Source organism: Lentzea sp. NPDC058450, assembly GCF_042721395.1.
Taxonomy (GTDB): domain Bacteria; phylum Actinomycetota; class Actinomycetes; order Mycobacteriales; family Pseudonocardiaceae; genus Lentzea.
The window spans coordinates 24518-80750 of the sequence record NZ_JBHXLO010000036.1; the positions used below are offsets into that span (position 1 = coordinate 24518).

The window sequence follows — 56233 nt, forward strand, 5'->3', positions numbered from 1 at the left end:
CCGGGGGGGCGCCCGCCCCCCCCCCCGCCGGGGGGGCCCCCCGGGGGGGGGGGGGGGGGGGGGGGGCGGGGGGGGGGGGGCCCCCCGCCCCGGCGGCCGGGCGGGGGGCCCCCCCCCCCCGGGCCGCCACCGCGTCGGCGGCGAGTTCCACGAGCGCGGACACCAGTTCCGGCGAACGGCGGGTGAGCGGCGTCCACGGCATGGCGGACGCCAACGCCCGTGCGAAGCCCACGAGCAGGTGGTGGTGGCCGAGGATGTGCGCGCGTTCGTGCTCGATCACGGCGTCGACCGACGCCTTGCTGAGGTGCTGGTTGAGGCCGTCCGTGGCGACGACCAGCGAAGACCGTCCGGAGAGGCTGTAGGCGAGCGGCTTGTCGTGCGGGATCCACCAGGTCGGGATCGCGCCCGGCTGGCGGTGCGCGACCAGCGTGAGCGCCTCGCGTTGCTGCCGTTGCACGCGGTCCTGCCTGCGCCGGTGCCGCACCAGCGACACGACGATCCTGCCCGCGAGGGCGAGCAGGACCGCGCCGCACGCGAGCCCGGCCCACTCCTCGGCCTCGGGCGTGCCACCGTGCTGCAACGTCGTCCAGCAGCTGTGCACCAGCCCGATGAGCTGCGGCGCGGGGCCGTGACCCGGCAGCACCACCACGACGGCGGCGGCCGCGACCGTGGCCAGGCAGCCGGCGACCATCATGAACCAGCCGGCGAGCAGTGCGGCGGGAGGAGCCTGGCGGGCCAGCAGCCGGTCGAGCAGACGCGGCCCGGCCCACGCGACCGTGAAGGCGCCCAGCAGGAGCGCGACCGCGACCGTCACTTGCGCTTCCGCAACGCCTTGCGCAGCACGCTGGCCTCTTCGTCGGTGGCGGACTGCGCGAAGTGCAGCAGGACGCCCTCGGGGTCGCCGGTGGACTCCAGCACCGCGCGCAACGCCCGTGCGGCGGCCTCGGCGCGGGTCATCGTGGCCCGGTAGTGGAACGCACGACTGACCTTGGTCCGCTCGACCCACTCCTTGCGGTGCAGGTTGTCCAGGACCGTCATGATCGTCGTGTAGGCCAGCTCGCGTTCTGGCGCCAGCTCGTCGAGGACGTCGCGGACCGTGCGGTCGCGATCGTCGCGCCACAGCACGTTCATGACGGCCGATTCGAGCTCACCGAGTCCCTGCATGACACCTCCAGGCAGGAAGGATACGGGCAGTGAGCGTGAGTTAACCGGCATTGCGCCGTGCCCCCAATCAGGTGCCCGTTGCTGGTGGTGCGTCGATGGCGTCCAGCCCTTGGCGAACGGCGGCGGCTTCTTCGTCGAGCAGATGGCGAGCGCGGGTGGCCCAGTCCGCGTCGATGCGGAAGCTGTCGCCGCGGAAGCGTGGGAAGACGTGCAGGTGGAAGTGGAAGATCTCCTGGAAGGCGGCCTCTCCGTCGGCGAGGAACATGTTGACGCCTTCGCAGCGCAGGCCGGAGCGTCGAAGGGCGCGGCCGACGCGGTGGCCGATCCTCCAGACGTGTGCGCTCGTCTCCTCGTCCAGGTCTTCCAGCCCGACGGCGTGCAGCCGTGGCACCACGAGGACGTGCCCCGGCGTCACCGCGCCGAGGTCCATGAACGCGACGACTCGGTCATCCGCATAGGCCACGCTCGCCTCGGCCTCTCCGGCGACGATGGCGCAGAAGACGCACTTCTCCGGTCCCTGGTCATTCACGTGCCAAGCGTGCAGTGAGCGCGAGTCACCCGGCAACGCGCCGCGCCCCCATCAGGTGCCCGTCGCCGCGGCTCGGGCGGATGTCGACGACCTGGCCCTCGGTCGGGGAGTCGACCATCTTGTTGTCGCCGACGTACATGGCGACGTGGTGGATGGTCGCCGGGTTGCCGGTGCCGTCGTCGTAGAACAGCAGGTCACCGGGCTGCAACGCGTTCAGTGGCACGGCCTTGCCGACGTTGTACTGGGCGGCGGCGACCCTCGGCAGCGTGATGCCGGCCTGCTGGTAGGCCCACTGCATCAGCCCGGAGCAGTCGAACCGGTCGGGCCCGGTGCCGCCCCAGAGGTAGGCCGACCCGCGCTTGGACAGGGCTGCCTGGAGCGCCGTGTTCGCCGCGCCGGGCGGGCCGATGTAGCTGCCGTTGTCCTTGACCCGGCCCAGGGTGCTCCTGAGCGCGGGGTCGAGCGCGCCGAGCGCCCGGCGGACCTCCTTGATCTGCCCCTCGAGCTGTTTCTGGCGTTGTTCCACCTCGCCGACGAGCTTCGCGGCGGCGTCGGTCGCCTCCTCGGCCTTCGTCCTGGCCTCGTCGGCGGCGGTCACCGCGGTGGACAGCCTGGTGAGCGCCTCGGCGTTGTCGGCGGCGAGGAGCTCCAGCGCCGACATGCGTTCGATGAAGTCCTGCTGCGAGTCGGCGACCAGCATCGCCGAGAGCTTGGTGAACCGCGCGCCCTCGAACGTCGACGCGGTGAGCTGGTCGACCTGCCCGCGGAACTGCCCCTCCTCGGTTCTGGCCCAGCGTTCGGCCTCCTCGGCCTTCGCCTGCTCGTCCTGCCTCGCCTTGAGGTCGCCGCGCGCCTTGAGCAGGTCCTCGTTGGTCTTCGAGGCCTGCGCGCCGAGCTCGGTGTAGCGGGCGAGCGGGTCGGCGGGCTGGGCGTGCGCCGGGACTCCGGCGGCGAGGAACACGCCGGTCAGGGTGATCGGCCAGAGCTTGCCTCGCTGGGGTGGCACCGCGCCTCCATCTACTAAGTGGCATAGTTTCCGGCGCGAGCTTAGTACTAAGTTCGATAGTAGAAGTCCGGGGTCGTGAACGAGATCGCCGTCGTGTCCGTAGCCCTCGGCAGAGAGCGTCCGAAACAGGAGGAAAGTCCGGTGCCGGGAAGACGAGTCGCGCTGCTGGTCCTGCTCGTCGGTGCCTGCACGGCGAACCCGCAGACCACACCCGCGCCCGCCGGGTTCGGCGACACCCTGCCGGGCCCGAAGATGGAGCTCCAGGTCGTGGAGGCGCCGGGCCTCGGTGAGGTGCTCGCCGACCACCAGCAGCTCACCCTGTACCGCTACGAGAAGGACGAGACGGACCCGCCGCGCACGCACTGCGTCGCGCCGGACTGCACGCTCAGGTGGGTGCCGCTGACGGCGGCCGAGGTGCAGCGGACGACGGGCATCGACGCCGGTCTGCTCGGCATCGTCGAACGGCCGGAGGGCCCGAGGCAGGTGACGCTGAACGGGCATCCGCTCTACCGCTACGTCGACGACGAGAAGGCGGGCGACGCGAAGGGCGACGGCCTGGACGGGGTGTGGTTCGCCGTCGGCCCGAGCGGGGAGAAGGCCAGGGACTGATGGCGCGCCACCTTCAGCGGAAACCGGTCTGGTCTCCCGACCTCGTCCTGTTCGGGGTGGCCGCGGGAGCCGCCGTCGTCGCGTTCCAGGCGAACGCCTCGGAGCCCGCCGCGGTGCCGGAGACCCGCCTGCTGTCCGCCGCCTTCACCGGTGCGGGCGGTGACACGGACAGACCGACGCTGCGCGCGGTGCGCCCGCCCGAGCACACGGGCGACGTCGAACAGCTCGCGAAGAGCCTGCGGATGACGGAGAAGCGCGAGGCCGACGCCGCTGCTCGTCTCAAGGCCGAACGAGAGGAAGAGGAGCGCCGCAGGGTCAAGGTGTTCGCGCCGACCGAGGGAACCCTGACGTCGGCCTACGGCCCGAGGTGGGGCGGCACGCACTACGGGCTCGACATCGCCAACCGCATCGGCACGCCGATCAGATCCGTGATGGACGGCGTGGTGATCGACGCGGGGCCCGCCAGCGGGTTCGGGCTGTGGGTGCGGATTCGGCACACGGACGGATCGGTCGCCGTGTACGGTCACATCAACAGCTACGCGGTGAACGAGGGCCAGCGGGTCGCGGCGGGCCAGGTGATCGCCGAGGTCGGCAACCGCGGCAACTCGAGCGGCCCGCACCTGCACTTCGAACTGTGGGACCAGGCCGGCCGCAAGGCCGACCCGCTGGCGTGGCTGAGGTCCTACGGCGTCGAGCTGTGAAGCGGCTCAGTCGGCGGACCAGGGGCGCAGTCGCGGCCACCAGCCGGGGACGGCGGCCCGGTAGCGTTCGTACTGGGCGCCGAAGTCCCGCAGCAGCACGGGTTCCTCGTGCCAGCGGACCATCGCGGTGAACGCGAGGGCGACCACCGCCGCGTACACGAGCAGGATCCACTGGCCGAAGAGCAGCGCCTGTCCCAGGATCAGGGACAGCACCGCCAGGTACATGGGGTTGCGCACGTACCGGTAGAGGCCGCCGACCACCAGCCGGTCCGGCGGGGCGACCGGCGCGGGCGTGCCGAAGCCCTCCGAGACGAACCGCGCGAAGGCGGAGACCAGCACGGCCAAAGCGGCCGCCAGCACCACCACGCCGGCCACGCGCAGCGGGAGCCACAACGGCTCGAACCGCCAGCGTGTCAGCAGCCAGGGGAGGAGCCCGGCGACACCGCCGGGAGCGATCACGAAGAAAGCCGCCGAGCCGAGTGCCGCCTTCTTGGTCTGCATGCCGCATGGCTTACCTCGCGAAAACCACCGCCGGTAGGCCTGGCGGTGGTTTCGGCGCGACTCTCACCTGGACGGACGAGCGGCGGGGTTAGGTCGTGTCCTGCAAGTTCGTCAGGTGGCAGGCGCGGGCGAGAGACCCGGAGGCAGTGCCGCCGCCATGCCTTCATACCGGGCGTATTCGGGCATGGCGGCGGTGCTGTCTCCGGGTCCCTCGGCCGCTACTGCCGCCCGACGAACTTGCAGGACGCGGCCTAGGCGGCTCGCTGCCGGAGGACGGTGAGCGCCTGGTCGGCGTGGACGTCGAACTTCAGCTCGCCCGTCACCACGTCGAGGATGCGGCGGTCGGTGTCGATGACGAAGGTGCGCCGCTTGGCGTGCAGCGGGCTGAAGCGTCGCCAGACGTCGAACTGCTTCGCCACGACACCGTCCACATCGGACAGCAGCGGGTAGTCGAAGCCGTTGGCGGTGGCGAACGCCCGTTGCTTGCTCACCGAGTCCGGGCTGATGCCGATCCGGTGCGCGCCCACCTCGGCGAACTCCTCCGCCAGGTCGCGGAAGTGGCAGCTCTCCTGGGTGCAGCCGCCGGAGGACGCCATCGGGTAGAAGAACAGCACGACCGGGCCGGTGGCCAGGAACTCGGACAGCGTGCGAGGAGCGCCGTCGTGGTCGGGCAGGGTGAAGTCCGGAGCGGTGTCGCCTCGTTTCATGGTGGTGGTTCGGAGCCGCGGGCCGGGCGGATTGGAGCGCGTCCCGAGTCGTGCCGGATTGCTCGCGTCGAAGAACCTGTTGTCACGCGGACGAGTGAACGAGCTCGACCGTCCACAGTGGAGGAAAGGGGCGATCGGCGGAATGTTCCCGCTGGTGGCGCGAGGTTGGCGGGTTTGTCGGTAACGGGTCGGTAACCGCACCCATCCGTTCGCTGAGGGGCGGCGAATCACCTGCAGCAACCACCCGAACACCCTCTGGAGATGTCCCGCCATGAACAAGACCGTCCGCAACACCGTTCTCGCCATCGGCGCCGCCTCGCTCGCCCTGTTCGGCGCGGCGTGCGGCTCGGGCGACACGGCGAGCAGCGGCAGCTCCAGCACCGCCGCCGCACCGACCACCACGTCCTCGTCCGCGGCGATGGCCAACCCGGCCAAGGACCTCGTGGGCCCGGGCTGTGCCGACTACGCGAAGCAGGTCCCGTCCGGCGCCGGTTCCGTCGCGGGCATGGCCGCCGACCCGGTCGCCGTCGCCGCGTCGAACAACCCGCTGCTCAAGACCCTGGTCGACGCCGTCTCCGGCAAGCTCAACCCGAAGGTCAACCTCGTCTCGACCCTGAACGGCGCCGAGTTCACCGTCTTCGCCCCGGTCGACTCCGCCTTCGCCAAGATCGACGCCGCGACGATCGAGAAGCTCAAGACCGACGACGCGCTCCTCACCAAGATCCTGACCTACCACGTCGTCCCCGGCCAGATCTCGCCCGACAAGATCGTCGGCGACCAGAAGACCGTCGAGACCGGCACCGTGAAGGTCAGCGGCACCAAGGACGCGCTGAAGGTCAACGACGCCAACGTGATCTGCGGCGGCGTGCACACCGCCAATGCCACCGTCTACCTCATCGACTCGGTCCTGCTCCCCGCCTGACATCTCCCGGGGCGGCAGTACCGCGACTCCGGGAACCGCGCCTCGCGTGCGGTTCCCGGAGTTTTCTCGTGCGCACCGATGAGTTCTCGGCGTGTGGTCCGTACACACCACCATGACCGAAGAAATCCGTGCCGCCATCGCCGCGGAACGTCGTGACCAGGCAGAACTCCTCAGCGGGCTGACCGAGGAGCAGTGGCAGGCGCCGAGCCTGTGCGCGGGCTGGACGGTGAAGCACGTCGTCGCGCACACGACGTTGCCGTTCCGCTCGTCCGGCAGGAGGGTCCTCTGGGAGATGCTCAAGTCGGCCGGGCGGTTCAACCACGCCTCCGACCGCATGGCCCGCGCGGACGCCCTGCTGCCGACGAGCGAGTTGCTGGACTCGCTGAAGAACAACATCGACCACCCGTGGGCGCCGCCCGGCGGTGGGCCGGCGGGGGCGCTCAGCCACGACATCATCCACGGCCTCGACATCACCGTCGCGCTGGGACTGGGCCGGGTGGTGCCGCACGAGCGGCTCGCGATCGTGCTCGACGGCATGAAGCCCGCCAACGTCAAGTACTTCGGCGCCGACCTCGACGGGAAGCGCCTCCAGGCCACCGACATGGACTGGGCGTTCGGTGAGGGCGACACCGTTGTCGAGGCGCCCGCGCAGGAACTGCTGCTGATGGTCTGTGCCAGGAGGCTCAGCTGACCGAGGCGCGCACCTCGGAGGTCGCCTCGATCGTGGCCGCCAGGAAGCGGGCGACCACGGCTCGTTCGTCCGCACTCATCGTGGCCCAGGCCGCCGCGTAGCCGCGGGCGAGCGGGGCGAAGAAGTGCGCGGCCAGTTCGGTGGCCGCGGTGAGGACCCGGAGCTCTACCCGTCGGCGGTCGTCCGGGGCTCGCTCGCGGGCCACGTGACCTGCGCGTTCGAGGCGGTCCAGGACCGAGGTGGTGGCCGAGGCGCTCATGTTCAGCGCCTTGGCCAGCGTGCCGGGGGTCATGGGGGCCGTCATGATGAGGTTCAGCGCTGTCATGTCGGTGGGATGCAACTCGTGGGCCGCGCTGAAGATCTCCAGGAACCGGTTCGACTCCATCACCAGCTCGCGCAGCATCATGCTCAGTTCGTAGTCGGTTGCATCGCTCACGATCACAGCTTACTGTTTCGGCCATCGAAACGTTCGACGATCGAAGGAATATCTGATGCGTGTGCTTGCCGGGGTCCTTCTCGTCGTCTGGCTGGCCCTGGGCGGCTTCACCGGGCCGTACGCGGGCAAGTTGTCGGAGGTGGCGGAGAACGACAGCAGTGCGTTCCTGCCGAACTCGGCCGAGTCCACTCAGGTCGCCGAGCTGCAGAAGAAGTTCCAGCGGGACAACGTCATCCCGGCGATCGTCGTCATCGAACGGGCCGGGGGACTGACCGAACAGGACCGGACGTACCTCGCCGACCAGGCCAAGGGGTTCCAGGCGTCGCCGGTGATCCCGGCGCCGGACGGCAACGAGGCCGCGCAGCTCGTGGTGCTGCTCGATCCGGCCAAGGACGTCAAGGACTCGGTGTTCCAGCTCCGGGACTCGACGCGTGGTGCTCCGCAGGGGCTGACCGTGCTGGTCACGGGGCCGGCGGCGCAGGTCGCGGACCTCGTGGAGGCGTTCGGCGGGATCGACGGGCTGCTGTTGATCGTCGCGGGCGCGGTGGTCGCGTTGATCCTGCTGGTGGTCTACCGCAGTCCGCTGCTGCCCGTGGTGGTGCTGGTGTCGGCGGTGTTCGCGCTCGGGCTCGCCAGTTTCGTGGTGTACCTGTTGGCGGACAACGACATCCTGGCGTTGAACGGGCAGAGCCAGGGCATCCTGTCGATCCTCGTGTTCGGCGCGGCCACGGACTACGCACTGCTACTCGTGTCCCGGTTCCGCGAGGAGCTCCGGGACACCCAGGACAAGTTCGCGTCCATCCGCACGGCCTGGCGCGGCACGATCGAACCCATCGCGGCGTCGGCCGGCACGGTCATCCTCGGTGTGCTGTGCCTGCTGTTCAGCGACCTCGACTCCAACAAGGGACTCGGGCCCGTCGCGGCCATCGGCATCGGCGCGGCGCTGCTGACCACCATGACGTTCCTGCCGGCGGTTCTCGCGTTGCTGGGACGCGCGGCGTTCTGGCCGTTCGCGCCGAAGTTCGGCTCCGCGCACCCCGAGACCAGCGGTTTGTGGGGCCGGGTCGCGAAGTTCGTGCGCACCAAGCCCCGCGCCATCTGGATCGTCACGACCATCGTGCTGCTCGTCGGGGCCGCGTTCCTGCCGCAGCTCAAGGCGTCCGGCACGGCGCAGTCCGACGTGTTCCTGACCGAGGTCGAGTCCGTTGCGGGGCAGGAGGTCCTGTCGCGGCACTTCCCCGGCGGCACCGGATCGCCGACCGTGATCATCGCCGCCGAGGCGAAGAGCGCCGAGGTCGTGCAGAAGGCCAAGGTGGACGGTGTCGCGGACGTGCGGCCGTCCGGAACCGCGGACGGGCTCGTGCGCATCGAGGCCACGCTGAAGGACGCGCCCGACTCCGACGCCGCCGTCGAGACGGTGTACCGGATCCGGGACGCCGTGCACCCGCTCGACGCCAAGGTCGGCGGGCAGACGGCCACGTTGCTCGACACCAGGACGACGTCCGAGCACGACCGGATGCTGATCATCCCGATCGTGCTGGTCGTGATCTTCCTGATCCTCGCGCTGCTGCTGCGGTCGTTGCTGGCGCCGTTGTTGCTGATCGGGACGGTGGTGCTGTCGTTCGCGGCCACGATGGGCGTGTCGGCGCTGGTGTTCAACCACGTCTTCGACTTCCCGGGCGCCGATCCCGTGGTGCCGTTGTTCGGGTTCGTGTTCCTGGTGGCGTTGGGCATCGACTACAACATCTTCCTGATGACCCGTGTACGCGAAGAGACACAACAACTCGGCACGGTCGAGGGGACGCTGCGAGGGCTCAGCCTCACCGGTGGTGTGATCACGTCCGCGGGTGTGGTGCTGGCGGCGACGTTCGCGGCCCTCGCGGTGCTGCCGATCCTGTTCCTCACGCAGATCGCGTTCATCGTGGCGTTCGGTGTCCTGCTCGACACGTTGCTGGTGCGGTCGTTGCTCGTGCCGGCGCTGTCGGTGGACATCGGCGGGCGAATCTGGTGGCCGTCCAAGCTGCGGTGAGTGAAGATTCCGGTCATGACCTACACGGCACGTCAGCTCAACCGCGCCACGCTCGACCGGCAGATGCTGCTCGGGCGTGAGCCGGTCGGCCTGCTGAGCGCCGTGGACCGGATCGTCGCGATCCAGGCGCAGGAACCGGCCTCGCCGTACCTCGCGCTGTGGAACCGGATCGAGGGCTTCGACCCCGCCGATCTGGACGAGGCGTTCGCGACCGGGGTGGTCCGCAAGGCGTCGCTGATGCGGATCACCCTGCACGCCGTCGCGGCCGCGGACCACGAGGTGTTCCACCACGCGATGCTGCCCGCGCTGAGGGCGTCCCGGCTGTACGACAAGCGGTTCAAGTCCATGAACGTCACGATCGAGCAAGCCGACGCGGTGCTCGAACATCTGCTGGAGTTCGCCTCGACCCCGCGCCAGAAGGCCGAGATCGAGGAACTCCTGCACTCCCACGTCGGCGACGTCGGTGAGCCCGGCGTCTGGTGGGCGCTGCGGACCTACGGCGGGCTCGTGCACGCGCCGACGGGCGGGCCGTGGGCATTCGGGCTGCGGCCCGCCTACCAGTCCGTGACGACCGAGCCGCGTGAACGGATGGCGGCCGTCGCCGAGATGCTCCGCCGCTACCTGACCGGTTTCGGCCCGGCGACCGTGCTCGACATGAACCAGTTCAGCATGCTGCCGCGCACCACCATCCGGGAAGCCCTGCAGTCGCTGGAGCTCGTCCAGGACGGCGAGTACTACGACGTTCCAAACCGGACAATTCCGGATGAGGACACGTCTGCGCCGCCGCGGCTGATGGCCATGTGGGACAGCACGTTGCTCGCCTACGCCGATCGAAGCCGGATCATTCCGGACGAATACCGCAAGGTCGTCATCCGCAACAACGGCGACACACTGCCGACACTTCTCGTTGACGGATACGTGGCCGGGGTGTGGCGCCCGACCGAGGCCGGAGACGTTGAGGTGACGGCATTCCACGCCCTGGACGAGCATCAATGGGACGGAATCGCTCAAGAGGCGACAGCGTTGCGCAAGCTGCTCGGTGAGCGCGAACCGCAGGTGTACCGGCGTTATTCCCGGTGGTGGAGCGGCCTTCCGGCCCACGCCGTTCGTACTGTGTGAAAACGTCAAGATCCACAAAGGACCCATGCGTGAGTCACTATTCCTCCACCCTGCATGGAGGAAAGTTCAATGTCTCTCACGAGAAAGCGCGTGCTGCCGGCCTTCGCCGCCGGTCTGCTCGCGGCCGGCGCGATCACCCTGCTCGGCGGTTCGCCCGCCGCGACCGCCGTCGGCTCCGGCTCTGTTGAATGCGCTGACACCCACGCCGACGAGCACTCGGCTGCCCGTGGCAGGCCCGGCAGCTCGGGTCACGACCGCAACGAGATCTCCGACGCCCAGGCCGCGCAGATGAACGCCGACCTGCGCGCGAAGGTCATGGAGGCCAACCAGCGCGGTGGCGTCGCCGCCCTGGCCGCCGGCGGCACGATCAACGTCGTCTGGCACGTCGTCACGACCACGTCCGGCAAGGGCGCGATCTCCGACGCCACCATCGCCAAGCAGCTCAAGGTCCTGAACGACGGGTTCGCGGGCGCCGAGTCGAGCGCCGCGGCGAACACCGGCTTCAAGTTCGTGACCCAGCAGACCAAGCGCTACACGAACAACACCTGGTTCAACGGCGGCGCGGACAACGCCACCACCGAGCGTCAGATGAAGACCCAGACCCGCGTCGGCACGGCCGCGACGCTCAACGTCTGGTTCACCGACATCGACGGCTTCGGCTTCGCCACGTTCCCGACCTGGTACAAGGGCGACCCGAAGATGGACGGCGTCGTCGTCGACTACGCCACCGTGCCCGGCGGCTCCGAGGTGAACTTCAACCTCGGCAAGACGGTCACGCACGAGGTCGGCCACTGGATGGGCCTCTGGCACACCTTCCAGGGCGGCTGCACCGTGACCAACGACGAGGTCGCCGACACCCCGGCGCAGACCAGCTCCACCTCGGGCTGCCCCGAGGGCCGCGACTCGTGCTCGCGCGCGGGCCTCGACCCGATCCACAACTACATGGACTACTCGTACGACGACTGCTACAACCAGTTCACGCCGGGCCAGAACACCCGGATGCAGAGCGCTTGGACGGCCTACCGCTCCGGCAAGTGATCCGCGACTGACTTAGCACGATCCAGTTCCCGCTGAAACCGGCCGGGGTTGGCGGCGGCGAGTTCCTCTTGCAGCACAAGGGACTCGCTGATCGCCGCCCCGGCTTCAGCGCGTTCGGACCGCAGCGAGCGGATGATCGCGTGGTCGGTCAGCGCGTCGGCCAGCAGCCACGTGTACTCGTAGGGGTCGGTGGCGGTCCACTCCCGGTACTCCGCGACCGACCTCAGTGACGCTTCGAGCGCGGCGTCGAGAGAGCCCACGCGAGCAGAGGCCAGCGCGAACGTGTTGCGCGCCATCGCTTTGCCCTCAGCCGTCCGGTAGAGGTCGAGGCTGCGGGAGGCGGCTTCGACAGCCTCCACGTGGGACTCCAGTGTGAGCAGCAGGCTCGCCCTGTTGTTCCACGCCCGCGCCAGCTCCCTGCGGCCGAGCTCGCGGTCGTCGTGCCGCGAGGCGATCTCCAGTGCCTCGTCGCTGGCCGCGAGTGCCTCGCCGACCCGGCCCACGTCGTGCAGGCGGCTGCCGAGGCTCACGAGCGCGAGCGACGTGTGCAGTTCCATCTTCATGATCAACGCCCGGCGCTCGGCCTGCGTGGCGAGCGTGCGGTAGGCGGCGACCGCCTCCTGGGCCGCCACCACCGCCTCCTCGTCCAACCCCAAGGCGTGCAAGCGGTTGCCGTGGTTGTGCAGCGCACCGGCGTGCAGGGTCTTCAGGTGCCAGTCGTCGTTTTCCGCTCCGCGTCGCATGACCTCCACGGACTCGACGGCGGACGCGCGGGACTCCTCGAAACGGCCGAGGCGCAGCTGGAGACGGCTCAGCTCGTCCAACGCGAGGTAGCAGTTCAGGGTCGCCTCGTCCGCGTGCTCCCGCCAGAACGCCGCGGCCACGGCGCGAGCGGACGCGGCCTGGTCGAAGTCGCCGAGCACCTCGAGCCGTCTCGAGTGCTCGCTGTGGGCGTGGGCGAGTCGGTACCCCGGTGGCGCGGCGTGCTGGATCGGCCCCTGGTCGCGCAGTTCCTCGATCGCCGCGGCGGCGTGGTGCGCCGACTCCTCGTGCCTGCCGAGCTTGCCCAGCAGATCGATCACCCAGTAACGGGCCACGTTCGCCCGTTCGGTGCTGTAGTCGCCCGGCACCGCCACCTGCCACGCGAAGTCCAGCTCCTCCAGCGCGACCGGCAACGCCTCCTCGTAGCGTTCCTGTCGCATCAGGTTGGCGCGCAACGGGGTCAGCACCCGCCGCAGCTTCACCGGATCACCGGACTCGCGCCGGAACTGGAGCACCTCGACGTGCGTGCGCAGCGCGAAGTCGTCCCAGCCGCACTCCTCGAACAGCTCCGCGACCTTCTCCAGCACGTCCGGCAACGCGTCCGGCGAGGGCCACCGGTCCCGTGGCGTGGCCCGGAGCTCCTCGACCCGCGGCCACTCGTAGCCGAGCATCTTCAGCGGGTCCGGGTAGCCGGAGTTGGCAGGCCGGTGCCACGTCTCGGCACGGGTCACGGGGTTGATCACCGCGAGTGGATATCACGCCGTGCACACCTCGGGGGATCGCTTTCGCCACATCGGTTTCCGATGCAACGGCCTAGTTGTGGTCGAGCACGAGGCTTGCGCGTGTCCGAGGCTCGCACGCCGCGAAGTAGAGGCGCTGGCCCTCGACGTACCGGTGGTTGCGCGGGTCGTCCGGGTCGGGCGGGCTGCCGTCGCGCACCGCCATCCGCGCCACCGACACCGCGAACTCCACGTCCAGGAAGATCGAGTACGTCCAGTGGTCCACGACCTCGTCGCGGTGCAGGAAGATCCCGTCCACCAGCAGCAGGGCGTCCGGCGCCTGCTCGAACGGCGCCTCCACGTACTCGTCGGACGCCAGGTCGTGGCTCGCCCGCTGGAACGGCCGTCCGGCGGCGAACGGCACGAGCAGCCGCGCCGCGAAGCGGTCGTAGTCGAAGCTGTCGAGGAAGAATCCCTCCGGCGACGTCCGCCCGCGCCGCCACCGGATCGCCCGCGGGTGGTGGAAGTCGTCCACCGACGCCCGCACCACCTCACGGCCCCGTGCGCGCAGCACGCCGGCCAGCGCGTCGCAGAACGTCGTCTTGCCCGCGCCGTCCACGCCGTCGACCGCGACCAGACCCCGTTCGGGCAGCAGATCGGCTACTTCGTCCATCCACGCACCATGCCACAGAGTTGACGAGCGGGGCGTGAGAGCGCTTCCATGGAAGTCCGCTGCCGCACGATCGTGACAGAGAGGTCATCGTCGTGGCTCGAAAACTCACGCGCGCCCTGCTCGGGCTGGCCCTGATACTCCCGCTGAGCGGCATCGCGCAGGCAGCCGTCCCGCCCACCCCGCCAGGCTGGTCCCTGGCCTGGTCGGACGACTTCACCGGGGCCAACAACAGCGCCCCGAACAGCAACAACTGGATCGTCGACACCGGGCACGGCTACCCCGGCGGCCCCGGCAACTGGGGCACCGGCGAGATCCAGCGCTACACCAACGACCGCGCCAACCTCGCCCTCGACGGCTCCGGCAACCTGCGCATCACGCCGTTGCGGTCCGGCTCGGGCGAGTGGACGTCGGCCCGCATCGAGACCCGTCGCGCCAACTTCAAGGCACCCGCCGGTGGCGTCCTGCGCATCGAGGGCCGCATCCAGATGCCCAACATCACCGGCACGCCCGCGCTCGGCTACTGGCCCGCGTTCTGGGCGTTGGGCGCGCCGTACCGCGGCAACTACTGGAACTGGCCCAGCATCGGCGAGTTCGACGTGATGGAGAACGTCAACGGCGTCAACTCCGTCTGGGGCGTCCTGCACTGCGGCGTCAACCCCGGCGGCCCGTGCAACGAGACCAACGGCCTCGGCGCGTCGCGCGCGTGCCCCGGCAGCACCTGCCAGTCGGCGTTCCACACCTACCGCTTCGAGTGGGACCGCTCGGTCAGCCCGAACCAGCTGCGGTGGTACGTCGACGGCCAGCAGTTCCACACCGTGCGGCAGAACCAGATGGACGCCACGTCGTGGAACAACATGACCTCGCACCAGGGCTACTTCATCCTGCTGAACGTGGCGATGGGCGGCGCGTTCCCCAACGGCGTGGCGGGACGGACGACGCCGACCGCGCAGACCACACCGGGTCGCCCGATGCTGGTGGACTACGTGGCGGTGTGGACCCGACCGTAGGGACAGCCCCACTGCGCCACCTCCCCGAAGTCGCTAGCGTGGAAGGGACTTCGGGGGAAGGTGGCGCAGTGGGGGATCTGGCACGCCGGGATGTGTTGTCCTGGCTGGGAAAAGGGGCGTTGGGGGCGGCGGCGCTCACGGCAGCCGGGCAGTCTGCCTGGGCTGCGGCCGACGACTCGGCGGCGGTCGGCGGGGTGACCGTGCTGCGCGGAGCCACTCTCGTCGACGGCACGGGTCGCCCGCCGGTGCCGGACTCGACCGTCGTGCTGGCGGGGGATCGCATCCTGGCCGCCGGCCGTCTCCGCGACCTGCCGCGCGGAGTCACGGTCATCGACGTCACCGGCAAGTACGTCATCCCCGGCCTGTGGGATCTGCACACCCACGCCACCTTCTTCGAGACCACCCTCGCGCCGTTGCACGTCCTCCAGGGCGTCACCGGCATCCGCGAGATGTGGGGCATGCCCGAGACGCACGACACCCGCCGCCGCATCGAGGCAGGCGAGGTGCTCGGCCCGCGCATGGTCGTCGCCAGCGCGATCGTCGACGGCCCCGGCTCCATCTGGCCCGGCTCCGACATCGTCAGCACCCCGGAGCAGGCCCGCGCCGCCGTGCACAGGGCCAAGGACGGGGGAGCGGACTTCGTCAAGGTCTACTCGTTCCTCTCGCCCGAGTGCTATGCCGCCATCGCCGACGAGGCCCGCCGGGCGCGCATCCCGTTCGCCGGCCACGTGCCCGCACGCGTTCCGGTGCAGCGGGCGCTCGACCAGCACACGCACGAACACCTCTACAACCTGTTCACGTCCACTTCGGACAACGCGGACGCCCTCTACGCACAGCTGAACGCGCTGCCCGACGACCCGGCCGACCCGAACTGGTGGGGCCGTCAGGCAGGCAGGATCGAACGGGCCGCGCTCGCCACGCACTCCGAACGCCGGGCCCGCAGGCTGTTCGCGGACATGGCGCGCAACGGCACCTGGCAGTCGCCGACGTTGTTCGTCGAACGGAACATGTCCCGCTCGCCCGAGCACATCGTCAACGACCCCAAGGCGCTGGAGCGGATGCGGTACATGCCGGTCGAGCTGCGCGCGCAGTGGGACCTGATCATGTCCGGCCGCCCGCCCCGCACCCCGGAGGAGGTGGCCGAGCTCCAGCGGTTCGGCGACGCCCGGATGCGGTTGCTGAAGCAGATGCACGACGCGGGCGTCGGCGTCGTGGCGGGCACGGACGCCGGGTTCGCCTACGTCTTCCCGGGCTTCTCGCTGCACGACGAGCTCGCGTTGCTCGTCCAGGCCGGGCTCACCGAGGCCGAGGCGCTCAGGGCGGCCACCGTCGACGCCGCCCGCTGCGTGGGCAGGGAGCAGGAGAGCGGCACGGTCACGCCGGGCAAGCAGGCGGACCTGGTCGTGCTGGACGCGAACCCGTTGCGGGACATCACGAACGTCGGCCGCGTCCACGCCGTCGTGAGTCGCGGCCGCTACCTGGGGCCGCAGGACCGGACCCGCCTGCTCAAGGACATCGAGGAGGCGGCGAAGGAGCCCGTCGAGGCACCACGCACGCTCGGAGGCTGCCTCCACTGAGAGTGGCGCCCGCCACGAGCGCCGTCAGGATCGCGTCAAAGCGGAGGCCGCCCGTGTCAGGGTCCCGTCCGGGACCTGGGCACGGGCCCGCGCCGGGCGTGTGCTGGTCGCATGACACTCGCCGAGTTGTTGCCCAGCATCGGATGTTCCACCGAACCGGTGCTGGAAGAGGGTCTCTGGCCGGACGGCACGCGCCTCGCCGACCGGGACCTCGTCATCGGTGGACTCCCGGCCACGCAGCTCGCGGCCCGCTTCGGCACGCCGTGCCAGATCCTCGACGAGGCGACCGTCCGCGCCAGAGCACGTGCGTTCACCACCGCGTTGCCGGACGCCGAGGTCGTGTTCGCGGGCAAGTCGTTGCCCTGCCCCGAGGTCTACCGATGGACGAGCCAGGAGGGCCTGTCCCTCGACGTCTCCTCGGCGGGCGAGCTCGCGCTGGCCAGGGCGGCGGGTGTCGACCCGAGCCGGATCATCCTGCACGGCAACGTGAAGACGGCCGAGGACCTCAAGGCCGCGCTGGAGTACGGGGTCGGCCGGATCGTCGTCGACTCGCTGGACGAGATCGCCCAGCTCGGCGCGTTGGCGACGCACGGGCAGGAGGTCATGATCCGGGTGACGCCGGGCGTCGACGCGCACACCCACGCCAAGATCGCGACCGGCGTCGAGGACCAGAAGTTCGGCTTCTCACTGGCGTCCGGTGCCGCGCTGGAGGCGATCCTGCGAGTTGTCGAACAGCCGTCGCTGAAGCTCGTCGGCCTGCACTGCCACATCGGTTCGCAGGTCAGGCACGTGGCGAGCTACGAGGAAGCCGTGCGCCGGATGGTGGGCCTGATCGCCTCCTGCGGCACCCGCATCGAGCAGCTCGACCTCGGCGGCGGCTTCTGCGCGCCGTACCTGGCCGGTGAGGCCGGCTTCGACCTCGCCGGGTTCGCGCACCGGATCGTCGGCGCGCTCAACTACGAGTGCGCCGTGCACCGCGTACCGCCGCCACGTCTGCTCATCGAGCCCGGACGGTCGATCGTCGCGAACGCCGGTGTGACGCTCTACCGGGTGTGCGCGGTCAAACGCTCCACCCGGACGTTCGTGGCCGTCGACGGTGGCATGAGCGACAACCCGCGTCCCGCCCTGTACGGCGCCCGGTACGCGGTCAGGTTGATCGGTCGCGGCGGCAGGCCCGAGCCCGTCACGGTCGTGGGCAGGCACTGCGAGGCGGGCGACGTGCTCGCCGAGAACGTCCTGCTCCCGCACGACGTCCACGCCGGCGACCTGCTCGCCGTGCCCGCCACAGGCGCCTACCACCACGCGCTGGCCTCCAACTACAACCAGGTCTGCCGCCCGCCCGTGATCGCCGTCGGCAACGGCGTCGCGCGCCCGATCGTGCGCCGCGAGACCGAGGAGGACCTACTGCGCCGCTACCTCTGAGGGCCCGAACCAGCGGGCGAGACACGCCTCCAGCGGACCGTCCCCGGCCCACGCGACGTAGCCGTCCGGTCGCAGCAACACCGGACCGTCCAGGGCGGCATCCACGATGACGTCCACCCGGTCCGCCCAGCCGCCGACGGACAGCTGCCCACCGGGATCGAGCAACGTCCCACGCCCGTGCCGCAGTCGGTCGTACAACGTGCCCTCGGTCAGCTCCACGTCCGGCATCCGGCGCCCGACCTGGTCGGTGTCGGAGCCGAGGTCGTACCGGATGCCGATCGCGGTGATCTTCTCGATCAGGAACCGGTTGGCCTCGTCGAGGTCCATGAGCTCGGTGAGCAGCCTGCGCACGGCCTGGGCGCCCGGTTCGGCGGACGCCAGCAGCACCTGGGCGCGGGTGTTGTTCAGGACGTCCTCGGCGACCGGGCGCCGTTCGGTCTCGTAGGTGTCGAGCACCGCCTCCGTTCCCCAGCCCGCCAGCAGCCCCGCGAGTTTCCAGCCGAGGTTGACCGCGTCCTGCACGCCCAGGTTGAGGCCCTGGCCACCGGCGGGCGGGTGGATGTGCGCGGCGTCGCCCGCGAGCAGCACCCGGCCGTCCCGGTACCGCTCGGCCAGCCGGGTCGAGTCCCCGAACCGCGACAGCCAGCGCGGCGAGTGCACGCCGAAGTCCGTGCCCGCGATGGCGTGCAGCGCCTGCTTGAAGTCGTCCAACGTGGCTTCGCGGTCCTCGCTGACCCCTACCGCCGGCACGACGACACGGCAGGTCTCGCCGAACGGGCTGACGCTGAACCACGGCATCGTCGCGCGGATCTCGGCGGTGCGGGCGGCGACCTCCTCGTGCGGCACCCCGACTTCCAGCTCGCCCATCAACGTGTCGTTGCGCGAAGGCTCGCCGACGAACCCGACCCCGAGCGCCTTCCGGACCGTGCTGCGCGCCCCGTCGCACCCGACCAGGTACCGCGCCCGCACCGACGAACCGTCGGACAGCTCCACCGTCACGGAGTCGCCCTGGGTGAACCCGACGACCGCGCACCCGCGCCGCACTTCCGCGCCCAACGAGATCGCGTGTTCTTCGAGCACGCCGTCCACCACGGGCTGGGGAATCCCCAGCAGGTACGCGGACTCCAGGTCGGGAGGCGCGGGCGTGGGGATCGCGGCGAACACCCCGCCCACCGGGCGCCGCCGGCCCAGGGCCAGCAACCGGTCGAGCAGCCCGCGCATCGCCATCAGCTCCAGGCTGCGCACGTGCAGGCTGACCAGCCGCACGAGGGACGGCGGCGGTTCGGTCTGGCGTTCCACGACGAGCACCCGCACGTCGTGCAGTCGCAGTTCCGCGGCGAGCACGGCGCCGGTGGGCCCGCACCCCGCGATGATCACGTCGAAATCCACAGATTCAGGCATCGGCCGCGAAGTGTGATCCCGCTCGACCGGGCCCGCAAACGATATTCCGATCAGGTTGATCAAACGCGCCCGGCGTCGAACACCTGTTCTCTAGAGTGGCGCGATGCACTCGTACGCGTACGTCGCCGACTCCCGGCTGGACGAGCAGCGCCGTGCCCTGGGCCTCCAGACCTCCGGCGGCCGCGCGCCGAACCCGCGGTTCTTCACCGGGTTCCTCGGTGACTCGCAGCAGGCGGCCACGGCGTTGCTCGCCATCGCGAAGATCGCGGGCACCCGGTACTTCCAGCCGACCACCGAACGCCTGCGCGACCCCGTCGTGACGTGCAACGGCGACCGGCTGCGGTTCGAGTCGTTCTCCGGCTGCTGCGGTGTCTACGCGCGCCTGGACGTCCTCGGGGACGCCCTCGACGGCGAGGTCCACGACCGGGGCACCACGAACGTCGACGTCAACGAGCCGCTGCGGCGCGCGCTCGCCCGCGTGACGAAGGGCGATCCGCTGCACCTCACCGTCGGCCCCGACCAGGTCGAGGTCGGCACGCTCGACGGCGCGGTCGTGGAGAAGAAGGTGCCGCTGCCGCCGCGCTGGCTGCGCGGGTTCGCCGAGACCCAGGTGCTGACGTCGAAGTTCGACCTGCGCGCCGAGCTGTCACCGATGGACGCGCAGCGGTTCCTCAAGACGTTGCCCAAGGGCCGTGCCGCGGTCTGGGCGGTGCCGTCCGGGAAGTCGTTGCGGCTCAGCGGAACCGCGTCCGCGAACGCCGTGTGCCTCGCCGGCCCGAACCGGCTGGAGACGCTGATCCCGTTGCTGCGCTTCGCGAAGGCCGTGCGGCTCTACGGCCCGCCCACCGACGGCAAGCCCGTCGCGAGCGGCTGGGAGGTCGACCTCGGCTCGCAGCGCCTGACGCTGGTCCTGTCGCCCGAGGTGACCCGCGGCCTGTCCGGGGAGGGCGCGGTCCTCGACGGGCTTGCCGCCGGCGACGCCGACACCGACGCCGAACTCGTCGGCGCGCTGCTCGACTTCGAGCCCCGCGTGGACGTGGCCGACCTCGCCGACCGGTCCGGTCTCACCCCGGCACGGGTGAAGGACGCGCTGGCGCAGCTCGGCACGTCCGGGCGGGTGGGCTACGACCTCGCCGAAGCCTCGTACTTCCACCGCGAACTGCCCTACGGCGGCGTCGACATCCAGGCCATGAACCCCAGGCTGCGCAACGCGCGGGCGCTCGTCGACCAGAACGCGGTCAGCTGGGACGGCGACACCGCCGTCGTCGGCTCGTACCGCGTCAACGGTGACGCCTGCACCTGCCAGTGGTGGGCCGAGTACCGCGGCGGCCGAGGCAAGTGCAAGCACGTGCTGGCGGCGGACATCGTCAGGAGCAGAGCGTGAGCTTCGCGAAGATCCAGGCGCTGATCGAGTCCGAGGAACCGGTCGCGCTCGGCGAGGTGTTGATCGGCCTCACCGACGACGAGCGCAAGGCGTACGCGAAGGAGCTCGTCGCGTACGAGAAGGAGCACCGCAGGGGCGACCGGCGCTGGGACGACAGCGAGACGCTCGCCATCGCCGGCGCCGGGCTGCTGCCCAGCGCCACCGCGCTCGCGCCGTGGCTGCTCCGCTACACGATCTGGGCTCGCTACCAGGCTGACCGAGATCCCGGCGTCCGCACGCTGCTCGGCGTGCTGCGCCACCGCGACCTGCCCACGATGCCGGACCTGGTCGCGAAGCTCGCCGCCAAGATGTCGGCGCGGGAACGGTGGCGGCAGGACCTCACCTGGGTGATCGTCGAGTTCTGCGGCGGCGAACTGCCCGAGACCGACGGATTCCTGTTGCACCTCATGGACTCCGGCACGGAGAACTGGAGGCCCGCCTACGACCGGCTGATCCCGCGCACGATGGAGGCAGTCGGAGCGGGGGTGGTCCTCGGTTCCGAACGGCGCGGGTGGATCGAGCTGCTGGTGCGCAGGGCCGACCGGCAGGCCCTGCTCGACGTGTGCCTCGCCCGGTTGCAGCAGGGCGGCACGGCGAGCGAGATGGACGGCTTCCTCGGCCTGCACACGGCGTTGAAGGTGACCCAGGACGAGACCAGCGCTCACGCGCGCGACTACCTCGCGATGCTCCCGGACTCGCGGTCGACGGTCGCCGGACTCGCGCAGGAGCGGCTGAAGTCGGTGGAGGACCTGGACTTCGACCTGCTGCTCGACGCGAGCCGCTGGGTCTTCGGCCGCACGGAGAAGAAGCTCGTCCGCGCCCAGCTCACCTGGCTCGGCAAGCACGCCAAGGCCCGTCCGGACGAGGTGGTGCTGACGCTCGCGGAGTTGTTCGCGCACGAGTCCGCTGACCTGCGCGGCCAGGCCGTGAAGCTGATCGTGAAGCACCTCGGGAACGCCCGGGACGAGACGCAGGCGTCGGTGCGCGCGCTGGCCGCGCAGTTGCCGGACGACCTGGCGCGGGAGCTCGGGGTCACCGCCGAGCAGGACTCCACGACCGTGCCGGCCGCGTTCGAGCCCCGGCCGTTCCCCGCACTGATCGCCACCCTGGACGAGCTGACCGGTGAGCTGATGGCCGCGGTCCGCAGCGATCGCCTCGAACCGTCCACAGCGGAACGGATCGTCGAGGCGATCGTCCGCTTCGCCTGGCAGGACAGGGAAGCGCTCGCCCGCGCCCTCCAGCCGGTGTTCGACAAGCACGCCTGGCTCGGCTACCGCGAGCAGCACCCCGGCTGGAACGACGACGGCGCGCGCAACGCGAAGTCGGAGTTCATCGAGATCGTCCTGGCCGCGCGGGCGAAGCCGAAGACGCTCAAGAAGCCCGTGAGCGAGACCATCGACCTCGCTCGCAACTGGCGCACGACGCAGGAGGGCAACGGCGAGATCGCCGACCGGCTCGCCCGGCGGCTGCACGAGATCGCGAAGGGACTCACCTACCTCCCGAAGCCCGCGCTGGTGTCGACGCCGACCGAGGCGTCCGGCCTGATCGACCCGGCCGTGCTGGAGCAGAGGCTCGCCCGCGCGCAGGCCGAGGGCTGGCAGCCGTGGCCGCGGGACCTGGCGCTGGCGCTCGAACGGCTGCCGTCGTTCGAGACCGAGGCCGTGATCGCGCTGGCGGAGCGGACGTTCTCCTACAGGGGCTACGAGATCAAGGACACCGGCCTGTACGCGACGGTCACGCCGGGCCTGGAGGAGCCGGAGAACCAGCTGCGCCACTGGGACGAGAGCGGCCCGATGATGGAGTGGTGGCCGTCGCTCCTGCCGACGCAACGAGACGTCATCGCCGCACACCTCGTCCCGCATCTCCGCGCGCGCACGGCGACCAAGGGCGGCGACGGCCCGCTCCTGCCGATGCTCGCGGAGTCCCACGGCCCCGCAGGTCCGGCGACGCACCTCGCCCTGACCTACGGCCTGGGCGCCGAGCTGACGCTCAACCGCGCGTACGCGGTCGACGCGATGCTGATCCTCGCCGCCCGCGACCAGCTCGACGGAGCGTTGCTCGGTGATCTCGTAGGCCAGGTGCTGGAACGCGGTGACGTCGTGCTGAACCGCGTGCTGCCCGGCCTGCGGGACGCGGCCCGTTCCGGTGCGGCACGGCAGATCTGGGCCGCGCTCGCCGCGTTGCTCCCACGCCTCTGGTCCCACAACAGGGTTGCGGACGTCGTCGAACTCGCCGTCGAGCTCGCTCAGCAGCTCAAGCCCGGCGGTGACGTCGAAGGGCTGGCGGAGGTGGCCGCGCGCAAGGGTTCCAGCAAGGCGGTCGTGCAGGCACGACGACTGGTGAGTGCGTTGGGGGAGCAGGCGTGACGTTCGGCAGGATCCAGGCGCTGATCGAGTCCGACCAGCTGCTGGCGCTCGGCGAGGTGCTGAAGTCGCTGACGCCGGACGAGCGCAAGGCGTGCGCGAAAGACCTCGTGGCGTACGGGAAGCAGCACCGCGCGTCCCGTCAGGCCTGGCAGCACCACGCGGCGCTGCACATCGCGGGCTGCGGGTTGCTGCCGAACGCGTCCACGCTCGCGCCGTGGCTCGTGCGGTACCAGATCTGGTGGAATCGCGCGCGGGAGGACAGCGGCATCCCGGTGGCGCTCGACGTGCTGCGGCACCGGGACCTCACCTGGATGCCGGACCTCGTCACGCGGGTCGCCGCCAGGACGCCCAACCCCGATCGGCGGCGGCGACCGGACCTGCTGCGGCTCGTGCTGGAGTTCTGCGGCGACACCCCGCCGGACACCGACGGGTTCCTGCTGCACTTCCTGGAGTTCGGTGGCCACACGCGCTGGAGTTCCTCGTTCGACGTGCTGATCCCGCGGATGCTGGAGGTCGTCGGCAGCGGCGCGATCTTCGTGATCATGCGGGAGTGGCGGTTGTTCCTGCGCGACCGGGCGGACCGGACCGTCCTGCTCGACGGCGTGCTCGCCCGGCTCCAGCAGGGCGGCAGGGCCAGGGAGATGGAGGGTTTCCTTGCCCTGCACGAGGTTCTCCAGGTGACCGTGGACGAGGTCACCGAGCACGCACGGGACTACGTCGCGATGCTGCCCGACTCGCGCACCACCGTCGCCACCCTCGCGCAGCAGGAGCTGAAGCGGGCCGACGAGGCGGGCGGGCTCGACTTCGAGCTGCTCGCCGACGCGAGCCGGTGGGTGTTCGGCCGCAGCGACAAGAAGCTGATCCGCGCCCAGCTCACCTGGCTGGGCAAGCACGCCAAGTCCACTCCGGACGGTGTGGCGCTGGCCGCCGCCGAGTTGTTCGCGCACGAGTCGGACGACCTGCGCGGCCAGGCCGTGAAGCTGATCGTGAAGACGAACGTCAGTGCCGCGACCCGTGCCGAACTGCTGACGCTCGCCGAACAGCTGCCGCCCGACCTCGCCGCCCAGCTCGGCGTCGAGACGGAGGCGGACGAGGTCTTCGCGCTCGCCGCGCACACGGCCGGCCCGTGGCCCGGCCCGATCGCCACCCTCGACGAGCTGACCGGCGAGGTGCGGGCGCTGTTGGGGCGTTCCACCGCTTATCTCGACCCGGTCGCCGTGGAGCGGATCGTCGAGGCCGTGGTCCGGTTCGCCTGGCAGGACAGGGAAGCGGCCGCGCGGGCGGTCGAGCCGATCCTCGACCAGTACTCCTGGATCAGGAACCGTCTCGACCTGCAGGTGTACCTCGACCGGCCGGCACCCGATGCTCGCTCGACGTTCTTCGCGATCATCGCCGCCGTGTCCGCCCCGGCGGAGTCGTTCGACCAGAACGCCGTGCTCGGCCGCACCGGCCCGGAGAGCCCGGCCCGGCACCTCGCCAAGAGGCTGCGCGAGATCGCCAGGGGACTCGTCCGGTCGCCGCGCCCGTTGCTGGTGTCGACCCCGACCGACCTGTCCTGGCAGCTCGATCCGGCGATCCTGCTGGAACGGCTCGCGAAGGCCGAGGCGGAGGGCTGGGAACCGTGGCCGGGCGACCTCCAGCAGGCCTGCCGCCGCCTGCCCCGCGACACCGCTCCCGAGTACTTCGCCTCGCTGGGCGGCACCACGGGAGTGTGGCTGCGCGAGTGGCTCGCCGACGTCTACGACCCGGTGGCCGAACTGGTCGTCCGCACCCGCGCCAAGCCGTACGGCTACATCGCCCCGCCGCGCCAGGGCACGCGGACGCTGGCGACGCTCCCGGAGCTGACCGACCCGGAGCGGTTCTGGTACGGCTACAACGAGTGGGAGGTCATGGCCGCGTGCTGGCCCGGAGTACTGCCGCGGCACCGTGAGGTCGTCGCCGCCCACCTCGTTCCGCAACTCGCGGTCCGCTGCGAGTCGAAGGGCGACGACGGCCCGTTGCTGCCGTTGCTCGTGGAGACGCACGGCCCGATCGGCCCCGCCACGCACCTGGCGTTGGCGTACGGACTCGGCGCGGAGGCGGCGGTCGCCCGTGCCCACTCGGTGGACGCCCTGCTGGTCCTCGCGGCCCGCGGCCAGCTCGACGGCACGGCACTGGGCGAGGTCCTGGGCACGCTGGTCGAACGGGGTGGCGTGTCGCTGAGCCGCGTCGTGCCCGGCCTGCGGGACGTCGCGCGGTCCGGCGCGGCGGCCCAGATCTGGGATCTGCTCGTGGTCGCGCTGCCGAAGGTGTGGGCGCACAACCGGGTCGCGGACGTCGTCGAACTGGCTGTCGAACTCGCCCAGGGGCTCCAGCCGGGTGGCAGGATCGAGGGGCTCGCGGAGGTGGCCGCGCGCAAGGGTTCGAGCAAGACCGTCGTGCAGGCCAGACGCCTGGCGAGGGCGCTGGGGGAGTCATGAGTTTCGCGAAGGTCCAGGAGCTGATCGAGGCGCACGCGCACGCCGCGCTCGGCGAGGTGTTGAACGCTCTCACGCCCGCCGAACGCAAGGCGCTCGCACCTGAGCTGGTGGCGTACGAGAAGAAACTACGAGCGGGTGACCTGCCTCGGCAGCACCGGGAGCCGCTGGCGATCGCGGGCGCCGGGGTGTTGCAGAGCGCCGCGACGCTCGGGCCGTGGCTGGTGCGGCACGCGATCTGGTCGCACCACTGGGCCGAGCACGACAGCCAGGACGACGCGGCCACGGTGCTGCTGGACGTGCTGCGGCAGCGTGCTCTGCCGTGGCTGCCGGACCTGGTCACGCGGCTCGCCGCGAAGATGCCGACGAAGGAGCTCTCCCGGCACGACCTGATGCGCGTGGTGGTGGAGTTCTGCGGGGACGCACCGCCCGACGGCGACGGCTTTCTGTTGCACTTCCTGGCGTACAACGGGCACAAGCGGTGGCGGCCTGGGTTCGAGGTGATCCTCCCGCGCCTGCTGGAGGTTCCCGGTGCGGGCTCGTACGTCGGCGACGCGCGGCAGGTGCAGGCGTTCCTGTGCGCGACCATGGACCGCGGTCGGCTGATCGACGGCTGTCTGGCGCGTCTTCAGCAGGGTGGCGGCCAAGCCGAGATGTCCGGGTTCCTGGAGCTGCACCGGGCCATCGGGGTCACCGCGGACGAGGCCGCCGCGCACGTCCGCGACTACGTGGCGATGTTGCCCGACTCGCGCTCGACCGTCGCCACCGCCGCGCAGGACCAGCTGAAGCGCGTGGACGACGCGGGCAGGCTCGACTTCGGGCTGCTGACCGAGGCGAGCCGGTGGGTGTTCGGCCGCACCGAGAAGAAGCTCGTGCGGGCTCAGCTGGCGTGGCTCGCGAACCACGCGAAGGCGCGTCCGGACGAGGTCGTGCTGACCGCCGCGGAGCTCTTCGCGCACGAATCGGACGACCTGCGCGGCCAGGCGGTCGACCTCATCGCCAGGACACAGGTCAGCGACGAGACCCGGAACGCCGTCGCGGCACTGGCCGAGCAGCTGCCCGCCGATCTGGCCGCGCGGCTCGGCGTCGAGGTGGTCGCGGAGGAGGCCGTCGCACTGGCCGGGTTCACGCCGGCCCCGTGGCCGGACCCGATCGCCACCCTGGATGAACTGGCCCGCGAGGCCAGGGCGTTGTTCGGTCGCAACGCCACCGACCCCGACGCCGTCACCGCGGAACGGATCATCGAGGCCGTCGTCCGCTTCTCCTGGCAGGACAGGGACGCGGTCGCGCAGGCCTTCACGCCGATCTACGACAAGTACCCCAACGCCCGCCGGAGCAACGCCTACGAGACGAACCCCGCTCGTGGCCGGGGCGACTGCTGGGCGGTGCTCGTCTCGATCATCGGCGCTCCGGCCGAGCCGCTGACCCCGATCGGCCAGGTCGAGGCGGCGCACACGAGGTTCGAGCGCGACGAGCCGGGCGTCCCGCTCACCGTGCTGATCTCCGAACGCCTGCACGAGATCGCGAAGGGCCTGGTCAAGTCACCCCGCCCCGCGCTGGTCTCGACGCCGGTCACGACGTCCGGCCTGCTCGACGCCCCCACGTTGCTCGAACGCCTGGCCAAGGCCGAGGGGGAGGGCTGGGAACCGTGGCCGCGCGACCTCCGGCAGGCCTGCCACCGCCTGCCGCGCGACACCCGCCCGGAGGACTTCGCCTCGCTCACGAGCACCTCGGGCGCGATGCTCCGCGAGTGGCTGACCGACCGCGCCGAGCCGGTGCCCGAGGTCGTCGAACGCACCCGCGAGACGCAGCACTGGAACGTCACCGAGCAGACCCTGGAGTGGAAGCTGCTCGTGACGCTCACCCCCGGCCTGCCCGATCCGGAACGCTACTGGCGCGTCTTCAGCAACGAGGGCGCGATGCTGACGTCCTGGCCCGCCACCCTCCCCACCGAACGCGAGACCGTCGCCGCCTACCTGGTGCCGCTCCTCGCGAACGGCCGGGAGGAGGACGACCTCGGCCCGGTCCTGCCCGCACTGGCCGAAACGGACGGCCCGGCCGGCGTCGCCACCCACCTCGCCCTCGCGTACGGACTGGGCTCCGCCGAGACGGTGGGCCGCGCCCACGCCGTCGACGCCCTGCTGACCCTCGCGGCCCGCGACGACCTGGACGGCGGCACGCTCGGCGACCTGATCGGCGAACTCCTGGCCCGAGGCGAGCTCGCGATGAACCGCCTCGCCCCGTGCCTGCGCGACGCCGCCCGTTCCGGTGCGGCGGGGCAGATCTGGGACGCGCTCGCGGCCGCGTTGCCGAAGTCGTGGTCCCACACCAGGATCGCGGACCTGATCGAGCTCGCCGTCGAACTCGCCCAGCAGCTCGGCAGGACCGGCGCGCTCGACGGACTGGCCGAGGTCGCCGCCCGCAGGGGCACCGGCAAGGCCGTGATCCAGGCGAAGAGGCTGGTGGTCGCACTAGGCTGAGTCGCATGGACTTGGGCACCGTGATCGCTACCCGGACGATCGAGGGCGAGGCAGCCGACGGATCACCGTTCGAGGTGGTGATCCGCTTCGGCACCCCGCGCCCCGATCCGTTGAGCACCAACGGTGACTGGGAGTGTCCACATCAGATCGGTGACGAGGCGGTGGACGCCGCGTACGGAGTGGACTCGCTCCAGGCGTTGCTGCTGAGCATCTACGCCGTCCGGATCAAGCTGGCCGAGACCGGCGCCACCGTGGACTGGATGGGCATGCGCGAGTTCGGCCTGACCGTGGCCCCGGTGCTCAGCTAGCGAACACGGGGTAGTGGTCGGAGAAGTCGTTGAAGGTGTACTTGCGCCCCCACGACCAGATCGACCACTCAGGACTCTTCACCCGCCGGGTCTCGTTGCGCAGCAACGGCCCCTGGATCGTCAGCACGTAGTCGAGGTGCTCCGAGGCGTACTCCGGCCCGTACTGGTCGCGGCAGACGCTGTTGTCCGCGCAGTCCCACGAGAACGGGTGGCCGCCCACCTCCGGCGTCCGCGCCCCGAGCTCCGACACCATCTTCGGGAACTCGGCGCCGGCCTTGATCACGTTCATGTCGCCGGCCACGTACACCGGTTCGGTCGTGGGGATGTTCCGCGCGGTGAGGAACGCCCTGATCTCGGCCCGCTGCTTGACCCGGTACCCCTCCGGCGCACTCGTGCACGTCGAGTCCTCGGCCTGCATGTGCGTCCCGATGACGTGCACCGGGCCGGACGGGGCCTCAATGCGCACGTAGGCGAACCCCTTGTTGGAGAACCAGTCCGCGCCACAGGCGTCGCGGTAGACGTGCTGCACGCGGGTGGTGATCGGCCACCGGCTCAGCACCGCCACCCCGCCGTCCTCCGGCGTCGAGTCGCGGTAGGCACCGGACGTCACGTCCCAGCCCGCCTTGGAGCGGCCCAGCACGGGCGTCTGGTGCGGGTAGGTGTCGCGCAGGTTCGCGAGCAACCGGTCGGAGGCGGCGTTGTCGAACGCCTCCTGCACCACGACGACGTCCTGCCCGTCGAGCACGCCGGTGCTGTCGACGAGGTCGGCGCGGGCGACCTGTCCCCAATTCGGGTAGAGGTTCCGCGACAGCATGAACACGTTGTAGGTGGCGATCTTCAGACCGGGTGCCGCGACCGCGGGTGCGGCCGAGATCGCGAGCACGACGGCGACGGCGAGCGTGATCAGGCGCATGAGGCCCGATGCTGACGGACGTGAATGTCTTTCACAACCGTCTTACCGGTACTCGATGGTGTCGTATCGATTAAGAGTCAGCGCAGGCGGTCGAGGTCTGCGCCCGACTTGTCGACCAGCGCGCGCATCGCCTCGTAGGCGGCCTCCGGCGAGCGTTCGCGAATCGCGTCCAGCACGGCGCGGTGCGACGGCACCGGGTCGTCCTCGACCGTTCCGTGCACGAGCTTGTCCCGTTCGGCGAGGCCGATCGCGATGATCCGCTCGACCTGGGTCAGGAACGCGTTGTGCGTGGCCGCCATGAGCAGCCGGTGGAACTCCAGGTCCGCCCGAACGGTCGCGGCGAGGTCGCGGGCCGACGCCATCCGGTCGAGTGCGCCGGCCAGCGCGTCGATGTCGGCGTCCGAGGCCCGTTCGGCGGCCAGACGGGCTGCGGCGGGCTCGACGATCACGCGCATCTCGGTCAGTTCGTCGAACAGGCCGTGGTCGGTGTTGCTCGCCTGGGTCTGCCAGCGCATCACGTCGGTGTCGAGGAGGTTCCACGACGACCGCGGCTGCACGAAGGTGCCGCGCTTCTGCCTGGCGTCGATCATGCCCTTGGCGGACAGGACCTTCAGAGCCTCGCGCAGCGCGGTCAGCGACACGTCGAGTTCCTCGCGCAACGCCGGGAGGTCGAGGGTGTCGCCCTCGCCGATCTCGCCGGCGAGGATCCGGCCCGCCAGCGCCTCGACGGTCTGGCCGTGCACGCCCCGAAGCCGCTTCTCGCTCATGAGGTCAGAGCATACGGCACATCATAAATTATGAATTATTCTTGACATGATCATGACCTGCGCGCAATCTGTCCGCCATGGACAGGCGTCACTTCCTCCGCGTCACCGCCGCCGCGGGAGCCGGGTTGCTGGTCAGCGGCACGGCTTCCTGCGCCACCTCGGCGTCCTCCGGCCCGGTCACCCAGGCCGCGGGCACGGCCACGATCCAGTCGAACCTCTCGGCGCCCGCTGCCAAAGCGGCGATCGACGCACTGGTGAAGGCGTTCAACGACAAGAAGGGCGCGCAGGCCTCGGTCAACACCGTGGCCTCCGAGACCTTCCGGACCCAGCTGCCGAGCTACCTCACCTCGGCCAACCCGCCCGACCTCTACACCTGGTACCCCGGAGCGCTGCTCAAGGGCTACGAGGAGAAGGGGCTGCTGCTCGACGTCAGCGACGTCTGGCAGACCATGGGCGACTACCCCCAGTCGTTCAAGACGTTGAGCGGCAAGGTGTTCGTGCCGACGACGTACTACTGGTGGGGCTTCTTCTACCGCAAGTCCAACTTCGCGAAGTGGGGCGTCACCCCGCCGAAGACGTGGACCGAGTTCGTCGACCTCTGCAAGGTCCTCCAGGGCAAGGGCGTGATCCCGCTCGGCATGGGCGCGGGCTCCGACTCGCCGTGGACCGCGTCGAGCTGGTTCGACTACTTCAACATCCGCATCAACGGCGCGCCGTTCCACCGCGAACTGTTGGCGGGCAAGCAGAAGTTCGACGACCCGAAGGTCAAGGCGATCTTCACGCCGTGGCGTGAGGTGCTGCCCTACACCGACCCCAACGGCACGGCGATCGGCTTCCAGGACGCCACCACGGCGATGCTGCAGGGCCGCACGGGCATGCTGCTCACCGGCGCGTTCTTCGCCGACGCGGCCCCGAAGGACGCGATCGACGACATCGACTTCTTCCGGTTCCCGATCATCGACCCGAACGTGCCGCTGGCGGAGGAGGGCCCGACCGACGGGTTCTTCGCGAGCGCCAAGTCCCCGCACGTCAAGGAGCTCAAGGAGTTCCTGACGTACGCGGCGACGGCCGAGGGGCAGGAGGTTTACATCAAGGCCTCGTCCGGCACCGTGCTGCCGACGCACCCGAACGCCAAGGACTCCGGCACGCCGCTCGTCACGAAGGGCCGCCAGCACCTCAAGGAGGCCGCGGAGATCACCCAGTTCTTCAACCGCGACTCCAGCGACGCCCTGCAGCCCACCGCGGACGCGGCGCTGGTCAAGTTCCTCCAGCAGCCCGACCAGCTGGACTCCATCCTGACGACGTGGCAGAAGGCCGCCGAGCAGGTGTGGTCGAGCTGACATGACCAGGAGTTTCACCAGGGTCCCTCCGATCCTGCTGCTGTTCGTGCTCATCCCGTTGCTGGTGGAGGGGTTCTGGGTCTTCTGGCCCGCGATCCAGGGCTTCTGGCTCGCGCTGACGAACTGGGACGGCGTCTCGCCGCCCCAGTTCGTCGGGCTCGACAACTACGCCAGGATGATCGACGACCCGGTCTTCCACACCGCCGTCACGAACACCGCGATCTGGCTCGTGCTCTTCGGCGGCCTGTCCGCGGTCGGCGGCCTCGGGATGGCCGTGCTGCTGCAGAAGGAACGCCGTGGCGTCGGGATCTACCGCGCCGCGCTGTTCATCCCCGTCGTGTTCTCGCTGGTGGCCACGTCGTTGATCTGGCAGGTGCTCTACCAGCCGGGTGGGATCTTCGACTCCTCGCCGCTGGCCGACCCGGACACGGCGATCTACGCGGTCCTCGTGCCGGCGCTGTGGCGGCAGGTCGGGTACGTCATGGTGCTGTACCTGGCGGGCCTCAAGGGGATCGACCCCGGCCTGTACGAAGCGGCCACTTTGGACGGTGCCACGGCGTGGCAGAAGTTCCGGCACATCACCTGGCCGCAGCTGTCGAGCGTCAACTCGGTGGTGCTGTCGGTGATCGTGATCGACTCGCTGCGGTCGTTCGACGTGGTGTGGTCGATGACGCGCGGCGGCCCCTACCACTCGTCCGAGCTGCTCAGCACGTACATGTACTCGACCGCGTTCCAGTCGCTCAAGCTCGGCTACGCCTCGGCGCTCGCCGTGGTCATCTTCGTGCTGGCGTTCGGCGTGATCGTGACCTACCTCGTCCGCGCATTCCGGGAGAACTGATGTCGAGCCGCACTTCTTCTGGCCGGGTGTTCCATGCCGTGGCGGGCACGATCTCGGTGCTCTGGCTGCTGCCGATCCTGGCCGTGCTGGTCACCGCCGTCCGCAGCTTCGACGACATCGCCGCCAACGGCCTCGCGTCGGTGCCGCAGTCGTTCACGTTCGCCGGGTTCACCGACGCGTGGACGAACGGCGGCGCGGGCGCGATGTGGAACAGCGTCATCGTGACGATCCCGACGGTGTTCCTCTCGCTCGCGCTGGCCTCGGCGGCCGCGTACGCGCTCAGCCGGTTCGCGATCCCCGGCCGGCGCACGATCATCCTGCTGATGCTCGCGGGCAACCTGCTGCCGCCGCAGATCCTGCTGGTGCCGGTGTCGAAGCTGACCGAGGTGCTCGGCATCTACGACACGCTGTTCGCGTTGATCGTGGTGCAGGTCGGGTTCGGGCTCGGCTTCTACACGTTCGTGTTGCAGGGCTTCATGCGCGCGATGCCGAACGAGGTGCAGGAGGCCGCCACCATCGACGGCGCCGGTCCCGTGCAGATCTTCTGGCGGATCGTGCTTCCCATGACCAGGCCCGCGCTGGCGGCTCTCGCGGCGCTGGCGTTCACCTGGATCTTCAACGACCTGCTGTGGGCGATCACCGTGCTGCGGTCCTCGGCCGTGATGCCGGTGACCCCGGCGCTGCTCGCGTTGCAGGGTCAGTACGTCTCCAACTGGAACGTGATCGCGGCCGGGTCGGTGATCGCGGCGATCCCGACCGTGGCGGTGTTCCTGCGGTTCCAGCGGCACTTCATCTCCGGACTCGCGGTGGGAGCGGTGAAATGACCCAGTGGACCCAGAAGCAATGGACGCTGCGGATGGCCACCACGTCCTACACGGTGGCCGTCGAGCCGGGCGGCCGCTGGGCCGAGCTGGTGGCGTGGGGGCCGCACGGCGTCGAGGTGGGGCCGTCCGCCTACGCCAACCGCGGCGACATCCACTTCATCACCGAGGCCGACGCGGCGCCGATCGAGTACGCGCCGCGCGGCGAACGGCCGTTCACCGGCGCCGACCTGGAGATCGACGGTGACTCGTGGCTGACGTTCGAGGGCTCGTCGGAGGACGGCGGCGTGCTGCGGCTCGCGTTCGCCGACGAGGTCGCCGGCCTGCGCGTCGTGCTCTGCTACCGGCCCGAGCTGACCGTGGACGTGCTGTCGCGGTGGGTGGAGGTCACCAACCTGCGGGACGAGTCCTTGCGTCTCGCCAAGATCGGCTCGGTGGGTGTGTGCCTGCCCGTGGGGGAACCGACGCTGTCGTTCCTGCACGGCGAGTGGGCTCGCGAGTTCCAGCTGGACCACGTTTCCCTGCCTGCCGGCGGGTTCCGAATCGGCAGCTCCTACGGCGTTCCCGGGCACAACTACGCGCCCTGGTTGTCCGTGGACGACACGTGGGGTGTCTCGCTGGCGTGGTCCGGGTCCTGGGAGATCACGGCCGAGGTCGAGCCTTCCGGGCTCACGCGCGTGCGTGCCGGGATGCTCGGCCCGGTCGTGGTCGGGCCGGGGGAGACGTTCGTGACGCCCGAGCTGGCGCTGGCGTACTCGACGGACGATCTGTCCCGCGTCTGGCACGCCTACGACCGGCTGCGGTCGCGGCCCGCCCGCAAGCCCGTCCTCTACAACTCCTGGGAGGCCACGGGGTTCGACGTCGACCTGCCCAAGCAGCTGGAGCTGGCGCGGATCGCCGCGGAGCTGGGCGTCGAGCTGTTCGTGGTCGACGACGGCTGGTTCGTGGGTCGGCACGACGACACCGGCGGCCTCGGCGACTGGTACCCGGAGTCGCCGGACTTCGGGGCGTTCGTCGAGGAGGTCCGGGCGACCGGCCTGGAGTTCGGGCTGTGGGTCGAACCCGAGTCGGTGAGCCCGAAGTCGCAGCTCTACGCCGAGCACCCGGACTGGGTGTACAGGATGGACGGTCGCGAGCCCACGCTCATCCGCAACCAGATGCTGCTCAACCTGGGACTGCCTGAGGTCTACGAGTTCGTGATCTCCACATTGGACAGACTGCTCACCGAGCACCGGATCAGCTACCTCAAGTGGGACATGAACCGGCCTGCCACGGAACGGTCCGGCGAGCTCGACAACGCGCACGTCCGCAACTACTGGCGGGTGCTGGAGCACCTGCGGGAAAAGCACCCGCACGTGCTGGTCGAGGGCTGTGCGGGCGGTGGCGGCCGGACGGATCTCGCCACGACCGGCATGGTCGACGTCGTGTGGCCCAGCGACAACACGGCGCCGCTCGACCGGTTGAAGATCCAGCACGGGTTCCTGCACATGCACGCGCCGCACCTGATGTCGTCGTGGGTGACCGATGCGCCGGGCTTCTTCGACGCGCGCCCGCGTTCGCTGAAGTTCCGGTTCGTGCTCGCCATGGCCGGTGTGCTCGGCATCGGCGCGGACGTGCGGGACTGGTCTCTCGAAGAACGTGCGGAGGCCGCCTCGCTGATCGCCCGGTACAAGGACATCCGGGAGGTCGTGCACGGCGGTGAGGTGCGGTTGCTGGGCGACGCCGTGCAGTACAGCTCGGACGACCGGATCGTCGTGCTGGCGTGGAACACGGGGTCGCTGACCGGGGTGCCGATGGTGCCCGGCCAGTCGCCGCGGGTGAGGCTGCGCGACCTGACTGCCGAGTCCTACGTGGACGAACGCGGCCAGGTCTACTCGGCGGCCCACCTGACCCACGTCGGCGTCCCGTTCGACTGGACCGCGGCGCACGACGCCGACGTGGTGGTGCTCAGGCCTGCCTGATCAGGGCCTTGATCTCCTCGATGGGCGTGCGGGCGAGGGCCGACCCGACCCCGCACGCCACGGCTCCGGCGGCGAGCCAGTCCGGCACGTCGGCCGGGGCGACGCCGCCGGTGGGCACGAGCGGCGCGTACGGCAGCACGGCCAGCACGTCCTTGACCCACTGCGGGGTGGGCGCGGGGAAGACCTTCACCGCGTCCGCGCCGGCTTCGAGTGCCTGCACGACCTCGGAGACGCTGCCGGCGCCGGGCAGCACCGCGGCGCCGTAGCGGTGTCCGGCGCGGATCACGGCGGCGTCGAGGTTGGGCGCCACCAGGAACTGGGCGCCGGCCCGGACGGCGGCGACGGCGGACGCCTCGTCGAGCACGGACCCGGCGCCGATGGTGGCGTCCGGGTAGTCGGTCCGCAGCTGCCGGATCGCCTCCAGCGCGCCGGGGTTCGTCAGCGGCAGTTCGAGGGACGTGATGCCCGCGTCCAGCAACGGAACGGCGGCCTGAACAGCGGAAGAGGTGTCGGCGGTGCGAATGATCGCGATGATGCCCTGCCGCACGACTGCCTGGGTGATCTCGTAGCGGTAGCTCACGGGCGCCAGCGTACTACACATAAATTACGAATTATTCTTGACCTGAAGGCGAGCAGGAGGGAGGCTCACGAGCATGTCGGTTCGCAGAGTCGCGTTGGCAGTCGCCCTGATGTCCCTGGTGGCGACGCCTGCATTCGCAGGTGACGACCAGGGAGCGCCCACCTACTACGACAGCGGTGCGGCCAAGACGCCGTACATGGGCTGGAACACCTACTACGGCCTGGGCGCGCCCAGCGAGAAGGAGATCCGCGGCATCGCGGACTTCCTCGTGAGCAGCGGCATGCGCGACGCCGGGTACAAGATCGTGTGGATCGACGGCGGCTGGACCGCGCCGACCCCGCGCGACGCCCGCGGCAACCTCCAGGAGGACCCGGCGAAGTTCCCGAGCGGTCTCTCCAAGCTCGTCCGCGACCTGCACGCCCAGGGGCTGAAGGCGGGCATCTACACCGACGCCGGGCCGTCCGACGGCAAGAACTGCGCGGCAGGCAGCGGCGGCGGGTACTACGAGAAGGACACCAAGCGGTTCGCCGACTGGAAGTTCGACGCCGTCAAGGTCGACTACCTGTGCGGTATCGCGGCGAACCTCAAGCCCGCCCAGGCGTACGCGGACTTCAGCAAGGCGTTGCGGAAGGCCGGGCGGCCGATGATCCTCAACATCTGCAACCCGGTCACCGACGAGTGGGGCGTCCCGCACACCCCCGACCAGACCGCGGACTTCTCCTACACGTTCGGCCCGCTGACCGGCGACTCGTGGCGCTCCAGCACCGACATCGCGTTCGGCACGCCGTACGAGGGCATCTGGCGCGACGTGCTGCGCAACATGGACCGCAACGCAGCGCACCCCGAGTCGAACGGCCCCGGCCGCTACAACGACCCGGACTACCTGATCCCGATGCGCAAGACGCAGCAGGGCACCTACGAGCTCAACGAGGAGGAGTCGACCTCGCAGTTCGTCATGTGGGCGCAGATGTCCTCGCCGTTGATCATCGGCTCGGACCCGCGCACGCTGCCGCCGTCGATGGTGTCGACGTTGAAGAACCCGGAGATCCTCGCGGTCAACCAGGACCCGCTGGCCATCCAGGGCGTCCGCGTCGCGTCGACCGGAGACACCGACGTCTACAGCAAGGTGTTGTCCCGCAAGGGTGAACGCTCCGTCGTGCTGCTGAACCGCCGCGACGTCCCCGCCGAGATGACCGTGAACGTCGCCGACGCGGGGTTGAAGGGTTCGGTTTCGGTTCGCGACCTGCGGGCTCGTGCCGACCGGGGCGTTGTCTCCGACTCCTACACCGTGACGGTCCCTGCGCACGGCACCGCGATGCTCAAGCTGCGCGGCACCGACCTCGTTCCCGGCGAGGCCGTCGGCTCCTCTGACGCCACCGCCTCTCCGGCCATCGCGCGTGTTGGTGACTCGGCGCTGGTTTTTGCTCGTGGCAACGGTGGTGAGTTGCGCGTTCAGCGTGACGGCAAGTGGAGCGGTCTCGGCAAGGCGATCCAGGGCCAGCCCGCCGTCCGCGCGGTCGGCACCGACGTCGAGGTCTCCGTTCGCGGCACCGACAACCGCCTCTGGCAGCGCACCCTCCACAACGGACGGTGGGGCACCTGGAAGTCGCTGGGCGGCAAGCTCACCGACGCGCCTTCCGTTGCTGCTGACGGCACGGTCGTGGTGCGCGGCGAGGACGGCAAGGTCTGGAAGTACTCCGGTGGCTCGTGGAGCTCTTTGGGCGCCCCCGGTGACGCTCCGATCTACGGCCGGCCCAGCGTCGCCGGCGGCCAGGTGGCCGTCCGCACCGCCGCCGACAACGTCTGGGTGCGCCCGGTCGCGGGCGGCGAGTGGACGTCACTCGGAGGTGTGATCTCCGGCAGCCCCACCCTCGTCGAGTACCAGGACCGCATCTACCTGTTCGCGCGGGCCAGCGACTACACCCTCTGGCAGGTCAACTCGTCGGCCGGTGTCTGGGGCGGCTGGTTCAAGCGTCCGGAGTTCCCGAGCAACTCGCTCGTCGGCGCCGTCGGTGCTACTGCTGGTCCGGACGGCTCCGCGTGGACGGTCGTGCGCGGTCCGGACAACAAGGTCTACCGGCAGAAGCTCTAGGAGAACCTGCATGAAGCGCGCGGTGGTGTCAGGCGCGGCGGCCGGAATCGGCGCCGCCACGGCCCAGCACCTGACGGACAACGGCTACCAGGTCGTCGGCATCGACCTGCACGGCGACGTGGCCGTGCAGGGGGACGTCAGCGATCCCGCTGTGTGGCAGCGGGCCGTGGAGCTGTGCGAGGGCGAGGTGGACGCGTTGGTCTCCAACGCCTACACCGTCGCCGTCAAACCGCTGGATCTGACGACGCCTGTCGAGTGGGAACGGCAGCTCGCCGTGAACCTCGGCGGCGCCTTCCACGGACTGCGGGCGTGCCTGCCTTCGTTGCGGCAGCGCAAGGGTTCGGTCGTGCTCGTCTCGTCCGTGCACGCGCACTTCGGCATCCCCGGACACGGCGCCTACGCGGCCTCGAAGGGCGGGCTGGTCGCACTGACCCGCCAGCTCGCCGTCGAGTACGCCCCCGACGTCCGCGTCAACGCAGTGCTGCCCGGTCCCGTGCTGACAGCGGCGTGGGACCGGGTCTCCACCGAGGATCGGGAACGCAGTGCCCTCGCCACCCCGGCAGGCCGCCTCGGCGACCCGGCCGAGGTGGCCTCGGTGATCGGATTCCTCCTGTCTCCTGCGGCGTCGTTCGTGACGGGCGCGGAGCTTCTGGTCGACGGCGGCTGGTCCGCGGCAAAGGACAGTTCATGAAGGTGACGGCGGTCGAGACGTTCCTGGTCGAGCCCCGCTGGTTGTTTCTCAAGGTGAGCACGGACGAGGGGGTGACCGGCTGGGGCGAGCCGGTGGTGGAGGGCAGGGCGGAGACCGTCCGCGCCGCCGTCCACGAGCTGTCGGAGCTGGTCATCGGCCAGGACCCGCTGCGTGTCGAGGACATGTGGCAGGTGCTGCGCAAGGGTGGCTTCTACCGCGGTGGTCCCGTTCTGTCGTCGGCTCTCTCGGGCTACGACCACGCGTTCTGGGACATCGCGGGCAAGGCTCGCGGGTTGCCGGTGCACGAACTGCTGGGCGGGCCGGTGCGGGATCGGGTGCGGGCGTACTCGTGGGTGGGCGGTGACCGGCCGGACGGCATCTTCGACGCCGTGGCGCGGCAGGTCGCGGACGGATTCACCGCGGTGAAGATGAACGCCACCGCGGAGATGCGGCCGATCGCCTCACCCGCCGATGCCGAGGCCGTGGTCGCGCGGGCTCGGGAGGCTCGGGAGGCGTTGGGGCCGCAGGGAGATCTCGCCATCGACTTCCACGGCCGGGTGTCGCCCGCGATGGCGCGCCGGCTCGTGCGGATGCTCGAAGAGGTGCAGCCGATGTTCGTCGAGGAACCCGTGCTGCCCGAGTTGCCGGCCGAGGTGCTGGCTTCGGTGGTGCAGGCTTCTACGGTGCCGATCGCCACGGGGGAGCGGTTGTTCTCGCGGTGGGAGTTCAAGCCCGTGCTGGAGGCCGGGGTCGCGGTCGTGCAGCCGGATCCGTCGCACGCGGGCGGGATCTCGGAGTTGCGGCGGATCGGGTCGCTCGCGGAGGTGTACGGGGCGTCGATCGCGCCGCACTGCCCGTTGGGGCCGATCTCGCTGGCGGCGTCGTTGCAGGTCGCGTTCACCACGCCGAACTTCCTGATCCAGGAGCAGAGCGCGGGCATGCACTACAACGGGACGGACCCGACGTACCTGGTCGACATGGCGCCGGTGCGGGTGGTGGATGGGTGGATGAAGCGGCCTACCGGGCCTGGGCTGGGGGTCGAGGTGGACGAGGCTGCGGTGCGGCGGGCGGCCGAGGTCGGGCACTCGTGGCGGTCGCCGATCTGGCGGCACGACGACGGCTCGTTCGCCGAGTGGTGACAGGCGCTGCCAGGCCGTGCCAGTGAGGCGTGCGGGGGCTGCCAGGGGCTGCGAGCACCGTTGGTCGTGCCGTCAGGGAGGCGGCACGATCGAACCAGGGGAGCCTCTTAATGCGCGTCACGATCATCGGTGCCGGACTCGGCGGTCTCACGCTCGCTCGCGTGCTGCACGTCCACGGCATCCCGTCCGTCGTCCACGAGGCGGAGGAGTCGCCGACGGCGCGCTCGCAGGGCGGGATGCTGGACATCCACGACTACAACGGGCAGATCGCCGTCGAGGCCGCCGGGTTGGTGGAGGAGTTCCAGCGGTTGGTGCTGCCCGGTCGGCAGGCCATGCGGGTGCTGGAGAACGACGGCACGGTCCTGTTCGAGAAGGCCGACGACGGTAGTGGTGGCCGTCCCGAGGTGCAGCGCGCTGACCTGCGGCAGATGCTGCTCGACTCGTTGCCTGCTGGGACCGTGCGGTGGGGGAGCAAGGTCACCGATCCGGGCGCTCTCGACACCGATGTGCTCGTTGGCGCTGATGGGGCGTGGTCGCGGGTCAGGCCGTTGGTGTCGGACGCCAAGCCGGTGTACGCGGGGTCGGCTTTCATCGAGACCTTCATCCGCGACGCCGACACCCGGTTCCCGGCCACGGCGAAGGCGGTCGGTGGTGGATCGCTCTTCGCGCCCGGCAAGGACTGCGGCATCTTCGCGCACCGCGAGGCGGGCGGCCTGCTGCACACCTACGTCGAGTTCAACCGGCCGCTGGAGTGGTTCGAGACGTTCGACGTCACCGATCCGGTGCAGGTCGCGCGGCACTTCGAGGGGTGGGCGCCGGAGTTGCGGTCGTTGATCCTCGACACCGACACCACGCCCCAGTTGCGCGCTCATCACGCCCTGCCGGACGACCACCGCTGGGAGCGCGTGCCGGGTGTGACGCTGGTCGGCGACGCCGCGCACCTGTTGCCTCCCAACGGTGAGGGCGCCAATCTCGCCATGCTCGACGGCGCCGAACTGGCGTTGGCGCTCGCCACCTCCTCCGACGTCGAGACCGCGCTCGCCTCCTACGAGGAGGCCATGTGGGAGCGGGCGGCCAAGACCGCCGCCGACACCGAGGTCACGGTGCAGAGCCTCTTCGGCGACGACGCCCCGCAGAAGCTGCTCGACCTGCTCATCGACGCATAGCGACGCCGAACAGGACCGCCATGAGGGCCACCCCGGCCCACATGGCGGTCCGCCATCCCTCCACAAAGGACCCGCCGCCGTCGACCGCGCTCGCCACCATCGCGCCCAGCAAGGCGATCCCTAGCGCCGTGCCGAACTCGCGCGTGACGTCGTTCAACGCCGACGCCACACCCTGTTGCGGCACAGCGCTGGTGATCGCCTCGGTGGCGGGCGGCATCGACAACCCCATGCCCGCGCCCATCGCGATCATGCCCGGCAGCACGGCCAGGTAGCCGCCGTCCACGAACACCGCCATGAACGCCAAACCCGTGCCGCCCAAGGCGATCCCGGCGCTCATCGTCACGCGTGCGCCCACCCGTTCGGCCAGCCGTGGCGCGAGCCCGGATACGACCATCATCACGCCGGCCATCGGCAGCAACGCCACCGTCGACACCAGCCCCGACCACCCCAGCACGGTCTGGAAGAACGGGTACAGCACGATCGACACCCCGGCCTGCACCCCGAACACCACCAGCAGCACCAGCGACCCGGTGGCCAGCTTCCGCGTGCGGAACAGCCGGATGTCCAGCAACGGCAAGGGATGCCGCAGTTCCCACACCACGAACGCCACCGCCGCGCTCGCCCCGACGGCCAGGCCGATCAGGCCGCCCTCGTGCAGGAAGTAGATCAACCCGGCCACCGCGATCACGGACGTGACCGCTCCGCCCACGTCGAACGGCCGCACGTCCCGCGAGTCCGGCACCTCCCGCAACGCCAGCACGATCGCGGTCGCCACGAGCGCGACGGGCAGCACGAACAGGAACCGCCAGGTGGCGACGTCGACGAGCAGCGCGGACAGGAACATCCCCAGCAGCCCACCGCCCCCGGCCACCCCGGTCCACACCCCGATGGCCCGTCCGCGTTCCTGCTCCGGGAACGTCGAGGTGATCACGGCGAGCGTGACGGGCATGATCGTCGCCGCCCCGACCCCGGCCACCACCCGCGTCGCCAGCAGCACCTCGGCCGACGGGGCCAGCCCCGCCACCGCGTTCGCGATCCCGAACACCACGAGCCCGCCGACGAGCACCGGCCGCCGCCCCCAGCGATCGCCGACGGCACCCAGTGGCAGCAACAGCGCCGCCAACGTCAGCACGTACCCGTTGATGATCCACAACACCGTGCTCTGCGACGCGCCGAACTCGGCGGCGAGGTGCGGCTGGGCGACGTTCAGGCCGGTCACCGACGAGATCACGGCCATCAAGGCCACGCACACCGCGACCAGGGTTTTCGTTCGAGTCATGCGGCCGAAGCTAGGCGCGGTTTGCGCGACGGACATACGATCGTGCGCATGACGCAAGAAGACGGCGATCTGGACGGCCTCGTGCGCAAGCGAATTCGCGCCCTCCGAGTCGCCCAGGGTTGGTCCCTGGACGAACTCGCCACCCGCGCGAAGCTCAGTCCGTCGTCCCTGAGTCGCATCGAGAACGGCCAACGGCGCCTGGCTTTGGACCAGCTCGTGACGCTGGCGCGCGCCCTGGACACGTCGCTGGATCAGCTGGTGGAGACCGACACCGACGACGTGATCGTCAGCCCGATGCTCGACGGCGCCCACGGCACCATGCGCTGGCCGATCAAGGCGGAGCCGGGCATGACCGTGATGCGTCAGCGGATGACCACCCCGCCGCCTGACAACCCGGCCTCGTTGCGCGCCCACTCGGGCCGCGAGTGGCTGGTGGTGCTGTCCGGGACGGCCGTGTTGCTGCTGGGCAACCGCCGGTTCCGGGTGGAGACGAACCAGGCGGCGGAGTTCCCGACGATGCTGCCGCACGCGATCGGCACGGCGGGTGGACCGTGCGAGATCCTCGGCATCTTCGACCGGGAGGCCCGTCGAGGTCACAACGCGGACAAACACGCCGCCGGGAAGGCCTGATCTTGCGCGGGTGGCACCGCTCGGGCTGAGCTTCTTGCCGAATGCGCAAGCGGCCGTGCACGAGGCGCATGGCAGACCTACGTTGGTGGCATGAGCGAACACGGACATGGCCACGGACATGGCCACGGGCACGGCCATGGGCACGCGGACAGCGTTGATCAGGCCGAGGTCCTCGACCTCGACGCCGAACTCCTTGCCACCCACACCGCGGACATCATCGACCGCCTCCCGGTGACCGCCCCGGCCCAGATCGTCGACCTCGGCGCGGGCACGGGCGCCGGCACGTTCGCCCTGCTGGCCCGCTTCCCCGAGTCGCACCTGACCGCCGTCGACTCGTCCTTGGAGCACCTCCAACGCCTCCGCGCCAAGGCAGGCGAACGCGGCGTGGCAGACCGGGTCCACACCGTCCTGGCCGACCTCGACGCCGACTGGCCCGACCTCGGCACCCCCGACCTGATCTGGGCGTCGGCGTCGCTGCACCACATGGCCGACCCGGCCCACACCCTCAGCCGGCTCCACAAGACCCTCGCCCCGAACGGCGTCCTGGCCGTCGTCGAACTGGCGGGGATGCCCCAGTTCTTCCCGGACCAGGCCCCGGACGGACCCGACGAACGCCTCCCGCACCGCGGTGCCGACTGGGGCCCGAAGCTCACCGAGGCGGGCTTCACCGTCGAGGACGAACGCACCATCACCGTCCACATCGAACGGTCAGAGGCCGTGGAACGCTACGCCCGCATCGTTCTGGGCAGGCAACTCGCCTCAGAGGCTCTGGAAACGGCCCTGAACCGCGACGACCTGGCCCTGCACACCGAACGCACCGTCTGGACGGCCCGGAAATGACCTACGCGCAGTGGCGAGAAGCCAGGTTGGCCGAGATCACCGACAAGGTGAAGGTCGTCGCCAAGGGCACCGTGAGCGACCGCCCGGTGGAACTCCCCGGCGTCGCAGGGGAGTGGCGAGTGACCGACGGCGCCCTGACCTTCAACAACACCGAGGTCGACGGCGTCACCGAACTCCCCGACGGCCGAACCGCGCTCAGCGGCGGCGCCGACGGCTTCTACGGCGTGGTCGTCAAGGACGACAAGGCGCTGGAACAGTCAGGCCTGCAAGGCATCGACACCTACCCCTACGACCCGGCCTGGGTCTTCGAGGGCGAGTTCCGTGCGGCGCAGGAGGATCGACACGTCGAAGTCGAGCACCTGACCGCGCCCCGCACCACCCAGCCGGTCAAGGCGCCGGTGGACCTGGTCGTCACCATTGACGGTCGTGAGCACGTCCTCACGGTCCTCGAAACCATGCCGGGCCAACGTCTCGTCGTCTTCACCGACGAGACCAACGGCTTCGAAACGCCGAGCATCGGTCGTTGGTTGGTGTTGCCGTTGCAAGAACCTCTAACGAAGGTGACGGTCGACTTCAACCAGGCCACCCTCTCGCACCACCACCTGGTCCCGGCCGTGTTCACGTGCCCGTTGTCGCCGCCCGGCAACCACCTCCCGATCCGAGTCGAAGCAGGAGAGCGAGCGCTCATGTACGACCTGAAGGCCAAGGCCACCACCTACCTGCGTCACCTGGAGAACCGCGAGTGGTCCGAGGCGCGTGCCATGTGCACGGCCGACGCCACCGTCTGGCACAACGACGGCAAGGGCGACTCCGGCATCGGCGAGAACATCGCCGGCATGGAAGCGCAGATCGAGCCGATCGAGTCGATGCGCTACGACATCACCAGGCAGTTCGAACAGCCCGGCGAGGTGTTGCAGCAGCACGTCGTGAACGTCGCCACGAAGGACGGCGGACTGTTCGCAGTGGACGCCGCCGTCTACTTCCGCTTCGAGAACGGCCTCATCACGAGGATCGAGGAGTACGCGAGCCTGCCAGGCTGACGAGGGCGCTCCGCAACGACTCCAGCGCGGCCGCCCGAGCCCCGATGAGCGACGGCGAAGCCACAGAGGCCGCTCTGAGCTCGACCTGACGTGGCGACCGCTCGCACTCGGCGCGGACGGCGGTCAGCAACGACGGCCCCCACGACCCGCCGACCACGACCACCTCGGGGTCGGTCAGCGTCACCAAAGCCGTCACGACACCGGCGATCGCCCGCGCCAGCACGTCGAAGTCCGCTTCGAGAAGCCTGGGCACGTCGATCGCGGTGGTTCCCGGACGGCGCAGCCCGAGCTCGCCGAACACCTCGATGAACGGCGTCGCCCCGGACGGCCCGGCCGTGATCAGGTGCGAGATCTCGCCGGCCAGCCCGGAACGCCCTCGCCGCACCTCGCCGTCCAGCACGACCGCGCATCCCAGGCCTTCGCCCAGGAACAGGTAGGCGAAGTCCGCGACGCCCAGCGCGGCGTGCTCGGCCTGGGCTGCCCAGTTCACGTCGTTGTCGACGAGCACGGGCCCGTGCAGCAACGGCGACAGCACCGCTCTCGGGTCCAGTTCGCCCACCAGGAACGGCGAGTCGGGCAGCTGCACGAGCCGTCCGGTGGCCCGGTCGACGGGGTCGGCGGCGCTCACCGTGCAGAGCCGGACGTTGTGCGCCGCAACGGTCTCCGCCACCACCGAGGGCAGCACGGTGGCGACGTCGGCCGCGGCGGCGGGCTGGTGCGTGCGGCCGACGACGTCTCCGTGGGCGTCGACGCACTCGGCCGTCACGCCGTCCGGGGCGATCGTCACGACGAGGGCGACGCCGATGTCCTCGGCCAGGCCGTAGAACGAGCCGACCCGGCCCTTGCCGCGTCCACCTCTCGTGCGTTCGCCGGTGTCGGCGACCAGTCCGCTCTCGACCAGCCTGCGCACGCTCTCGCTCACGGTCGGCTTCGACAGGCCGGTCTCGACCGCGAGCTCGGCGCGCGTCAGCTTGCGGGCGGACATCAACGTCCGCAGCACGTGCTCGTCGGAGATCGAGCGCAGCAACTCCTGCGACGGCTTGGTCACGGGTGCGGATTCTAGTTAGGGGTCTTGCCTACAACGTCGCGACACGCTTATCGTTCCTAGTTAGGAGGCTTTACTGGAAGGAAGTCGCGATGCTGCCGAGCTGGAACACGACCCCCGCTGACCTGCCCCTCGCCGTGAAGGAGATCAAGAAGGCGATCCGCGCCCGCATCGAAGCGTCCGGCCGCACGGTCGAGGAGGTGTTCGCGGTCGTCGAGGAGCAGATCCGGCGCGAAGTCGACGACGTGAAGTCCGGCCAGGGCTGGCCGGTGATCGACTACGCCGACATCGAGTCCGGCGCCGCCGACCCCGACCTGGTCAAACGCCGCGGCTGCGTGGTGGTCCGCAACCACTTCAGCCGCGACCAGGCCCTCGCGTGGGACGCCTCGATCGTCGACTACGTCGAGACCAACGACTTCTTCGCCCAGTACCGCGGCCCCGGCGACGACTTCTTCGGCAGCGTCGGCTCGAAGCCCGAGATCTACCCGATCTACTGGTCACCGGCCCAGGCCGAGGCCCGCGCCCACCCGCGCATGGCCACCGTCCAACGCTTCCTCAACGGCCTCTGGCGCCACGAGGGCTGGTTCGACCCGGCCACCGACGTCGGCTACCCGGACCGCATCCGCCGCCGCCCGCCCGGCACCACCTCTTCCGGCCTCGGCACCCACCTCGACCCCGGCACCCTCGACCTGTGGATGACCGCCGAGTACCAACAGGCGTTCCGGCACCTCTTCGACGGCACGCCCGAGCAGTACGACCCGTGGGACGCCGCCCACCGCACCGCCGGCCCGCAGTACCCCGGCACCACCATGTGCTCGGTCTTCCGCACCTTCCAGGGCTGGACCGCGCTCTCCGACATGGCCCACGACCAGGGCGTGCTGCACACCGTCCCGATCCCGGGCGCCATGGCGTACCTGATGCTGCGCCCACTCCTCGACGACGTCCCCGACGACGAGATGTGCGGCGTCACCGTCAACCAGGTCTTCCCGGTCAGCAGCAAGTACCACTCACTCCTGCTAGAGGCTCTAACGGGAATTCCAACCGTTAACGCCGGTGACAGCGTCTGGTGGCACTGCGACATGATCCACAGCGTCGCGCCCGTCACCGACCAGCAGGGATGGGGAAACGTCATGTACATCCCCGCAGCACCCTCTTGCGAACGTAACAACCTCTATCAAAAGCAAATCCATCTAGCGCACGTGACAGGTTCTAGCCCCAGCGACTTCCCCGAAGAGCACTACGAACGCACCTGGCCCAACCGCTCACGCCCGGAAGAGCACGCGGAACACGGCGCCGTCGCCGGGTGAGGTAGCCAGCTCGATGCGCCAGCCGTGGGCGATGACGAGGGCGTCGACGATCGCCAGCCCGAGGCCTGTGCCGCCGGGGCCGCGGGCTGGGTCGGCGCGGTAGAAGCGCTCGAACGCGCGCGCGGCCTGGTCGGGGGTCATGCCGGGGCCTTGGTCGGCCACTTCGAAGGTTGTGGGGGTGAGGCGGACGGCGATCGGGGTGCCGGGTGGGGTGTGGATGAGGGCGTTGTCGAGGAGGTTGGTGAGGATCTGGCGGACGCGCGCCTCGTCGGCCTCGACTCGGACGGGGGTGGCGGGGAGCTCGAGGGAGATGGGGCGCGCGGGGGTGGTGGGCGGTTCGGACGGGAGGGCGGTGGCTGGCTCCGGCGGGAGGTCTGGGGCGGTGGGTGGTCCCGGCGGGGCTGGGGAAGCGGGCGGTTCTGGCTGGGGTGCAGTGGCGGCGGGCTGCTCGGGCGGGGGTGTGGGAGCGAACGGCTTCGGCTGGGGTGCGGAAGTGGCGTGCGGCTCGGGTCGGGGGACTGGGGCGGTGGGCGGCGCCGGCGAGAGGGCGGGCGGTTCGGGCCTGGTCGCGGGTGTGGGGGTGGCTGGGAGCTCCAGTTGGGGTGCGGGTGTGGGGTCTGCTGGTGGTTGCGTTGAGTCGGGGCGGTCTGTTTCGCGCATTCGCGCCTCTACTACCGCGTCGTTCACCAGCACGACCAGGTCGACCTCCGCGAGTACCAGCGGCTGCTCTGAGTCCAGGCGGGCCAGTTGCAGCAGGTCGTCTACCAGCACGCCCATGCGTGAGGCGTGGTCCTCGATCCGCGCCAACACCGATGAGGCGTCGGGGGCCGCTCCCTGGCGGTACAGCTCGGCGTAGCCGCGGATCGAGGTCAGCGGTGTGCGCAGTTCGTGGGAGGCGTCCGCTACGAACTGGCGCATCCGTTTTTCGGACGTCACCCGTGCGGCGAATGCTGACTCGATTTGGCCGAGCATCGTGTTCAGCGCCGAGGCCAGTCGGCCTACCTCCGACCCCGGCGTGCGCACGGGGACCCGGCGCGCCAGGTCGCCGGCTGCTATCTCGCCGGCTACCTGCTCTACCTCCTCCAAGGCTCGGGTTGAGGCGCGCACCAGGGCGTAGCCGGCCATGCCTACCAGCGCCAAAGCCCCTAGTGAGATCAGCAGGAAGGCCAGGCGGAGGTCGTCTACGGCTCGGTCCACCTCCGACTGGTCGGCGTAGGCGATGAGTTCGGTTCCGTCGAAGTCGCGCATCACGACGCGGCGGATTCCTACTGTCACGTGGTCGCCGGAGGCCAGGGTGCCGAAGGGTGGCAGGTCGGCGAACGGGGTGCCGGACACGATGCCGGTGGAGTCGCGGACGATCACGTTGTCGCGCAGGGGGAAGGCGCGCGGGACAGAGACGACGCGGTCCAGGCGGGCGTCTACCTGGCCGAGTAGGTAGCGCTCCATCACCGTGGAGCCGATCAGCCACGTGCCGAAGAGGCCCGCTGCCGCCAGGGCTACGAGCACCACCACCAGGCGGACGCGCAACGTCATGGGCGGATCATGTACCCCAGGCCGCGCACGGTGTGGATCAGGCGCGGCGAGGAGGCGTCCACCTTGCGGCGCAGGTAGGAGATGTAGGACTCGACCACGCCTACGTCGCCGTCGAAGTCGTGTGACCACACCTGGTCCAGGATCTGGGCCTTGGACAGGACTCGGCCGGTGTTGCGCATCAGGTAGTGGAGGAGGCGGAACTCCGTTGGGGAGAGTTCGATGACGCGCGTGCCGCGGCGGACTACGTGGCTGTCGACGTCCAGGGTCAGGTCGCCGCACGTCAGGAGGTCGGGAGCGCCTGGGCGGGTGCGGCGGAGGACGGCTGTTACGCGGGCGATGACCTCTTCCAGACTGAACGGTTTGGTTATGTAGCCGTCGCCGCCGATTGTGAGGCCGGTGATGCGGTCGTCGGCGCCGTCGCGGGCGGTCAGGTACAGGACTGGGACTCGCACGCCGGACGAACGCAGGCGGCGGACCACCTCGAAGCCGTCTCGGTCGGGGAGCATCACGTCCAGGAGGACCAGGTCCGGCGAGGTGGAGTGGGCGGCTGTCAGGGCTTCGGAGCCGGTTGCGGCGCTGGTCACGGTGAACCCCGCGAACCGCAGGCTGGCGCACAGCAGTTCGCGGATGCTCGGTTCGTCCTCGACGACCAGCAACCGGCCCCGTTCCACCCGGGAATCGTGCATCAGCCGGTGGCCGGGCGCTGGGTGATCGTCTGGCCCGTGACGGTGCCGTCGGAGCCTGCCTGGCCCTGGACGACGACCTGCTGGCCCGCCTTCAGGTCGGTCAGCTTGCCCTCGGACGAGATCTCGACCTTCGTGGAGTCCGAAGTGGACACCTTGACGATCTGGCCGTTCTGGGTCTTCACGTACACGGTGGTGCCTTCTACGTGGTCGATCGTGCCGATCGTGCCGCGGCCGAACTGGCCGCCGCCCTGACGGTTCGTGCCCGATGGGGGAGTACCGCCGCCGGGGAACTGGCGTCCGGCGGCGTTCTGGCGGGTCGGGGTTTCGCTGGCGCCGAAGGACTTCTGCACGAACACGCCGCCTACGAACGCCACGATCGCGAGGACCGCGACGCCCAGGATCATCGTGGTCTTGCCTACGCCTGCCTTGCGTTCCTTCAACTCGGTGGAGAGGTCGCTGTTCTCCAGCGGTTGGTCGAGCGGGTTGGGCGTTGGGTTGGTCACTGCCAGAACTCCTTATTCGTGCCTGAGAGCTTCGATGGGGCGCAGCTTGGCCGCGCGCGATGCCGGGTAGCTGCCGAAGAAGAGACCGATCAACGCCGACACGGCGAACGCGAGCAGCACGGACGACGGCACGATCACCGGCTGGATGCCCGCGATGGTGAACTGGCTGCCGATCACCCCCGCCGCCACGCCCAGGGCGCCGCCGAACAGGCTCAGCAGGGTTGCTTCGATCAGGAACTGGCCGAGGATCGAGGAGCGAGGCGCGCCGACGGCCTTGCGGATGCCGATCTCGCGGATTCGCTCGGTGACGGTGACCAGCATGATGTTCGTGATGCCGATTCCGCCTACCAGCAACGAGATCGCCGCCACGGAAGCCAGCAGCACGGTGAACGTCTCGGTCGTCGCGGTGCGGGCGGTCAGCAGCTGGTCCTGGCTCTGGATGCGGTAGTCGGCGGTGTCGGTGACCTTGTGCCGGCCGTTCAACACCGTCGTCACCTGGGCCTGCGCGTTCGGCAACGCGTCGGCGGACTGCGCCTGCACCACGATCTGGTTGAGGCTGCCGTAACCGGTCAGCGCGTTCTGCGTCGTCGTCAACGGCGCCACCGCGATGTCGTCCGCGTCCTGTAGGCCGCTGGAACCCTTGGTGGCCAGCACGCCCACCACCGTGAACGGGATGTTGTTGACCAGCATGGACTTCCCGACCGGGTCGGTGCCGGGGAAGAGCTGCGTCGCGACCGTGGAGCCGATCACCACGACCTTGCGCGCCTGCTGGAGGTCGTCGGCGGAGAACAGGTTCCCGGAAGCGACCGAGCCGTTGGTGGTGCTGAAGTAGTTCGGGTCGGAGCCGATGAACTGGCCCACGTCGTGGGTCGTGTCGCCGTACGCGGCCGTCGCCTGCGCGGAGACGACCGGGGAGGCGTACTTGACGTCGGGGGAGTCCGGGCCGACCAGCGCGGCCGCGTCTGCCGTCGTCAACGGCTTCGCGGTGCTGCCGGGCTGGGCGCGCTGCGGGCTGATCGTCAGGATGTTCGTGCCCAGGCCGGAGATGCTCTGCTCCACCGCGCTCGACGCGCCGTTGCCGACCGCGATCAGCATGATCACCGACGCGACGCCGATCAGGATGCCGAGCGTGGTGAGCCCGGACCGCATCTTGTTGGCGGTCAGGCCGCGGACGGCGAAGGCGGCGATCTCGAAGATCCTCACACCAGCACCCCCGCGACTCTGCCGTCGACGACGCGGACCGTGCGCATGGCGTGCGCGGCGACCTCGTCCTCGTGCGTGATCAGCACGACCGTGCGCCCGCTCGCGTTGAGGCGGTCCAGGATGCCGAGGACCTCGCGGCTCGACTCGGTGTCCAGGTTGCCGGTCGGCTCGTCCGCCAGCACGATCGCCGGGGAGGTGACGAGGGCCCGCGCGATCGCCACACGTTGTTGCTGGCCACCGGAAAGCTCGTTCGGCCGGTGGTGCACGCGGTCCTTCAGACCCACGAGATCGAGCGCCGCCAACGCCCGCTCGCGCCGTTGGGCACGCCGAACTCCCGCGTACACCAGCGGGAGCTCGACGTTCGCGAGTGCCGTTGTCCGCGGCACCAAGTTGAACGACTGGAAGACGAACCCGATCTTCCTGTTGCGCAGCAACGAGAGCTGCTCCTCGTCGAACTCGCCCGTGTCGATCCCGTCCAGCAGGTACTGGCCGGACGACGCCACGTCGAGGCACCCGAGGATGTTCAGCAGCGTCGACTTGCCCGACCCCGACGCGCCCATGATCGCGAGGTACTCGCCCTTCTCGACGGTCAGGTCGAGGCCCCGCAACGCGTGCACGGCCGTGTCGCCCGCGCCGTAGACCTTGCGGAGGTTCCGGACCTCGATGACCGGGCTCATCGACCGGTCCCGGTGAACCCGCCGCCGTTGCGGTTGCCGCCACCGGTGCCGGTGCCGGTGCCGGGGAACTGCCCGGTGCCCGGCTGCTGCTGCCGGTTGGTGTTGTTAGAGGTACTCACCTGCGGGAGAACCACTTCCTCGCCGGCGGTCAGACCCGACTTGATCTCCACGTACTGGTCGCCGCGCACCCCGATCTCGACGGTCTTGCGCGTCTCGGCCCCGTTCTCCAGCACCGCGACCGAACTCGCGCCGTTCACGGTCTGCACCGCGGCGGCGGGCACAGCGAGCACGCCGGTCGCGGACGCCACGGTGACCTCGACGCTCGCCGACTGACCGGGCTTCAGCTCGGCGGGCGGCTGGGTGAGCGCCAGGCTCACGCCGTACTGCACGACGTTGTTCGCGGTGGTCGGGGTGAGGTCGACGGTCGTGACCTTGGCCTGGATCGGCGTGCCGGACATCGCATTCACCGTCACGGTCGCGGTCTGGTCGGCCTTGAGCTTGCTGACGTCGGACTCGGAGACGTTCGCCTTCACCACGAGGTTCTTGAGGTCGGTGACCACGACGAAGCCGGAGGTGGTGGTCGTGCTGGTCGTGCTGGAGGTGCTGTTGCTGGACGACGACGAGCTGCCGCTGCCGACCTTCTGCCCGATCGCTCCCGTGACGGACGTGATCGTGCCGTCACCGGGCGCCGTCAGCACGGTCGCGGCCAGGTTGTCCTTGGCCTGCTGCAAAGCGAGCTGCGTCTGCCGGTAGGCCGTCAGCAACGCGTTGGTGCCCGTGCCCTTCTCCAGTGCCGCGTTCAGGTTGCCCTGCGCGATGTCCACCTGCCACTGCGCCTGCGTGGGGTCGAGCTTCGCGAGCTGCTGGCCCTTCGTCACCACGTCGCCGACCTTGACGTTGATCTCGGTGACCGTGCCGCTCGCGCCGAACGAGGCCGAGGCGCTGTAGGAGCTCTGCACGGTTCCGGAGGCCGTCACCACCTCGCTCACGTCGCGGTTGGCGGCAGCGGCCGTGCGGGCGGAGGTGGTGGACTGGGCATTGCCGGAGGAACCGAAGAACATCAGGTAACCGGCCACACCGGCACCGAGGAGCACCACCACCAGCAGTCCGTTGATCACCAAGGATCTGCGAAGTCGAGTCATGGCAGGGGATCGTCGTCCGCCAAGCTGTGTCAGGGCTGCGAGTTTCCTGGCAACGAGCTGAAGATCAGCCTGACCGTTTTCACCCGAATGAGCACCTTGTTGCTTTTCGAGCAACCCCTACGGTCGAGGAATGGCCACCAGCACACCCTCTACGGCGTACAGCAGGGATCTAGGCGAAGAACTCCGCAAAGTACGCGAACGTTCCACCGATCTGACGGGCGCCGCGTTCGCGGTGAAGCTGGGCTGGGACCCCAGCAAGGTCTCGACCCTGGAGAACGGCAAGTACCGCCCCAGCGAGATCGACCTCGTGCAGTACCTCTCGATGCTGGGCAAGGACATCGACTACTTCGAGGACTTCAAGCGCCGCTTCAGGTACGCGTTCGACGAGTACATCGTGCAGGTCTCGGACAACCTCAAGACCCTCGCGATGGCCGAGGCCACGGCCGCGACGGTCACGAGCTACGACACGCAGGCGATCCCAGGTCTGTCGCAGACGCCGGAATACGCGGACAGCCTGTACCGCATGGGTGGGTACATCGTGGAGGAGCGCATCCCGGCGGTGGTGAAGTGCCGGATGGACCGTCAGGCGATCCTGAACCGGCACGACCGGCCGGCCTGCCTGTTCTACGTGCACGAGCACGCGTTGCACACGCAGGTCGGCGACGCGCAGATCATGCAGGACCAGTACGCCAAGCTGCTGTTCGGTGCGCCCCGGATTCGGATCGTGCCCGCGACGGCGCGACTGGTGGCCACCAGTTGTGTGCTGTGGGAGTACGACAAGGCGCGGCCCGTGGCGTTCGCCTCGACCGACCTGGCGAAGGTGTTCGTGCAGGATCCAGCGGCCATCGTGCGCACCAGGTTGCTCTTCGATCGCTTGGCCGAGGTCGCTCTGGATGAGGAAGAATCGCGGAAGGTGCTGGCGGACTACGTCGGCCGACCGCGAGAGGAACTCCATGAGCGAGGCCCGCGTCTGGCGTAAGAGCAGCTACAGCGGTGCTACCGAGGACGACAACTGCGTCGAGGTTTCGCTCCTGTCGGAGGCTCTGGTGCGCGACTCGAAGTCTCCGGCGACCGGCGTGCTGAGCTTCGGCGTCAGTGCGTGGGAGAGCTTCGTGCAAGGGTTGCGCTGACGGGCTCGTGCCAGTCGATGTGGTGGTCGTAGATCCACTGGCTGGGGTCGTGCCTCATCCGCTTCATGGCGACGCTCATGATCAGGTCGCGCGGAATCCGGGCCACGGGTCCGAGCGCCTTCCAGCCGCCGGTGCGGTTGCCCTGCTCGACGACGCGTTCCACCCGCGTGCGTCGTAGTCGTTCGTACGAGGTGAACGCCGAGGTGACGTCCGGGCTGTCGCGCAGGCACATCGCCAGCACGACGGCGTCCTCGAGCGCCATGGCCGCGCCCTGGCCGATCGACGGGGCGGTGGCGTGGGCCGCGTCCCCGATGACGATCATCCGGCCGCGGTGCCAGCGAGGCATCGTCGGGAGGTCGTAGGTGTTCCAGCCGGTGTGGATGCGGTCGGTCGCCGCGATGATGTCCACGGCGGGGCCGCGGTCGCGCCGGAACAGCTCGGTCAGCCGGGATCGCCACTCCGCGGGCGTGATCGCGGTCAGTTCGGTGGGGCTCGGTGGGTTCGCCACCCACCACACCTCGCCGTTCGGGTGGGCGGTGTAGGCCATGAAGCAGCGTCTGCCGAAGAGGGCGTTCATCATGCCCGGCTCGCTGTCCACCGCGACGCCCCGTGCGTAGCCGCCGGTGTTGAGCAGTCCCGAGTAGCGCGCGCCCGGTGCGTCCGGGTCGATGATCTCGCGGGTGCGCGAGTGCAGGCCGTCCGCGCCGACCAGCAGGTCGCCGGTGGCGGTGGTGCCGTCGGTGAACGTCGCCAGCACGCCGTCGGCGGTGTCCTGAGCGTCCGCGAGTCGTTTGCCGTACTCGAAGCGCACGCCGCGCAGGAGGGCCTCTTCGCGGAGGGCGCGGTACAGGTCGGCTCGTTTGACGGTCCTGCTCGTGCCGTAGGGGAGTTCGCCGAGCCTGCGGCCGGAACCGCTGGTGATCGTGATCCTCGGGGTGTCGAAGCCCAGGTCGTGGACGTCGAGGTCCAGCGCGCGCAGGGCGTCGAGGGCGTTCACCGCGAGGGTCAGGAAGACGCCCGCGTTGTCCGCAGTCCGGTCGTAGGCCTCGTAGACGACCGGGGTGATCCCCGCCTTGACCAGGGCCAGGGCGTGCGCCGACCCCGCGATGCCGCCGCCGGCGACCAGTGCTGTGTATGCCATACACCGAGTTTATGCCATACACTCGGCCGCGCTGCAAGGCGCTGACTAGCCCGAATAAAGTGGTGCCGATGAACGACAAGCTGCCGTCCGGGCTCGACGTGCTCTGGGGGCGACTCGACGAACCGGCGCCCGAGCCCAGGCTGGGGCTGAGCCTCGCCCGCATCGTGCGCGCGGCGGTGGAGGCGGCCGACGCCGGTGGCCTCGACGAGGTGTCGATGGCCAAGATCGCCAAGCAGCTGGGCTTCACCACGATGTCGCTGTACCGGCACGTGAAGAGCAAGAACGAGATCCTGCTGCTGATGCTGGACTCGGTCGCGGCCGTGCCCGCCGAGCTCGACGAGCCCTGCGACGACTGGCGGGCGGGCCTGCGCCGTTGGTGCCGGGCGCAGTGGACGATGCTGCACACCCACTCGTGGATCGTGCACCTGCCCATCACCGGACCGCCGGTCACGCCCAACCAGCTGGCGTGGACCGACCGCGCGCTGCGGGTGCTGGCCGGGACCGGGCTGAGCGAGAGCGACAAGGTCGGCGTGGTCCTGCTGGCCGCCAACTACATGCTCACCACCGCGCGGCTGAGCACGGATCTGGGATCGTCGGCCTCGGGGGAGTCGGTCGCGGCCTACAGCGCGTTGCTCGGTGGTCTCGTTGAGGCGCAACGGTTCCCAGCGCTGCGCACGGCCGTGGACGCGGGCGCGTTCGACTACCCGGCGGGCACTGCGGCCGAGGAACGGCAGCTGGGGTACGAGTTCGGCCTGGACCGGATCCTCGACGGCGTGGAGGTCCTCGTCCGGTCTCGTGAGGGGTCCTGAGCAGCGGTTCAGCGGCTGGGAAAAATTTCCTCGGAACACCTTGAACCGTTGCCCCGCCTGCCACGTGTACCCGCTGTCGAACGGGAACGAGGGGACAGGGCCATGGCTGACGAGAAGACTGTGATGATCGGCCAGTGCGGTCCGACGCTGCTGCTGCCGAAGCAGGGCAGCCGTGTGACGCCGATGCGTCGGAACGCCCCGCTGCGGGTGGACGTCGCCGGCGGTGGCCCGGTCGGTCTCGCCTTCGCCTGCACCCTCAAGGCGCAGCTCGGTGACGCGGTCCAGATCCGGGTGCACGACCGTCGCTGGAAGAAGGCGAACAGCCGGGTCGTGTGGAAGGGCCTGTCGGACGGCAACAACCGTCGCGAGCAGGTCGTGACGCTGCAGAGCAACGTGTGGGCGGCGCTTCCCCTCGCCGTGCAGAACCGGTTGTTCGCGCCCGGCAAGTTCTCCGAGATGTGGCCCCTCGGCCCGGACTCCCCGAAGTCCAAGGGGCGGCCGCGCAACATCAAGATCCGCTGGATCGAGGACGCGCTGCTGGACATGGCGCAGGACGTCTACGGCATCGAGCTCGTCGCCGACGCGTACACCCCTCCCGCGAGGTTCGACGGCCTGCACGTCCTCGCCATCGCCGACGGCGCCCGTTCCGCCACCCGCGAGGCGTTCAAGGACCAGTTCGGCACGCCCAGCCGGGAACTGTTCTCCGTGGACGGTTCGCCGCTCGACGAGCGCGTGCTCGGCATCCGCGTCACCGCGAAGTCGCCCGACGAGCACACCGTGCCGTTGACGGTGGCGCAGAACAGGTTCCTGTTCAACTCGATGGGTGGCGGCTTCATCAACATGCGCCTCACCGCCGAGGAGGCGTCCGAGATCGTCGCGCTCGGTGAGAGCGGTCCCGTGTCGTGCATCGGCAA

53 protein-coding genes (1 of these 53 only partly in view) are annotated in these 56233 nt (G+C 70.0%); 31 read left to right on the forward strand and 22 right to left on the reverse strand.

Features of this window, described 5'->3' with window-relative positions:
- From ACFWNN_RS38065 to ACFWNN_RS38080, 4 genes are all read right to left on the reverse strand, one after another.
- Window positions 1-814, reverse strand: an 814-nt coding sequence (locus ACFWNN_RS38065; protein WP_382444814.1) for a M56 family metallopeptidase, incomplete at its 3' end; no start/stop codon positions are given.
- Entirely contained in the window at window positions 811-1164 is a 354-nt protein-coding gene (locus ACFWNN_RS38070) for a BlaI/MecI/CopY family transcriptional regulator (RefSeq protein WP_382444815.1), read from the reverse strand. The genes ACFWNN_RS38065 and ACFWNN_RS38070, both read right to left, overlap by 4 nt.
- A gap of 67 nt (window positions 1165-1231) precedes the next feature.
- On the reverse strand, window positions 1232-1693 hold the full coding sequence (locus ACFWNN_RS38075; RefSeq protein ID WP_382444816.1) for an HIT family protein: 462 nt from the start codon (window positions 1691-1693) through the stop codon (window positions 1232-1234).
- Between the two features lie 25 nt (window positions 1694-1718).
- Window positions 1719-2699: an NlpC/P60 family protein gene (locus ACFWNN_RS38080; protein ID WP_382444817.1), complete on the reverse strand. Its 981-nt coding sequence runs from the start codon at window positions 2697-2699 to the stop codon at window positions 1719-1721.
- Between the two features lie 141 nt (window positions 2700-2840).
- Between ACFWNN_RS38080 and ACFWNN_RS38085 the strand changes: the two genes are divergently transcribed.
- Both ACFWNN_RS38085 and ACFWNN_RS38090 read left to right on the forward strand, forming a co-directional pair.
- Entirely contained in the window at window positions 2841-3308 is a 468-nt protein-coding gene (locus tag ACFWNN_RS38085; protein ID WP_382444818.1) for a hypothetical protein, read from the forward strand.
- Window positions 3308-4009, forward strand: a complete 702-nt coding sequence (locus ACFWNN_RS38090; RefSeq protein WP_382444819.1) for a M23 family metallopeptidase — start codon at window positions 3308-3310, stop codon at window positions 4007-4009. The genes ACFWNN_RS38085 and ACFWNN_RS38090 overlap by 1 nt, the downstream gene beginning before the upstream one ends.
- 6 nt (window positions 4010-4015) lie before the next feature.
- Here ACFWNN_RS38090 and ACFWNN_RS38095 read toward each other — a convergent pair whose 3' ends face one another.
- Both ACFWNN_RS38095 and ACFWNN_RS38100 read right to left on the reverse strand, forming a co-directional pair.
- Window positions 4016-4510 carry a methyltransferase family protein gene (locus ACFWNN_RS38095; protein WP_382444820.1) on the reverse strand — a complete coding sequence of 165 codons (495 nt, stop codon included), beginning with the start codon at window positions 4508-4510 and terminating at the stop codon, window positions 4016-4018.
- A 251-nt stretch (window positions 4511-4761) separates the two neighbouring features.
- Complete coding sequence (locus ACFWNN_RS38100; protein WP_382444821.1) at window positions 4762-5217, reverse strand: peroxiredoxin; 456 nt, start codon at window positions 5215-5217, stop codon at window positions 4762-4764.
- Window positions 5218-5488: 271 nt separating this feature from the next.
- On the opposite strand from ACFWNN_RS38100, the gene ACFWNN_RS38105 reads away from it, so the two are divergent.
- Both ACFWNN_RS38105 and ACFWNN_RS38110 read left to right on the forward strand, forming a co-directional pair.
- On the forward strand, window positions 5489-6139 hold the full coding sequence (locus ACFWNN_RS38105; RefSeq protein WP_382444822.1) for a fasciclin domain-containing protein: 651 nt from the start codon (window positions 5489-5491) through the stop codon (window positions 6137-6139).
- Between the two features lie 112 nt (window positions 6140-6251).
- Window positions 6252-6830 (forward strand): maleylpyruvate isomerase family mycothiol-dependent enzyme, encoded by a 579-nt coding sequence (locus ACFWNN_RS38110; protein WP_382444823.1) that lies wholly within the window; start codon window positions 6252-6254, stop codon window positions 6828-6830.
- On the opposite strand, the gene ACFWNN_RS38115 is transcribed toward ACFWNN_RS38110, so the two are convergent.
- Window positions 6823-7266 (reverse strand): MarR family winged helix-turn-helix transcriptional regulator, encoded by a 444-nt coding sequence (locus ACFWNN_RS38115; protein ID WP_382444824.1) that lies wholly within the window; start codon window positions 7264-7266, stop codon window positions 6823-6825. The genes ACFWNN_RS38110 and ACFWNN_RS38115 overlap by 8 nt on opposite strands.
- 55 nt (window positions 7267-7321) lie before the next feature.
- Between ACFWNN_RS38115 and ACFWNN_RS38120 the strand changes: the two genes are divergently transcribed.
- The 3 genes from ACFWNN_RS38120 (at window position 7322) to ACFWNN_RS38130 (ending at window position 11452) form a co-directional block, all read left to right on the forward strand.
- Window positions 7322-9295, forward strand: coding sequence for an MMPL family transporter (locus ACFWNN_RS38120; protein WP_382444825.1), 1974 nt, complete (start codon window positions 7322-7324; stop codon window positions 9293-9295).
- Window positions 9296-10414, forward strand: coding sequence for a winged helix DNA-binding domain-containing protein (locus ACFWNN_RS38125; protein ID WP_382444826.1), 1119 nt, complete (start codon window positions 9296-9298; stop codon window positions 10412-10414).
- 69 nt (window positions 10415-10483) lie between these two features.
- Window positions 10484-11452, forward strand: coding sequence for a zinc metalloprotease (locus ACFWNN_RS38130; RefSeq protein ID WP_382444827.1), 969 nt, complete (start codon window positions 10484-10486; stop codon window positions 11450-11452).
- On the opposite strand, the gene ACFWNN_RS38135 is transcribed toward ACFWNN_RS38130, so the two are convergent.
- Entirely contained in the window at window positions 11434-12957 is a 1524-nt protein-coding gene (locus ACFWNN_RS38135) for a hypothetical protein (protein ID WP_382444828.1), read from the reverse strand. The two genes, ACFWNN_RS38130 and ACFWNN_RS38135, sit on opposite strands and share 19 nt — an antisense overlap.
- A 70-nt stretch (window positions 12958-13027) precedes the next feature.
- Window positions 13028-13606, reverse strand: coding sequence for a uridine kinase (locus ACFWNN_RS38140; RefSeq protein WP_382444829.1), 579 nt, complete (start codon window positions 13604-13606; stop codon window positions 13028-13030).
- Between the two features lie 92 nt (window positions 13607-13698).
- Between ACFWNN_RS38140 and ACFWNN_RS38145 the strand changes: the two genes are divergently transcribed.
- From ACFWNN_RS38145 to lysA, 3 genes are all read left to right on the forward strand, one after another.
- Window positions 13699-14613 (forward strand): glycoside hydrolase family 16 protein, encoded by a 915-nt coding sequence (locus ACFWNN_RS38145; protein WP_382444830.1) that lies wholly within the window; start codon window positions 13699-13701, stop codon window positions 14611-14613.
- Window positions 14614-14681: 68 nt separating this feature from the next.
- Window positions 14682-16190 (forward strand): amidohydrolase family protein, encoded by a 1509-nt coding sequence (locus tag ACFWNN_RS38150; protein ID WP_382444831.1) that lies wholly within the window; start codon window positions 14682-14684, stop codon window positions 16188-16190.
- Between the two features lie 111 nt (window positions 16191-16301).
- Entirely contained in the window at window positions 16302-17612 is a 1311-nt protein-coding gene (gene lysA / locus ACFWNN_RS38155; protein WP_382444832.1) for a diaminopimelate decarboxylase, read from the forward strand.
- Here the strand turns inward: lysA and ACFWNN_RS38160 are convergent.
- Window positions 17592-19013, reverse strand: coding sequence for an FAD-dependent monooxygenase (locus ACFWNN_RS38160; protein WP_382444833.1), 1422 nt, complete (start codon window positions 19011-19013; stop codon window positions 17592-17594). The genes lysA and ACFWNN_RS38160 overlap by 21 nt on opposite strands.
- Window positions 19014-19116: 103 nt before the next feature.
- On the opposite strand from ACFWNN_RS38160, the gene ACFWNN_RS38165 reads away from it, so the two are divergent.
- Genes ACFWNN_RS38165 through ACFWNN_RS38185 form a run of 5 tightly spaced genes read left to right on the forward strand, consistent with a single transcriptional unit; the run spans window position 19117 to window position 28046 of the window.
- Window positions 19117-20397: an SWIM zinc finger family protein gene (locus ACFWNN_RS38165; RefSeq protein WP_382444834.1), complete on the forward strand. Its 1281-nt coding sequence runs from the start codon at window positions 19117-19119 to the stop codon at window positions 20395-20397.
- Window positions 20394-22802 carry a DUF6493 family protein gene (locus tag ACFWNN_RS38170; RefSeq protein WP_382444835.1) on the forward strand — a complete coding sequence of 803 codons (2409 nt, stop codon included), beginning with the start codon at window positions 20394-20396 and terminating at the stop codon, window positions 22800-22802. The genes ACFWNN_RS38165 and ACFWNN_RS38170 overlap by 4 nt, the downstream gene beginning before the upstream one ends.
- On the forward strand, window positions 22799-25261 hold the full coding sequence (locus ACFWNN_RS38175) for a DUF6493 family protein (RefSeq protein ID WP_382444836.1): 2463 nt from the start codon (window positions 22799-22801) through the stop codon (window positions 25259-25261). The genes ACFWNN_RS38170 and ACFWNN_RS38175 overlap by 4 nt, the downstream gene beginning before the upstream one ends.
- Window positions 25258-27738: a DUF6493 family protein gene (locus tag ACFWNN_RS38180; RefSeq protein WP_382444837.1), complete on the forward strand. Its 2481-nt coding sequence runs from the start codon at window positions 25258-25260 to the stop codon at window positions 27736-27738. Before ACFWNN_RS38175 ends, ACFWNN_RS38180 begins: the two co-directional genes overlap by 4 nt.
- A gap of 5 nt (window positions 27739-27743) precedes the next feature.
- Window positions 27744-28046: a DUF6968 family protein gene (locus tag ACFWNN_RS38185; protein ID WP_382444838.1), complete on the forward strand. Its 303-nt coding sequence runs from the start codon at window positions 27744-27746 to the stop codon at window positions 28044-28046.
- Here ACFWNN_RS38185 and sph read toward each other — a convergent pair.
- Together sph and ACFWNN_RS38195 are read right to left on the reverse strand one after the other, a co-directional pair.
- Window positions 28039-28959, reverse strand: coding sequence for a sphingomyelin phosphodiesterase (gene sph / locus ACFWNN_RS38190; protein WP_382444839.1), 921 nt, complete (start codon window positions 28957-28959; stop codon window positions 28039-28041). The genes ACFWNN_RS38185 and sph overlap by 8 nt on opposite strands.
- 77 nt (window positions 28960-29036) lie before the next feature.
- Window positions 29037-29726, reverse strand: coding sequence for a FadR/GntR family transcriptional regulator (locus tag ACFWNN_RS38195; protein ID WP_382444840.1), 690 nt, complete (start codon window positions 29724-29726; stop codon window positions 29037-29039).
- Window positions 29727-29803: 77 nt separating this feature from the next.
- Here ACFWNN_RS38195 and ACFWNN_RS38200 point away from each other — a divergent pair, with 77 nt between their 5' ends.
- The 4 genes from ACFWNN_RS38200 to ACFWNN_RS38215 are packed head-to-tail and all read left to right on the forward strand — an operon-like array spanning window position 29804 to window position 34686.
- Window positions 29804-31066 (forward strand): ABC transporter substrate-binding protein, encoded by a 1263-nt coding sequence (locus tag ACFWNN_RS38200; RefSeq protein WP_382444841.1) that lies wholly within the window; start codon window positions 29804-29806, stop codon window positions 31064-31066.
- 1 nt (window position 31067) lies between these two features.
- Complete coding sequence (locus ACFWNN_RS38205) at window positions 31068-31904, forward strand: carbohydrate ABC transporter permease (protein WP_382444842.1); 837 nt, start codon at window positions 31068-31070, stop codon at window positions 31902-31904.
- A complete protein-coding gene (locus ACFWNN_RS38210; RefSeq protein WP_382444843.1) occupies window positions 31904-32728 on the forward strand; it encodes a carbohydrate ABC transporter permease in 825 nt (274 codons plus the stop codon). The genes ACFWNN_RS38205 and ACFWNN_RS38210 overlap by 1 nt, the downstream gene beginning before the upstream one ends.
- On the forward strand, window positions 32725-34686 hold the full coding sequence (locus ACFWNN_RS38215; protein ID WP_382444844.1) for an alpha-galactosidase: 1962 nt from the start codon (window positions 32725-32727) through the stop codon (window positions 34684-34686). The genes ACFWNN_RS38210 and ACFWNN_RS38215 overlap by 4 nt, the downstream gene beginning before the upstream one ends.
- On the opposite strand, the gene ACFWNN_RS38220 is transcribed toward ACFWNN_RS38215, so the two are convergent.
- Window positions 34673-35266: a bifunctional 4-hydroxy-2-oxoglutarate aldolase/2-dehydro-3-deoxy-phosphogluconate aldolase gene (locus ACFWNN_RS38220; RefSeq protein WP_382444845.1), complete on the reverse strand. Its 594-nt coding sequence runs from the start codon at window positions 35264-35266 to the stop codon at window positions 34673-34675. The genes ACFWNN_RS38215 and ACFWNN_RS38220 overlap by 14 nt on opposite strands.
- Window positions 35267-35339: 73 nt before the next feature.
- Here ACFWNN_RS38220 and ACFWNN_RS38225 point away from each other — a divergent pair, with 73 nt between their 5' ends.
- From ACFWNN_RS38225 to ACFWNN_RS38240, 4 genes are all read left to right on the forward strand, one after another.
- Window positions 35340-37358, forward strand: coding sequence for a hypothetical protein (locus ACFWNN_RS38225; RefSeq protein WP_382444846.1), 2019 nt, complete (start codon window positions 35340-35342; stop codon window positions 37356-37358).
- Window positions 37359-37368: 10 nt separating this feature from the next.
- The gene (locus ACFWNN_RS38230; protein ID WP_382444847.1) at window positions 37369-38049 is read left to right on the forward strand and encodes an SDR family NAD(P)-dependent oxidoreductase; all 681 of its coding nucleotides are present in this window, start codon (window positions 37369-37371) and stop codon (window positions 38047-38049) included.
- Entirely contained in the window at window positions 38046-39188 is a 1143-nt protein-coding gene (dgoD, locus tag ACFWNN_RS38235; protein WP_382444848.1) for a galactonate dehydratase, read from the forward strand. The genes ACFWNN_RS38230 and dgoD overlap by 4 nt, the downstream gene beginning before the upstream one ends.
- Window positions 39189-39298: 110 nt before the next feature.
- Entirely contained in the window at window positions 39299-40354 is a 1056-nt protein-coding gene (locus ACFWNN_RS38240) for an FAD-dependent oxidoreductase (RefSeq protein WP_382444849.1), read from the forward strand.
- Here the strand turns inward: ACFWNN_RS38240 and ACFWNN_RS38245 are convergent.
- Window positions 40341-41633 (reverse strand): MFS transporter, encoded by a 1293-nt coding sequence (locus ACFWNN_RS38245; RefSeq protein ID WP_382444850.1) that lies wholly within the window; start codon window positions 41631-41633, stop codon window positions 40341-40343. The genes ACFWNN_RS38240 and ACFWNN_RS38245 overlap by 14 nt on opposite strands.
- Before the next feature lie 48 nt (window positions 41634-41681).
- Between ACFWNN_RS38245 and ACFWNN_RS38250 the strand changes: the two genes are divergently transcribed.
- The 3 genes from ACFWNN_RS38250 (at window position 41682) to ACFWNN_RS38260 (ending at window position 44143) form a co-directional block, all read left to right on the forward strand.
- Window positions 41682-42263: a helix-turn-helix domain-containing protein gene (locus ACFWNN_RS38250; RefSeq protein WP_382444851.1), complete on the forward strand. Its 582-nt coding sequence runs from the start codon at window positions 41682-41684 to the stop codon at window positions 42261-42263.
- 90 nt (window positions 42264-42353) lie between these two features.
- The gene (locus ACFWNN_RS38255; RefSeq protein ID WP_382444852.1) at window positions 42354-43103 is read left to right on the forward strand and encodes a class I SAM-dependent methyltransferase; all 750 of its coding nucleotides are present in this window, start codon (window positions 42354-42356) and stop codon (window positions 43101-43103) included.
- Window positions 43100-44143, forward strand: a complete 1044-nt coding sequence (locus ACFWNN_RS38260; protein WP_382444853.1) for a DUF1684 domain-containing protein — start codon at window positions 43100-43102, stop codon at window positions 44141-44143. Before ACFWNN_RS38255 ends, ACFWNN_RS38260 begins: the two co-directional genes overlap by 4 nt.
- Here ACFWNN_RS38260 and ACFWNN_RS38265 read toward each other — a convergent pair.
- Window positions 44106-45191: an ROK family transcriptional regulator gene (locus ACFWNN_RS38265; RefSeq protein ID WP_382444854.1), complete on the reverse strand. Its 1086-nt coding sequence runs from the start codon at window positions 45189-45191 to the stop codon at window positions 44106-44108. The genes ACFWNN_RS38260 and ACFWNN_RS38265 overlap by 38 nt on opposite strands.
- 89 nt (window positions 45192-45280) lie before the next feature.
- Here ACFWNN_RS38265 and ACFWNN_RS38270 point away from each other — a divergent pair, with 89 nt between their 5' ends.
- Window positions 45281-46495, forward strand: a complete 1215-nt coding sequence (locus ACFWNN_RS38270) for a YbiU family protein (RefSeq protein WP_382444855.1) — start codon at window positions 45281-45283, stop codon at window positions 46493-46495.
- Here ACFWNN_RS38270 and ACFWNN_RS38275 read toward each other — a convergent pair.
- The 6 genes from ACFWNN_RS38275 to ACFWNN_RS38300 are packed head-to-tail and all read right to left on the reverse strand — an operon-like array spanning window position 46451 to window position 52239.
- Window positions 46451-48028 carry an ATP-binding protein gene (locus ACFWNN_RS38275; RefSeq protein WP_382444856.1) on the reverse strand — a complete coding sequence of 526 codons (1578 nt, stop codon included), beginning with the start codon at window positions 48026-48028 and terminating at the stop codon, window positions 46451-46453. The two genes, ACFWNN_RS38270 and ACFWNN_RS38275, sit on opposite strands and share 45 nt — an antisense overlap.
- Window positions 48025-48714: a response regulator transcription factor gene (locus ACFWNN_RS38280; protein ID WP_382444857.1), complete on the reverse strand. Its 690-nt coding sequence runs from the start codon at window positions 48712-48714 to the stop codon at window positions 48025-48027. The genes ACFWNN_RS38275 and ACFWNN_RS38280 overlap by 4 nt, the downstream gene beginning before the upstream one ends.
- A complete protein-coding gene (locus tag ACFWNN_RS38285) occupies window positions 48714-49217 on the reverse strand; it encodes a hypothetical protein (RefSeq protein WP_382444858.1) in 504 nt (167 codons plus the stop codon). Before ACFWNN_RS38285 ends, ACFWNN_RS38280 begins: the two co-directional genes overlap by 1 nt.
- Window positions 49218-49229: 12 nt before the next feature.
- On the reverse strand, window positions 49230-50420 hold the full coding sequence (locus ACFWNN_RS38290) for an ABC transporter permease (protein WP_382444859.1): 1191 nt from the start codon (window positions 50418-50420) through the stop codon (window positions 49230-49232).
- Window positions 50417-51097 (reverse strand): ABC transporter ATP-binding protein, encoded by a 681-nt coding sequence (locus ACFWNN_RS38295; protein ID WP_382444860.1) that lies wholly within the window; start codon window positions 51095-51097, stop codon window positions 50417-50419. Before ACFWNN_RS38295 ends, ACFWNN_RS38290 begins: the two co-directional genes overlap by 4 nt.
- Window positions 51094-52239 carry an efflux RND transporter periplasmic adaptor subunit gene (locus ACFWNN_RS38300; protein ID WP_382444861.1) on the reverse strand — a complete coding sequence of 382 codons (1146 nt, stop codon included), beginning with the start codon at window positions 52237-52239 and terminating at the stop codon, window positions 51094-51096. The genes ACFWNN_RS38295 and ACFWNN_RS38300 overlap by 4 nt, the downstream gene beginning before the upstream one ends.
- A gap of 130 nt (window positions 52240-52369) precedes the next feature.
- Between ACFWNN_RS38300 and ACFWNN_RS38305 the strand changes: the two genes are divergently transcribed.
- Window positions 52370-53218 (forward strand): helix-turn-helix domain-containing protein, encoded by an 849-nt coding sequence (locus ACFWNN_RS38305; RefSeq protein ID WP_382444862.1) that lies wholly within the window; start codon window positions 52370-52372, stop codon window positions 53216-53218.
- Window positions 53193-53369 (forward strand): DUF397 domain-containing protein, encoded by a 177-nt coding sequence (locus ACFWNN_RS38310; protein WP_382444863.1) that lies wholly within the window; start codon window positions 53193-53195, stop codon window positions 53367-53369. The genes ACFWNN_RS38305 and ACFWNN_RS38310 overlap by 26 nt, the downstream gene beginning before the upstream one ends.
- Here the strand turns inward: ACFWNN_RS38310 and ACFWNN_RS38315 are convergent.
- A complete protein-coding gene (locus ACFWNN_RS38315) occupies window positions 53332-54510 on the reverse strand; it encodes an FAD-dependent monooxygenase (protein WP_382444864.1) in 1179 nt (392 codons plus the stop codon). The genes ACFWNN_RS38310 and ACFWNN_RS38315 overlap by 38 nt on opposite strands.
- Window positions 54511-54578: 68 nt before the next feature.
- Here ACFWNN_RS38315 and ACFWNN_RS38320 point away from each other — a divergent pair, with 68 nt between their 5' ends.
- Window positions 54579-55319, forward strand: coding sequence for a TetR/AcrR family transcriptional regulator (locus tag ACFWNN_RS38320; RefSeq protein WP_382444865.1), 741 nt, complete (start codon window positions 54579-54581; stop codon window positions 55317-55319).
- Between the two features lie 102 nt (window positions 55320-55421).
- Window positions 55422-56233 carry the 5' portion of a hypothetical protein gene (locus ACFWNN_RS38325; protein ID WP_382444866.1) on the forward strand. It continues 766 nt past the right edge of the window, so 812 of the gene's 1578 nt are visible here — the first part of the coding sequence; its start codon is at window positions 55422-55424; the stop codon falls past the right edge of the window.

Bases quoted from the DNA above. Each gene is read 5' to 3' on its own strand.
- ACFWNN_RS38070 (WP_382444815.1), bottom strand. From the start codon at position 1,164: ATGCAGGGACTCGGTGAGCTCGAATCGGCCGTCATGAACGTGCTGTGG.
- ACFWNN_RS38090 (WP_382444819.1), top strand. From the start codon at position 3,308: ATGGCGCGCCACCTTCAGCGGAAACCGGTCTGGTCTCCCGACCTCGTC.
- ACFWNN_RS38095 (WP_382444820.1), bottom strand. From the start codon at position 4,510: ATGCAGACCAAGAAGGCGGCACTCGGCTCGGCGGCTTTCTTCGTGATC.
- ACFWNN_RS38100 (WP_382444821.1), bottom strand. From the start codon at position 5,217: ATGAAACGAGGCGACACCGCTCCGGACTTCACCCTGCCCGACCACGAC.
- ACFWNN_RS38105 (WP_382444822.1), top strand. From the start codon at position 5,489: ATGAACAAGACCGTCCGCAACACCGTTCTCGCCATCGGCGCCGCCTCG.
- ACFWNN_RS38110 (WP_382444823.1), top strand. From the start codon at position 6,252: ATGACCGAAGAAATCCGTGCCGCCATCGCCGCGGAACGTCGTGACCAG.
- ACFWNN_RS38120 (WP_382444825.1), top strand. From the start codon at position 7,322: ATGCGTGTGCTTGCCGGGGTCCTTCTCGTCGTCTGGCTGGCCCTGGGC.
- ACFWNN_RS38130 (WP_382444827.1), top strand. From the start codon at position 10,484: ATGTCTCTCACGAGAAAGCGCGTGCTGCCGGCCTTCGCCGCCGGTCTG.
- ACFWNN_RS38140 (WP_382444829.1), bottom strand. From the start codon at position 13,606: ATGGACGAAGTAGCCGATCTGCTGCCCGAACGGGGTCTGGTCGCGGTC.
- lysA (WP_382444832.1), top strand. From the start codon at position 16,302: ATGACACTCGCCGAGTTGTTGCCCAGCATCGGATGTTCCACCGAACCG.
- ACFWNN_RS38160 (WP_382444833.1), bottom strand. From the start codon at position 19,013: ATGCCTGAATCTGTGGATTTCGACGTGATCATCGCGGGGTGCGGGCCC.
- ACFWNN_RS38165 (WP_382444834.1), top strand. From the start codon at position 19,117: ATGCACTCGTACGCGTACGTCGCCGACTCCCGGCTGGACGAGCAGCGC.
- ACFWNN_RS38180 (WP_382444837.1), top strand. From the start codon at position 25,258: ATGAGTTTCGCGAAGGTCCAGGAGCTGATCGAGGCGCACGCGCACGCC.
- ACFWNN_RS38185 (WP_382444838.1), top strand. From the start codon at position 27,744: ATGGACTTGGGCACCGTGATCGCTACCCGGACGATCGAGGGCGAGGCA.
- sph (WP_382444839.1), bottom strand. From the start codon at position 28,959: ATGCGCCTGATCACGCTCGCCGTCGCCGTCGTGCTCGCGATCTCGGCC.
- ACFWNN_RS38195 (WP_382444840.1), bottom strand. From the start codon at position 29,726: ATGAGCGAGAAGCGGCTTCGGGGCGTGCACGGCCAGACCGTCGAGGCG.
- ACFWNN_RS38200 (WP_382444841.1), top strand. From the start codon at position 29,804: ATGGACAGGCGTCACTTCCTCCGCGTCACCGCCGCCGCGGGAGCCGGG.
- ACFWNN_RS38205 (WP_382444842.1), top strand. From the start codon at position 31,068: ATGACCAGGAGTTTCACCAGGGTCCCTCCGATCCTGCTGCTGTTCGTG.
- ACFWNN_RS38210 (WP_382444843.1), top strand. From the start codon at position 31,904: ATGTCGAGCCGCACTTCTTCTGGCCGGGTGTTCCATGCCGTGGCGGGC.
- ACFWNN_RS38215 (WP_382444844.1), top strand. From the start codon at position 32,725: ATGACCCAGTGGACCCAGAAGCAATGGACGCTGCGGATGGCCACCACG.
- ACFWNN_RS38225 (WP_382444846.1), top strand. From the start codon at position 35,340: ATGTCGGTTCGCAGAGTCGCGTTGGCAGTCGCCCTGATGTCCCTGGTG.
- ACFWNN_RS38230 (WP_382444847.1), top strand. From the start codon at position 37,369: ATGAAGCGCGCGGTGGTGTCAGGCGCGGCGGCCGGAATCGGCGCCGCC.
- dgoD (WP_382444848.1), top strand. From the start codon at position 38,046: ATGAAGGTGACGGCGGTCGAGACGTTCCTGGTCGAGCCCCGCTGGTTG.
- ACFWNN_RS38240 (WP_382444849.1), top strand. From the start codon at position 39,299: ATGCGCGTCACGATCATCGGTGCCGGACTCGGCGGTCTCACGCTCGCT.
- ACFWNN_RS38245 (WP_382444850.1), bottom strand. From the start codon at position 41,633: ATGACTCGAACGAAAACCCTGGTCGCGGTGTGCGTGGCCTTGATGGCC.
- ACFWNN_RS38250 (WP_382444851.1), top strand. From the start codon at position 41,682: ATGACGCAAGAAGACGGCGATCTGGACGGCCTCGTGCGCAAGCGAATT.
- ACFWNN_RS38255 (WP_382444852.1), top strand. From the start codon at position 42,354: ATGAGCGAACACGGACATGGCCACGGACATGGCCACGGGCACGGCCAT.
- ACFWNN_RS38260 (WP_382444853.1), top strand. From the start codon at position 43,100: ATGACCTACGCGCAGTGGCGAGAAGCCAGGTTGGCCGAGATCACCGAC.
- ACFWNN_RS38270 (WP_382444855.1), top strand. From the start codon at position 45,281: ATGCTGCCGAGCTGGAACACGACCCCCGCTGACCTGCCCCTCGCCGTG.
- ACFWNN_RS38275 (WP_382444856.1), bottom strand. From the start codon at position 48,028: ATGACGTTGCGCGTCCGCCTGGTGGTGGTGCTCGTAGCCCTGGCGGCA.
- ACFWNN_RS38280 (WP_382444857.1), bottom strand. From the start codon at position 48,714: ATGCACGATTCCCGGGTGGAACGGGGCCGGTTGCTGGTCGTCGAGGAC.
- ACFWNN_RS38295 (WP_382444860.1), bottom strand. From the start codon at position 51,097: ATGAGCCCGGTCATCGAGGTCCGGAACCTCCGCAAGGTCTACGGCGCG.
- ACFWNN_RS38300 (WP_382444861.1), bottom strand. From the start codon at position 52,239: ATGACTCGACTTCGCAGATCCTTGGTGATCAACGGACTGCTGGTGGTG.
- ACFWNN_RS38305 (WP_382444862.1), top strand. From the start codon at position 52,370: ATGGCCACCAGCACACCCTCTACGGCGTACAGCAGGGATCTAGGCGAA.
- ACFWNN_RS38310 (WP_382444863.1), top strand. From the start codon at position 53,193: ATGAGCGAGGCCCGCGTCTGGCGTAAGAGCAGCTACAGCGGTGCTACC.
- ACFWNN_RS38315 (WP_382444864.1), bottom strand. From the start codon at position 54,510: ATGGCATACACAGCACTGGTCGCCGGCGGCGGCATCGCGGGGTCGGCG.
- ACFWNN_RS38320 (WP_382444865.1), top strand. From the start codon at position 54,579: ATGAACGACAAGCTGCCGTCCGGGCTCGACGTGCTCTGGGGGCGACTC.